The sequence below is a fragment of the Parasphingomonas halimpatiens genome (assembly GCF_036663795.1).
Classification (GTDB): domain Bacteria; phylum Pseudomonadota; class Alphaproteobacteria; order Sphingomonadales; family Sphingomonadaceae; genus Sphingomonas.
On the sequence record NZ_JAXOJP010000013.1, the window covers coordinates 1 to 57,318 of the forward strand.

A 57,318-nucleotide genomic window follows, 5' to 3' on the forward strand; every position below is an offset into this window, starting at 1 on the left:
CAAAACTCTTCCCGTTGTGACAAGATCGAAGACTCCTTGAATGGCATCGGGCACCTCCGCACCCAATGTGTTCACCATGTCTCCGAACACCTGTTCGCTATCTCTCCGGTCTATACACCCTTCAGGGGAGGGATAGGGGGTGGGGCCGTGCCGCAAGCGCGGCGCTGGGGGAGAAGCCCCACCCCAACCCAGCGGCGGGTCGGTCAGGCCCCCGGCCTGACCTGAACCATGCGGGGCATGGTTCTCCCGCCGCTCCTGAAGGGGAGGGGCTTGAAAGAGTCATCGTTAATGTAATCGGGTATAAGGCGCCGACGGTGCAAGCGGCCACCCCATTTTCGCAGCTTTGGGATCGGCAGCGAACGCGGAAGGAGCCGCGTTTTCGCGGCAGATCGGTCGCGTTCAGCGCGTTAATCCGCGCAAGGCAGCTACTGGCAGCCTGCCGCACCGGGGTGTGGCGCCCGGCCAGCCCTTCGGAACTTTCCGCGCCCAACCCGCTATGATAGCATCGTCGGGGGGGCGGCGTCGGATGCAGCAAACAGGCCAGGTCGAAGCTGCCGCACCGGTGCATCGCCACCGGCGCTGGGTCCGGCTGACGCACGGACTGATCGCGCTCGCGGTGCTCGTGCTGATCTTTTCCGGCATCACCATCCTGATGGCCCATCCCCGGCTCTATTGGGGCTATGCCGGGAACGACCTGATCAAGCCGCTGCTCGAGCTTCCGCTCGGCCCCAATGCCCATGCCACGCCGTGGTCGCCGCGCACGCCCTTTTTCGGCGCCGGCGGACCGAACACCGCCGATCGCCTGGCCGAACCATGGAATCAGAATGGCTGGGCGCGCAGCCTGCATTTCCTCGCCGCCTGGTTCTTTCTCGTCGGCCTGCTGGCCTATCTTTCGATCGGCGCGCTGACCGACCATGCCCGCCGCGCGCTGCTGCCGCAGCGCGCCGAGTTGCGCCGCGACAATCTGTGGCACGACATCAAGGCGCATCTTCGCCTGCCCATGCCCGTCGCCCCGCCGGGCCCGCCTTATGCGATCCTGCAAAAGCTCGCCTACGCATTGGTCGCCTTCGTTGCGCTGCCGCTGATGTTCCTCACCGGCATCGCCATGTCGCCCGCCATCACCGCGAGTTACCCGCTCCTGCTCGATATGTTCGGCGGCACGCAATCGGCGCGAACGATCCACTTCTTCACCTTCGCCTTCGTCGCGCTGTTCCTGCTGGTCCATCTGGTCATGATCGCGCTGACCGGGCCAGCACGACAGCTGCGCGCCATGATCATGGGGAAATGACATGAGCAACGATCGGCTCCTGCTGTCGCGCCGCGCCCTGATCGGCGGCCTCGCCTCGACCGGCGGATTGCTGCTCGCCGGCTGCACCGACCAGCAGCCGCCCACCTATGGCAACATCCTGCGGATGGGCGACAACCTCACCTACAACCTCCAGCGGACCCTTCTCTCCCCAACGGGACTGGCGCGCGAATTCGACCGGACCGACATCACCTCCATGCCGGCAACGGGCACCTATGATCCGGCCCGCGCGGATGGCGCCTTTTACGATCCGAAAGGCGGCAAGGATTATGCGATGCTGCGCACCGGCGGCTTCGAGAACTGGCGCCTGCAGATCGAAGGCCATGTCGCGCGCCCCGGCAGCTTTTCGCTGGCCGACCTCAAGCGCATGAAGAGCCGGACCCAGATAACCAGGCATATGTGCGAGGAGGGGTGGAGCGCGATCGCCGAATGGACCGGCGTGCCGCTCCGCGCGGTGCTCGAAGCCGCCGGCATCCGGCCATCGGCGCGCTTCGTCGAATTCTATGGGTTCGACCAGATCGCCGACAGCCTCGACATGGTCGACGCACTGCATCCGCAGACGATTCTGGCTTATGGGATGAATGGCCGAGACCTGCCGATCGGCCACGGCGCCCCGCTGCGCCTCCGCGTCGAGCGGCAGATCGGCTACAAAAGCGTGAAGTTCCTGCGGCGGATCGTCGTCACCGACCAGTTCCGGGATCTCGGCGATATTCGCGCGGGCTGGGCTTGGTACACTGGGATTTGAGGAGTGCCGTCCGGGCGGGTGAGGGGCCGTTTCTGGTCGCTGTCAGTCACCGCGGCACGGCCTTAAGGGCGAGGAAGGAACCGCGCGGTTTGGAGCGCCGCCATGGCGGCGCCAGCCGTGCCTTCATCTCGTCGTGGCTGCAGTGCGCTCCAACGGTCGTCATTCAGGTTGGTTTACACCAGCGCCATCACCGGCCGTTAAAAATGCTGGAACCGGTTTCTCGCGACAAATCCAGCGACAACAAAGATTATAGCGCAGGGTGCGATTCGAACTAGTCACATCCTGCGCCAGCGGTCTCTGAAGCGCTCGCGAGCGCCCCCGCGCGTTGAAAGACGTGTCCGCGTTACCCGACGATATGAAACGACGTATCGACATGTCCAAGGTTGGTGCCGCGGAGGATGTGCGTATCGTCGATGAGCCATGAAGCGTAGCCGCCGGATGCATCTTCGAAAATCAGGTCGGATTTGCCGTCGCCGTTGATGTCGGCGATCTTGGCGAGGGTAAAGGTCTGGCCTGGGTTGCCGATGCGGCCGCCGCCGATAATGGTCGTGCCGTCCAGATCCCAACTCGCATAGCTTCCGTCCGTCGCCTGGAACAGCATGTCGGCCTTGCCGTCGCCGTTGAAGTCGCCGAACCCCTTGAAAGTATAGCCCGCGCCCGGATTGCCGATGGTCCCGCCGCCAGTTATCGCCACGTCGTCGAGCAACCATGCCGCGTACGATCCGCTCGCATCCTTGAACAGGACGTCGCTCCGGCCATCGCCGTTGAGGTCGCCCGTCGCCACGAAGCTGTAGCCCGACGCCACCCCGATCGTGCCGCCGCCGATGATCGCGGTTCCGCTCATGTCCCAGGTCGCATAGCTCCCGTTCGCGTGCTGGAACAGCACATCGGCCTTGCCGTCGCCGTTGAAGTCGCCGACCCCCCGATAGGTATAGTTCGCGCCGGCGTTCCCGAGCGCTCCGCCTGCTATCAGGTGGCTGCCATCGGTCTTCCAGAGCGCCAGCGCGCCGTCGCTCGCCTGGAACAGCACGTCGCGCTCGCCCGTCCCGCCGAAGTCAGCCACTGCCCTGGCGGTGTAGCCCGGACCCGGATTGCCGATCGTCGCTCCGCCGACGATGGTCCCGACGCCGAGCAGCCAACTCGCCACCGTCCCATCGGTCGACTGGAAAATCAAGCTGGCGAAGGCGTTCGCGCCGTGGCCGCTTGCGATTGCAAACCCCGTGCCGGGATTACCGAGCGTGCCGCCGCCGGTGATCGCGGTGTCGCCCAGCGTCCACGTCGCGACCGTTCCGTTGGCGCCGCGGAACAGCAGATCGCTCTTCCCGTCACTGTTATAGTCGCCGATCCCCGCCAAGCTCCACGTCGCACCGGGGTTGCCGATGGTGCCGCCGCCGATGATCGCGGTTCCGCTCACGTCCCACGTCGCATAGCTGCCGTTGACATTTTCGAACAGGATATCGGCCTTGCCATCGCCGTTAAAGTCGCCGGTGCCCTTGAAGAACCACGCCGCCCCCGGATCGCCAATGGTGCCGCCACCGGTGATCGCCGTATCGTTCACCGTCCAGAGCGCATAGTTACCGTTGACGTTCTGGAACAGTATATCGGCCTTGCCGTCGCCGTTGAAGTCGGCGATCGCCTTGAACACATATCCCGGCCCCGGATTACCGAGCGTGCCGCCACCGGAAATCGCCGTTCCGTTCATGTCCCAGGTCGCATAGCCGCCGGTCAGGGCGTTGTAGAACAACAGGTCCCCTCGTCCGTCGCCGTTGAAATCGCCTGATCCGACGAGTGTGTTTGCAGTGCCCGGATTGCCGATCGTCCCGCCCTGCGCGATCGCCGTCCCGTCCAGCTGCCATGCGGCGATCGTGCCATCGCGGCTGCTGAACAGCAGATCCGTCTTACCGTCGCCGTTAATGTCTCCGACAGCGGCCAGGCGGTTCGACGAACCCGGATTGCCGATGCTCCCGCCGCCGCCGATCGCCGCGCCGCCCGCGAGCTGCCACGACGCCAGCAACCCCGACGGCGCATGGAACAGCACATCGCTCAACCCATCGCCGTTCAGGTCGCCCGGCGTAACGTAATTCGCTGCCCACGCCAGCGCTACGCCACCATCGGTCGTCGCGCTCGCCACCAGATGCGCGTTCGCCACCAGATTGGTGAGGATCACCGCGCTGGTCGCGGTCGCCGAACTGGTGGTGATCTGAAGCTGATGTTCGATCAGGCGAAAGCTGAACCCCTGCAGCGACGTGCTGGTGATGACGATCCGGTCCCCGAACGAGAAATCGCGTAACGTGTCGCCGTCGATCCGCCCGATCGTGTCGGCAAAGGTATCGTTGCCGCCGCCGCCGGTCAGCGTGTCCGCGCCGGCCCCGCCGGTGAGCACATTGGCGACATCGTTGCCGATGATGACATCATTGCCGCTGCCGCCGATCGCATTCTCGATTATTGTCCCGCGCGCGATGGAGACATTGCCCTTGCGCCCGCCAATGCTCGAGAAATGCTCGGGGTTGAGGTCGATCGTCTGGTCGGCCGAATAGCGCGAATAATCGAGCGTATCGATCCCGCCATTGTCGAAGATCGTATAAGCGGGGGCGCCGCTGCCGCCCACATTGGCGGCATCATAGATCGCGCGGCCGGCGGTGCTGTTGAATCCATAGGTGGTGTTGCCGGTGCGCGTCGTTGTATTGACGCCATAGAGGCTTGCCACGGCCAGAATATCGGCGACCATCGGCGAGAGCGAATATTGGCGGGTGAAGCCCTGGTTCGCGAAATACGTATTCTCGCTCTCGTCGAAATACGACATCACCGTCGTGATCCAGGAGTCGTTCTGGTACAAGGCGTCGCTACCGTAGTTGGCGTCAACATTATAGTTGCCGCCATGGCCGAGCCCGAGCGCATGGCCGATCTCATGGAGGAAAGTCTGGAACGAATAGCTGTTCACGCCCGTCCCGTAATCGTCTACCCATTGCTGCGAGACGTTGACGCGCGCGCTGCTGGTGATCCCGCCCGAATAGCGCGCGGTCGTGAAGGCACCGTCCTCGTCGTTGACGAACGTCAGTTGCGCGGTTCCGTTCGTCGTTTCGGCAAAGGTGATACCGATCACGTCGCCCCACAGCGCCAGCGCCTGACGCGCAAGGTTCTGCGCCGCCGTGCCAAGGTCGGTAAGGTCGACGGACAAGGTCCCGCCCGGCGCGACGTCGAAGTGATGCGAGCTGCCGCCCCAATAGGTATTGGTCAGCTGAGTCGCGATTTGGTCGTTGGTGTAAATCGGGAGTGGGGGCGCCGTCACGACGTTGAGCGCGTAACTTCCCGTCGTCTCGTTGTTGAAGGAACCGACGTCGATGAAATAGGTGCCGGTCGTCGTCGGCGTGAAACGGATGCCTGAATACGTGCCGATTCTGTCGTCGTTATAACCATAGGTGTTCCTGGCGTCCGTGCCGCGATGGTCGCTGCCGTCCGCGCCGCGGATCATGATCGCGGTGTCGACGTCGCCGTTGCCGCCGGTCGCGACGGTCTGGATCAGATAGCTTTGCCCGGCGATCAGCGTAACCGCGAAGAAATCGTGGTCGCCGACCGTGTCGATCTGCCCGTTGACGGTGGCGCCCAGCGCGACGGTCGCGGTGGTGGTGATGTCACCGTGGACTGAATCAAGGCCCGTATCGTCCACGCGCAGCCGGTAAGTGCCTGTGCCGTTATCATCGAAAATGCCGGCGGCGATGAAGAAAGTGCCGCTGCTCGTCGCGGTGAAGTGTATCTCGGAATAGGAGCCCGGTCCCCCGTCGTCGTCCTCCAGCAGCAACGCGCCTGTGCCGGTGTAAAGCCGCAGAAAGCTGTCGACATCGGTATTGCTGTTGGGCAGGGCGTTCGCGGTAAAGCTGTAGTGGTGGCCCGCGATCAGCGTGACAGCGTACCAGTCCCGATCACCTGGCGTATCGATCGTCGTATCGACATAGCTCCCGACGTCGAGCGTGGCGGTCGTGCCCGTATCGTCTCGAACCGTATCGATCATCGCATCGACATAGCTCCCGATGCCGAGCGTGGCGGCCGTGCCCTTATCGTCTCGAACCGTATCGATCATCGCATCGCCATAGCCCCCGACGTCGCGTGTGGCGGTCGTGCGCGTATCGTCTCGAACCGTTTCAGGCATGGCATGGTTACTCGATGATGGGCAGCGATCCGAATATCTTATGCTCTCGCCCGCGGCTCCTGCGCAAGATGACCTTGGTTAGTGCGGCGCGAGCGCCCGGGCAATTTCATCGGCGAGCATATCCACGGTGTGCAAGCTCATCGCCCGGTCGGAGGTCGCGATCGAGATATCGGGTAGTTCCTCGATACCGCCGCCGGTCGTGCGCGTCACGCGCGCGGTGGCGACGCCCGCTCGCGTGAAGGTTATAGCGATCCGTACCGGCCCACCGCGCGCGCGCGCGCGCTCCGTGCGCGCGGCGATCCGCGCACAGACATCATCGGCGGCGGCGGGAGGGGCCAGCAGGGCGGTGCCCTGAACGCTGCATTCGAAGTTCGGCATTCCGGCCATGGCGAGCATCGCGATCAGTCCCAACATCGCGCAAACCTAGCACGCCGCGTCGCCGCCGTCGCGCGAATCCGCTGCCTCGACGCGAATAATGGCGTAATCGCACGTGCCACCGGAATAGCGCCGGAATACTGATCGGCGGCCTCGCCTCGACCGGCGGATTGCTGCTCGCCGGCTGCACCGACCAGCAGCCGCCCACCTATGGCAACATCCTGCGGATGGGCGACAATCTCACCTACAACCTCCAGCAGAGCCTGCTCTCCCCCACCGGACTGGCGCGCGAATTTGGCCGCGCCGACATCACCTCCATGCCGGCAACGGGCACCTATGATCCGGCCCGCGCGGATGGCGCCTTTTACGATCCGAAAGGCGGCAAGGATTATGCGATGCTGCGCACCGGCGGCTTCGCGAACTGGCGCCTGCAGATCGAAGGCCATGTCGCGCGCCCCGGCAGCAATGCGCTGGCCGACCTCAAGCGCATGAAGAGCCGGACCCAGATAACCAGGCATATGTGCGAGGAGGGGTGGAGCGCGATTGCCGAATGGACCGGCGTGCCGCTCCGCGCGGTGCTCGAAGCCGCCGGCATCCGGCCATCGGCGCGCTTCGTCGAATTCTATGGGTTCGACCAGATCGCCGACAGCCTCGACATGGTCGACGCCCTGCATCCGCAGACGATTCTGGCTTATGGGATGAATGGGCGAGACCTGCCGATCGGCCACGGCGCCCCGCTGCGCCTGCGGGTCGAGCGGCAGATCGGCTACAAAAGCGTCAAGTTCCTGCGGCGCATCGTCGTCACCGATGTGTTCAGGGATCTCGGGGATATTCGCGCGGGCTGGGCTTGGTACAATGGGATTTGAGGAGTGCTGTCCGCGCGGCTGAACGTCCGCTTTCTGGTCGCTGCGCGTAACGCGGAAGGGCCGCCAGGGAGGATTATGGTAGACCACTTACCAGTAAGAAATTACGGTAACACCTACCACAATCCCTTTTTATGGCGTCGATGGATCGATTGTATGATCGCGTGGCCGGCCAGTCGGCGATTTAGGGTTATCGCACGTCTCACCGTTGTCGAGGGCTGATTGACCTATTGATTGGTCCGATACCGTTTTCAGATTGTGGCAAGTCGGGTTAGACGGCTGTCGTGACTAAACCAGCTTTGGGTGAGCGCACGCTCGCCGTCGTCTTCGGCGCCGCCGTACGCCCTGACGGGGGCGCTAGCCCAACGTTAGCGCGTCGCACCGGTTATGCCGCAGCAATCGCCGAAGCCGATCCAGACGTGGATTTGTTTCTTTCTGGCGGGGTCGGAACCTATCCACCGTCCGAGGCCGCAGTGATGGGAGCTCTCTTGGCGGGCGCTGTCTCGTCACAGCGACTAACTTTGGACGAAGTCAGCCGAGACACCCTTCAGACGGTTCGGGCCGCGGCAGCTCACGCCCGTGCGCACCGCTACGCCGCGATCCTCACCTGTACCGACGCTTATCATCAGCCCCGAGTTCGAATGCTGTTTCGGTTGATGGGGTTTGCAAGTCGCGCGGTCCGTCAGGCCCCGCGCGGTCAAAAACAATTGCGCGTAATGATGTGGCTGCGCGAGTGCGTCGCAATTCCGTACGACCTAGTCGCTGGGTTGGCTGCTGCGTTTCGGGACCGTCTGCAACGACGCCGTGCGGCGTGATGAGGCGGCGGCTGAGCTGAAGATTGAGGAAGTCCGCGCCGGTCTTCCCGAAGGTTGTGGCGAGAATCGTGATGATCTGGAGCGCCAGCCGACCAGTTGCACCCGTTGAGCATTGTGCGGTCGAATCTGCGTCCACGAGGTCATTCGCCAAAAAGATATTTGTGACTGACTTCAGATACGTACGGAAGTATCGGGATGGCGGCCCGCACGTTGCGGCAGCAGGACAATGCAGCCGAGAATAAATACCCCGAGCACCGCCGACGCTAGTGGTCGACTGAAATCGAGCCCGCCCTTGTCATGCGGCTTGTCGAGCAGGTCGCCCACCGTCGCGCCGAGCGGCCGGGTCAGGATGAACGCTGTCCAGAATAGCACGACACGGGAAATGCTGGTCCAGAAATAGGCGGCGACGAGGATCAGGAGAGCCGCGCCGAAGACGAGCGCTCCACCTTCATAACCCAGCCCGGAGGTGTCCGCGATCCAGTCGCCAAGGGCGGTACCCAGTGTTTGCGACAATGTGATGGTGACCCAGTAGAATATCTCCGCTTTGGGGGTTCGGATCGCTTCGACGGAAACCGAACCAAGCATCCAGCGCCATAGCGCGAGCGACCCGAGAACCGACAGAAGGAGGATCGTCGCGCCGCCGGTGTAACCGATCCCGAGCGAGCGGTCGGCAAAGTCCGCCATCGTTGTGCCGGCGGTGGTCGAGGCAATGATCGTGCCCCAATAGAGGAACGGATGGAAGCGGCCTGCCGCAACCTGCCACCACACCAACAGCACCAAAGCGGTGGCGAAGATCGCGGTACCGATGAGGTAGCCGAGGTTCATCGACATGGTGACCGTGTCACCCAGCGTTTCACCCAATGTCGTGGCCGCAATCTTGATCACCCAGAAGGTGAGTATGAGTTCTGGCACCTTGCTGGCCATCGCTTCGGCCGGTCGGTCATCGCTCATCGCTGACTCATTTCCTGACTTCCTTATCTAACCTCGCCCGGCGCATAGCCGGCCCTCAAACGAAGCGCGCCGCGCAAGTTTCCCCGCGCGGCGATCTTCACATCGGTTTAGGTTATCAATCGGCGTTCGGGCCTTCGGCGCCATTCTCCAACACCGCGCCGGTTTTGGCATCGACGCCGACCTCATAGGTTTTGCCGTGGCTTTTGATATCGAACGAATAACGCAGACCGCTGCCGCCCCGTTCCTTTTCGAGTTCCTGGTCGGTGATCGCGCCGGGTCGCGCCTTGAGCGCCGTAACGCGCGCCGTGGCGAGCGACACCTTGGCCATCGGCGCCAGGTTCGCGCCCTTGAACGCCGGCTTGGCTGATGCTGATGTTGCGCCGGTTACGGCGAGCATCGCGATGGCGGCCAAACTGATATATGCACGCATAATGTCTTCTCCAAAGGCTGTGTGCCTTGGGACACCGGATATACGCGTCGAGGTTGGTCGTCGTTGGGGTGAAGATTGGGAATAGCCAACTTGCCTGTCCGTCGACCGGCGCGCCTTGTTCGAAATCGCGGCGGCCGCTCTGACGGGAAACAAAAGCATTGAAATTGCTGTTGCTCGAAGACGACAAGGACACGCGCGAGCACCTTACCCAGTTGCTCGGCGCGGCCGGACATGTCGTCGATGCCTGTGTGAACGGGCGAGATGCGATCTTTCTGGGGACCAGCAACAGCTACGCGGTGTTGATCCTCGACCGCATGGTGCCCGGCGTGAACGGGCTGGCGGTTCTCAAGGCGATAAGAGCTGCCGGTGTCCAGACGCCTACCTTGTTCCTAACCGCAATGGACAACGTGCATGATCGCGTTGAAGGCCTTGAGACGGGTGCCGACGACTACCTGGTCAAACCTTTCGCGGGTAGCGAGCTTCTCGCGCGGGTGTCGGCGCTTGGACGGCGCTCTCCCGTTGCAGAGGCAGCAACCAGCCTTTCGGTAGCCGACCTCGAGATCAATCTGCTCAAGCGAAGCGTGGTCCGCGCGGGAAAGCGGATCGATCTCCAGCAGCAGGAATACAAGCTGCTCGAATATCTCATGCGTCATGCCGGCGAGATCGTCACGCGAACGATGCTGCTCGAGAACATCTGGTCGTTTCACTTCGATCCCGGGACCAACCTGATCGAAAGCCATATGAGCCGGCTGCGCGCCAAAGTGGATCGTGGCTTTGATCGCGAATTGATCCACACCGTGCGCAACGCCGGGTACCGCCTTGATGCGTCATTCTAACCCGTTCAGCAGCGGTGCATTCCGCTTTGCGATAATGATCGCGACCCTGTTCGCGGCCGGCACGACTGCGCTCCTCCTGATGGTAGAGCGGTCGGTCACCCAATATGCCACCGAAGTAGCGCACGACAATGTCGTTGCCGAAATGGCGGTGCTGCTGGAGGAGGACCGCGATGGCGGTCGCGTGCGCCTAATCCAAGCGATTGTGCGACGGGAAAAAGCCGTACGCGAGCACCAGATACGGTATGTCTTGATAGCTCCGGACGGCCACCGCGTGATCGGAAGCCTCGCGCCGGCGGCCGCGGAGTCGGGCTGGCATTCCGTAACCATGCCTAACCGGGACGCCAGTGGCGATGACGGCGCGCCGACATTGTCGTTGACGGCATACGGGCGCAGACTCGGCGACCACGCCCTGCTCGTGGTCGCGAGCGATAATTCGGACCTCGACGAATTGCGCGCACGCCTCGAGTCTTCGGCGATGGCCTTCGGTATCGCGATTGCCCTCCTCGCGCTGATCGGCGGTCTCGTCGTGGGCACCGTCTTTCTGCGCCGCCTCGACCGGGTGAATCACGCAGTCGAGTTGATCATGCGGGGTGCGATGACAGAGCGCCTGCCGGCGATCGGGATGAGCAGCGAATTCGATCAACTGACGGGCAACCTCAATCGCATGCTTGAGCGGATCGAGCGACTCATGGCTGGGCTACGCCAGGTCACGACCGACATTGCGCACGACCTCCGCACGCCACTGACGCGCCTGAGGCAGCGCATTGAAGCGCTGAGAGCCTCAGCCGCGGCGCAGCCGCTCGCGGGAGAGTTCGACGCCATACTTGCCGAGACCGACGCAATTCTCGCAATCTTTCGGGCATTGTTGCGTATCAGTGAGCTAGAGGCTGGGAGCGGAAAGCATCGCTTCGCCGCCTTCGATCTGAGTGAAGTTACGGAGCGCGTTTTTCGTGCCTATCTACCGGTTGCTGAAGACGCGGAGCATCAGCTCGTGGCGAAGATCGACCCGGGAATCTCCATCCTGGGTGACTCCGAGTTGATCACGCAGGCCATCACCAACCTGATCGAGAACGCGTTGTCGCACACGCCGCCGTCCAGCCGCGTCGCGCTTGCGCTAACGGCCGGGGCGCGAGGTGCGACGCTTGGGGTAGCCGACAATGGGCCGGGCATCCCGTCCCCGCATCACAGCAACGTGCTGCGTCGCTTCTACCGGCTTGAAGCGAGCCGCCAATCGCCGGGTGCCGGCCTCGGACTCGCGCTGGTGGCGGCGATCACCGACCTGCATGCGGCGCAGCTCACCCTGAGTGATAATCACCCTGGTCTTCGCGTTGAAATCTTGTTCCCTGCAAATACGTCCCTTGGGTCAGCGACACACAGTTAGCCTGTAACGACCAACCACATGCTGGGACCGGGGCACCGGATCGAACATCACGGAGATAAGCTTTTTCGAGTGGCCCACGGGACCGAACAAGGCGTCAAAGCGGGGCGGTCGCCGCTACAGACACCCGCCGGACGGTGCTTCGCGGGAGGCGTCAGGCCGATCGCGGCGCGCTCGCGCGATCGAGCCAGCGCAGAAATCGTGATCCGGCGCGGCTCATTTGGCATCGAGCGGATGGAGCGCCCACAATGACCGAAGGCCTCCCTGAAACGTGCCGGTTGGCAAACGGCCAGATCAAGCTGAAGGGCGGCCGACTACTGCGCCCGGCGGCCACCCCCCAAATTCCCCATCCCCAACACCAGCGTGATTCAACCCGCCACCCATCCCGCTATCAACCGCGCCCATGCCCTCAGGTCGCCCCACATCCTACGCCCCGTCCTTCGCCGGCATTGCCGAGCGCCTGTGCCGCAATGGCGCGACGGATCCCGAAGTCGCCGAGATCCTCGGCATCACCTGTCGCACGCTCTATCGCTGGCGCAACGAGCATGAGGCCTTCGCCCTCGCGCTCCGCGCCGGCAATGAGCTGGCCGATGATCGTGTCGAGCGCGCGCTTTATCAGCGCGCCATCGGCTACACCGCGACCGCGCAAAAGGTCGTCACGCGGCGCGGCCATGCCGAGCCCGTCCTGGTGTCGTACGAGGTCCACATCCCGGCCGATGTCCGCGCCGCGATGCACTGGCTGGCCGTCCGCCGCCCCGAGCCCTGGGCGCACCCCGCGGACGAGGAGCCCAAGATCGATATCGCCGCGATCGTCGCCGAACGCCGCGCCTATGTCATCGCGCAAAACGATGCGCGGCTTCGCGAACAGGCTTCGCAAGAGGTCGACGCCGGCGTGCCGCCCTGCCTGCGCGCGCAGCCCTATGGGGCAGCGGATGATCCTTAAGCGGTGGGCGGTGTAATTTCCCTCTCCCCTTGTGGGAGAGGGAGGGGCCCGCTGCCGAAGGCAGTGGGAGGGTGAGGGGGACTGACGCGGACGTCGCGTTCTGGGCTCCCCCTCATCCGGCGCTTCGCGCCACCTTCTCCCACAAGGGGAGAAGGATTTGCGGTCGCTCCCGAATGATGTGTGAACGCCGTAGCCCTCTGGAGGGGCTGGAGAGTGTCGTGAACTGGCATCACGCCACCCGCCGCATCTGCCCCCGCGCCCGGTCACGCCCGGCCTTCTTCGCGTCGAACAGCGCGGCATCGGCGGCGCGGTACAGCGCCTTCCAGTCGCTCTCGCGCGTCAGCGCCCCGCGCGTCACGCCGATGCTCGCGGTCACCGTCAGGTCGAACGGCATCCGCGCGCCGCGCAGCCGCGCCAGCACCGTCTCCGCCTCGATCGCCTGGCTCGCCGGCACGACGATGGCGAATTCCTCGCCGCCGAAGCGCGCGACCAGCGCCTCCAGCGGCACCGCCTGGCGCAGCGTCCGCGCCACCACGCGCAGCACCTCGTCGCCGCCGTCATGGCCGATTGTGTCGTTGACCAGCTTGAAATGGTCGAGGTCGGCGAGCAGCAGCACCTGCTCCTCCTCGCGGCCGATCGCGCGCGCCAGAAAGGCGCGGCGGTTGAGCAGCCCGGTCAGCGGGTCGATGTCCGCCAGCACCCGCGCCGCCAGCTCCTGCTCGCGCGCCAGGTCGCGGTCGCGGCTGATCTGCTGGATGCGATAGGCGATCGCCAGGCTCGACGTCACCGATTCCACCGCCATCGCCAGCAACGTCGAATTGTCGAGCCAGAAGCGATAGGGCACGAAGCCCAGGATATTGGCACAGCGCAGCAGGGCGAGCGCGATCGGCATGAACCAGGCCAGCGCGAACAGGCCGAGATATTCGCTGCGCCGCCGCCACGCGCTGTACAGCACCGGCACGATCAGCACGATCAGCGCGGGAAAGGCGAAGGAATAGAGCGCGTCGAACAGGTGCAGCTGCCACTCGCCGAATGCGGCGATGCCCGCCGCCGGAATCAGCAATGCCACCGCCGCCGCGTTGCCGATCAGCGCCAGGCGTTTGCCGATCACGCGCGGTTCGAAGAAGCAGCGCACGAAGCCCATCGCCGCGACCCCGGCCAGCGCCAGCGTCACATAGTTGATCCGCATCCGCATCATGTTGCTGACATCGGGGAAGATCAGCGCAATCGCTGCCGACGACGAGAAGGCGTAGCCGGCCAGCGCCAGCAGCATCAGGCAATAAAAGGGCAGGAAACGATAACGCAGCGCGCGCCACAGCGCGAGATTGTAGATCAGCAAGGCCAGCACCAGGCCGGCGAAACCGCCATAGATCGCCGCCATCCGAACATTCGCCTGTCCGGCGACCGTGGTGGTGGTCAGCGTCGGCGCGAGCAACAACCCGCGCAGGTTCGCCGATCCTTCGGTGTGCCACAGCACCCGGACGATCGGTGCCGCGTGGTGCGGCAGGATGCGCTGGATGATCCCGCCGAGCTGCATATGGCGGCTGGCCTGGCTGGCATCGGTGCGGATCGACACCATCGCGCCATCGGCGAACAGTATATGTGCCGTCACCGCATGCTGCCACACGCTCGCCATGCGCAGGACATAGCGGCTCTCCACCGCGCTCACGTCGAGCGGCTGGCTGATCAGCCAGAAATTCCCCGGGCCGAACTCGCGTTGCGGCGTCGTGCAATCGAACCGTTCGGGCGCGCGCAGCAGCGTCCGCGCGTCGAGCCCCGGCGCGTCGCGCAGGATGCAGGTCCTGAGCGCGATCGACTCCGCCGGCGTCGCGCTGGCCGGCGCCGCCGCCACGGCAAGCCCCAGCAGCAACGCGCCGCGCCACAGCCATCTTGCCAGCAGTTCGATCGTCGCGCGCGGCCCCATGGCTTCGTCATAGGCAGCGTTCGCGAACTAATGGTAAACGCGGGCGAAATCATCCGGCGGCGCCCCGCCGCCGCGCCGCCGCGCCGCCGTCAATAACCCTGCCGTGTCAGCGTCTCGTTCGCCTGCGCGTAATTCTTGTTCGCCATCGCGGTCTGCAACTTCTTGTAGATGGCCGGGTTGTACCCGATGCCGTTGCGGTATTCGTCGCAGCGGACATAGAGCCGCTCGATGATCGCCTCGTCATAATCCTTATGGAAATCGCGCGGGGCCAGGTCCTTTTCGACCAGCAGCTTGTTCTCGACCTGGCGGATGTTGACCAGTTCCTCGTCGGTGTTGCTCCACTGCTGATGCTCTTCCGGGTCGACGCCGACATGGGTCAGCAATTTGGGCGAGAAGGCGCTGTCGATGTTCGCGCCGCGGCGATTGCGCAGCGCATGGCCCAGCTCATGCCCCAGCGCGACCGATGTCGGGCTCAGCCCCTCGCGCCAATCGCCATTGGGCGCGTGCGTGACGACGCGGTTCTCGGAATCGCGGTGCTCGGCGATATAGCCGATGCGCGATCCGGTGCCCGTGTTGAAGGCGAATTTCTCGCCGCCCAGCACCACGCCCTTCTTCCCGTCGCGCTCATGCTGGTGTGCCGCGGCATGCTCGAACGCCGACAGCGGATTGCCCGCCTTGTCGAGATTGTGAAGCCGCCCCGCCTTCAGCCTGGTGCCGCTCAGCAGCGCATTCTTCTTCTGGTCGAGCGCCTCGGCGTCCCAGCCCGCGGGGGCGATCGTGCCGGAAGGTCCCCTGCCCAAAAAGCCCGGCGTGATCACATGCGCGGTGTTGCTGACCGGGGCGATGGTGACGTGGCTCGCGCTGCTCTTGCCGCCCTGGTTCACCGCGCCGACCAGGCTGCGGCCCTCCGGTTCCTGCAGCAGCCGCGCGACGCTCGACAGCGCCTTGGTGCGGAACCCCTTGTGCGTGCGGTTGAGGCCGGTCCCCTTGTCGTGCTGCACGTCGGTGATGCGCAGATTGCCCGTGCCGCCGACGATGCTCTGCCAGTTGCCCAGCACCTCGCCCTTCGCCTTGGGGGAGAGCTTGCGGTCGTCGACCGGCAGCTCGTCGGGGTGCGACGCCAGTGTCGCGATCTGCTTCTCATGCTCGGCCTGCACATCGTTCAGCAGGCTCAGCATCACGCCGGAGGCCGGTGCGTCGTCGATCCGCGCTTTGCCGCTGTCGCGGAAATAGGCGTGGATCTGGTGCTCGAGGTCGTTGAGCAGCCGCAGCCGCTCCTGGCGATAATGGGCGCCATCATATTCGCCGAGCCCGATCGAATAACCCCAGGCGCTGGCATAGGTGGTGAGCAGCGTGGCGATCGCGTCGAGCTTCTTGCTCTTCACCGCGCCGCGCTGCTTGGTAAAGACATCCGCCGTCATCAGCCGCTGCACGACCTCGCCCGACGGCGCTGCCGCCGGCGACGCGCCCTCGCGCGCGACCTGCCGGCCGAGCGCTGCCAGCCGCTGCACCGCCTTGCCTTCGTTGAGCTGTCCGGCGACCGCGCCCAGCCTTGCCCGCGCCGGTCCGTGCCCTCCCATACCCGCCGGCAAGGGCGTGGGCGAGCGATCCGCCGATCGCGACAGGGCCGCGCGTTGCATCATATCGCGATGCTACAGCGCCTTATGCGTGACGACAATCCGCCTCGGCGGCGGTGCGGTTCAGTCGCGACGGCTGTTGTGCAGCGCGCCGTCGCGGCCGAGGCAGACCTCGCCCGCGCGGACCGGGTTCCAGCCCTCGGGGCTCCGGCGGACGATCGTCACCGTGCGGCAGATATTGGGCCACACCTCGCGCGACTCGCTCACCCGCACCACGCCGTGCCAGCCGCCGTCGCGCCAGCGCGTCGCCTCGCCGGTCTGGAAAGCGCGCGCGATCGCCGGGTCGATCGGCCCGCCCAGCACCCCGCTCAGCGCGATCGGCGCCTGGCCGTGCAGTGGGGCAGCGGCGGGGGGCGGTGCCGAGACATAGCCCGCCTGGCGTTCCTCCTGCTCGTCGGCCCAGTCGCGCGGTGGCGGGGGCGGCGCTGCGGCCCAGCGACGCGGGAGCGGCCGCGGCTCGTGCGCCCAGCGTGCCGGGCGGTTGCGCGCCGCGTCGATGGCTGACCAGATCTGCGGCCGTGCGCCGGCCCAGGCATCGTCGCGGCACTGCTGGTCCTCGTCACAGACGCGCCGCACCGCCCGCTCGACGCGCTCCTGCAGCAACGCGACCCCGGCCGGCGAGGTCAGGTCGAGCCCGGCATGGCTCACCGCCAGCGAGCGCGGGCGATATCCATCATCATAGCCGGCCTGCAGCGCGACCGCGGAAACCCCCGCGATCGCGATCACGCCAATGCCGGCAAGCACCGATTTGAGCACCGGTCGCTCCTTTTCCAACACGCACCAGATGCGGCCCAGCGGCCGATCAAGGCGCGAGAATATGGTTAAAGCGCGCGCCTGTCGCGGGTCGATTTGCACCTGTCTCGTTCAGGGACGAAGTGTCAGGGACCCCCTACGGTCCCTGACAATATTCTCCGTCAGAACGGCCGGCGCTAGAACTTCGCGCCGAGCTTGAGGCCGATCGTCCGCGGCGTCGTGACGACCGCATAGACCCGGTCGCAGATGCTGCACTGCACGCCGCGCGACAACTGGCCACGCTCGTCGAACGCGTTCTGGATGAACAGCTCAGTGGTATAATTGCCCCAGTCATAGCCCAGCCGGAAGTCGGCCGTGGTGAACGCCGGCAGCCGGCCGGTGATCAGGTTGTTGTCGAAGCGGATGTCGGTCGCGGCCGAGCTCTGGTGATTGACGACCGCCTGGAGATAGCCGTTCCCGCTGCCGATCGGCATGGTGTAGCGCGCCTGCGCGCTGCCCTTGAAGCGCGGCGTGACCGGCAGGCGCGTGCCCTTTGCCGCACTCACACTGTTGAGCTTGCCGGTCGCGACATCGATATTGGTGCAGGCATAGGCCGGGTCGTCATAGGTACACAGATTCTGCCGCGTCTTGGCGTCGGTGTAGGAGCCCGAAGCACTGATCGTCAGCTGGCGGATCGGCGTCCAGGTCGCCTCGAGCTCGATGCCCTTGATCCGGGCGTTCGGCCCGTTGTGCACCTCGGTGAAGCTGTTCTGGCCGAGATAGGCGAACTGGAAATGCGCCCAATCCTGCATGTAGAAGGCGCCGTTGAACCGCAGCGACTTGTCGAACAGCGTCGTCTTGAAGCCGATTTCGTAATTGGTCAGATAATCGGGCAGGTACGGCGCGACGGTCCCGCGCCGGTTGATGCCGCCGGGCCGGAAGCCGCGCGACCAGGTCGCATAGAGCAGCACATCCTTGGTCGGCTTCCAGGTCAGGTTGAGCTTGTGCGTGAAGCCCTGGCCCGACGCGACCTTGGGGTCGACCTGCCCCGTCGCGGTATTGAACACGCCGAGATTGGTGCACGGCCCGCCCGGTACCGACGCCGGCAAAAGGGTCCCGTTCTTGTTGGCGCCGAGCGGGGCGCCGGTCGTGGTGAAGCACTGGATCACGCCGGTCTTGGAGCTGCCGATGGCGTTGAACGGGCCGGCGGTATAGTTCTGGGCGAGTGGATCGGCCTTGCCCGGATTGCGGCCGAAACCGAAGAAGCCGATCAGCGTGTTGTCGTAGATGAAGGCGCGGCCGCCGGCGTTGAGCGTGAGGTTGGGCAGGATGTCGAACGCGGCCTCGCCGAACATGGCATAGTCGCGATCGACGCGATCCTGCTGGGTCAGCCACAGCGTGCCCGGAGAGCCGTTGACCGACAAAGCGGAGGCGAGGCCGGGTACCTGGTAATCCTGATGGATCAGATGGGTCTGGCGCTGATAGAACAGCCCGGCGACGACGCGGAAGCGATCGGTCGTCGGCGAGGCGACGCGGAATTCCTCGCTGTGCTTGGTGAAATGGTCATAGCCGATGATCAGCTGGCGCGGATCGATCGTCTTCCCGGCATTGTCCCAATAATAGAGATAGCCGGCAAGGCCGCCCGCGGTCTCGTACAGATTGTCATAGGTCTGGGCATAGTCGGTATAGTCGCTCGACGCGTGGATCTTGCGGTCGAAATAGGCGCCGGCATAGGTCAGGTCCCAATTGCCCAGCTTGCCCTGAATGGTCAGCGCCGCCTGGATGAAGCGGTCATGCTGATATTCGGGATAGAAATGCTGCACCGACAGGCCGGGCAGGCTCGTATCCGCGCCGAAGCTGCCATGGTTGTGCTGGTCCTGCGCCAGTACCGTCGGCGTGATCGTCCAGCCGTCGTCGAGATCGATCTGCAGCGCGGCGCGGCCGCCGGCGATCTCGACATCGTTATAGTTGTTCTTGACGAATGCCGCGTTCGTCACCGTGATGCCGCCCGGCTTCGGGAAAAAGCTCCGCGTGCCGGGAATATTGTCGATGAAACCGGCGTCGCGCTGATACCAGCCGACCGCGCGGAAGGCGATGTTGCTGGCGAGCGGCACGTTGACGAAGCCCTCGAGCTTGCCGCCGATGCCGCCATGCGCGACGCTGTTAATCTCGCCATCGACCTTGCCGTAAAAGCCGGTCATGTCGGGCTTGTTGGTGATGATGCGGATCGTGCCGGCTTCCGACGAGGCGCCGTACAAAGTGCCCTGCGGGCCGGCGAGCGACTCGATGCGTGCCACGTCGTAGATGTGCACGTCGATCGTGCCGCCGATCGTCGTCACCGGCTGCTCGTCGAGATAGACGCCGACGCTGGGCAGCGGCCCCGAATGGTTGCCGTCGCCGCCCGAGGCGACGCCGCGGATATAGACGTTGGTGTTGCCCGGCTGGCTGGTCTGGAAGGTGACGCTGGGCAGCAGCGCGGCATAGCTGTTGAAGTCGGAGACGTTGAGCTGCTCGAGCTTGGCCGAGGTCAGCGCGACGATGCTGATCGGCACGTTCTGCAGGCTCTCGCTGCGCTTCTGCGCGGTGACGATGACGTCGGGCACGGTGCCGTCGTCCTGCGGCGCCTGCGCCGCAGCGGGAGCCGCCGGCGCGGCGGGCGCTTCCTTGGCGAAAGCCGGCGGCGCGATCAGCGCGCTCGAGGCAAGAAGTCCGGTCAACAGGGTGCGGTGCGCGGCGAACATGGTATCCCCCAAGGCAAAAAAGGCCGAAGCGGATGCTGCGGCGCGGCATCGCGCCGGTCAATGCCAAAGCGAAACGATTGGCAGCGAGCGCGCAACTTGGTGCGCGCGGCGTGTCATTTCGGTGACATATTCAGTCGAAAGCCGGCGCGTCGGGGTAATCGGCCAGCGTCTTGCCCAGCGCGTCGCGGAGCGGCGCGAGCCACGGATCGAACGGGCGCCACGCATCCATCCCGTCGCGCGAAATCGGCCGGCGAACCTGTTCCGAACTCGGCGTGCGGACCGGCCGGGTATTCTCGTGAAAGCGCAGGCACGCCTCCTCGAACGGCAGGCCGCAGGCGGTGAGCAGCGCGCGCACCTCGCGCTCGGGATCGTCGACCAGCCGCTCATGGATGACGCGGTGGACGCGCCCCGGTAGCACGGCATCGACATGCGCCATCAGCCGCACATAATCGGCATAATAATGGCCGAGATCGACGAGGTCATAGGCGAAGCCCTGGCCGCGCGCGAAATGCTGCTTGAAGTTCGACCAGCAGCAATCGAGCGGGTGGCGCCGCGCGTCGATGATCGTCGCGCGCGGCAGGATCAGGTGGATAAGCCCGGTGTGCAGCCAGTTGTTGGGCAGCTTGTCGATGAAGCGCGGCTTGCCCTCGCGGCGCAGCGCGCGGGTGCGATCGAGGTAACGCTCGCCCAGGTCGCGCAACAGCGTCGGCTCGGCCGTGCTTAGCCCTGCGGGATAATCCGCGATGCGACCCGCCAGCACCGGGATGTCGGGCAGCTCGGAGGTGCCCTCGACCTGCGAATGGCTGGCGAGGATCTGCTCGATCAGCGTCGAGCCGGCGCGCGGCATGCCGAGGATGAAGATCGGGTCGGGCGCGTCATAGCCCGCGCCGGACAGGCGATCGAACAGCGCCGGGGTGAGCGTCGCGATCATGCGATCGACCGTCGCGGTCGTCTCGGCCGCGTCATAGTGGATCAGCGCGCGGCGGTGGCGGTTGGCGGCGTCGTAGCAGGCAAAGGCGGCCTCGGGCGCGCGGCGGTCCTCATGCGCCTTGCCGAGCGCGAATTCGAGGTGGAAGCGGTCCTCCGCCGCCAGGCCGTCGGCGGCGAGCGCGTGCTCCATCGCGGCGATATCGGCATCGTCGAAACGCACGGTCTTGAGGTTGGCAAGGCTCCACCACACCTCGCCGAGCGTCGGGGCAAGCGACAGCGCGCGGCGATAGGCATGGATGCTGTCGTCGAGCCGGCCGACGGTTTTGAGCACATGGCCGTGGCTCATCCACACCTTGGGCTGGTCGGGATGCTCGGCGAGGATGCGCTCGTAGAGTTGGATCGCCTCCTCGAACGCGCCGAGCCGGCCGAGCGCGGCGGCGCGCAGATTGTCGTGGCTGGCATTGTCGGCGCCGGTGGCGGCGATGCGATCAAGCTCGGCGAGCGCCTCGACCGGCTTGTTCTGGCGGTGCAGCACGGTGGCGAGGTTGGCGCGCGCGGCGTGGAAGTCGGGCGCCAGCTCGACCGCGCGGCGCAGCAGATTTTCGGCGTCGCGATATCGCCCGATCCGCCCGGCGAGCTCTGCGAGCATGCGGATCGCGGCGATGTCGGTCGGCTGTTCCTTCAGGCGCGCGCGGAGCAGCGGCTCGGCGACGGGCAGGTCGTTGCGCGCGAGGCCGTCGGCGGCGGTCAGCAGGTCGCGGTCGCGGATCGACAGCTCCAGCGCGCGCAGATGCGCGATGCCGCCGGCCTTCGCGTCGCCGATGATATGCCAGGCGTCGCCGATCGCGCGCCAGGCGGTGGCGGGGAGGGCAGGTTGGCGCTCGGCGGCGCGGATTGTGGCGCGGGCCTGGTCGGTATGGCCGGCGTCGCTGAGCGTGCGGATCTGGGTGAGCAGGTTGGTCATCGCGCGTCACCCCTTTCGACTTCCCCGGCGAAGGCCGGGGCCCAGTTGGGAAGGCTGTGGTCGGGTAGCGCAGCGCTCGTGCAATGAACGCTCCGTAACTGGGCCCCGGCCTTCGCCGGGGAAGTGCTTCCGGTACTGGAGCAGACAGCGCGCATCATCGCCCTCGATTATGGGTCGAAAGCGCGCCTGTCCATCGCGCAAGCCCTTAGCCGATACCAAGCACGTCCAGCGCCGCCCGCGCGATCTCGGCATTCTCGCGAGACGGGAGGACAGCGACACCGCCGATCGGGAGGCCCGCGCCGGTCAGCTCCGCGGTTACCTGATCGCGCACGCCGTCATCATGCTCGCCGATGCCGCCGGTGAAGACGAGCAGGTCGATCCCGCCCAGCGTCACCGCCATGCCGGCGACCTGCCGCGCGACCGAGCGGCAGAACATCGCGATTGCCAGCGCTGCGGCGGGTTCGGCCGAGCCGCGCAGCGTTCGGACGTCGCCCGACAGACCCGAGATGCCCAGCATGCCGGACTGGCGGTCGATGAGTTCCTCGATCGTCGCCGCATCCATGCCGCGCACGCGCATCAGATAGAGCAGCAGACCCGGATCGAGATCGCCCGCGCGCGTGCCCATGATCACGCCGCCCGAGGGCGTCAGCCCCATGCTGGTGTCGACCGAATGCCCGGCACGCACCGCCGTGACGCTGGCGCCGTTGCCGAGATGCGCGATAACCAGCCGTTCGGGCAGGGCATCGCCGAGCTGGCGCAGGATCGACTGGCACGACAGGCCGTGAAAGCCGTAGCGCCTGACACCGTCGGCGCGGAGCGCGTGCGGAACGGGCAGCGTCGCCGCCATCTCGGGCAGGTCGGCGTGGAAGCCGGTGTCGAAGCACGCCACCTGCGGCACGCCGGGGTAGCGCGCAGCGGCGGCGGCGATCAGCGCCAGCGCGGCGGGGTCGTGGAGCGGGGCGAAGGCGGTCGCAGCGCGCAGCTGGTCGAGCACTGCGGCATCGATCAGCACCGGCTGCGCGAGCGTTGGCCCGCCATGGACGATGCGGTGCCCGATTGCCGCCAGCGCAGCGCCGCCGCGCGCGGCATCGATGCGGTCGAACAGCGCCGCCGTCTCCAGCCCCGCCTCCGCGCTGCCGGCGGCGATCTCCAGCACGCCGTCGCCGGCCGCGAACAGCGCGAACTTGATCGACGACGATCCTTCGTTGAGCGTCAGGATCAGCGGCGCCGTCACCGCGTCCATTGCCAGTCGCGCACCTCGGGCAGATCATCGCCCTGTTCGGCGATGTAGAGCTTGTGGCGCTCCATCGTCGTCCAGTAGCGCGCGGTTTCCGCCTCGACCCGATCGTGCAGGCGCGGGATGCGCTCGATGGCGTCGAGCGCGAGGCGGTAGCGATCAATGTCGTTGAGCACCGCCATGTCGAACGGCGTCGTCGTGGTGCCTTCGCCCTTATAGCCGCGGACGTGGAAATGCTCGTGCCCGGCGCGGCGGTAGCTCAGCCGGTGGATCAGCGTCGGATAGCCGTGAAAGGCGAAGATCACCGGAATGTCGGTACCGAACATTGCCGCGAAGGCGGTGTCGTCGAGGCCGTGCGGATGTTCCGAGGGCGGCTGCAACATCATCAGGTCGACGACATTGACGACGCGGATACGGATGTCGGGAACATAGCCGCGCAGCAGTGTCACCGCCGCCATCGTCTCGAGCGTCGGCACGTCGCCGGCGCAGGCCATCACCACATCGGGGATGCCGTCGTCGCTGGCAAAGTCCCAGATGCCCGCGCCGATCGTGCAATGCCGCACGGCCGCGTCGATATCGAGCCATTGCCATTCGGGCTGCTTGCCGGCGACGATGACGTTCACATAATCGCGGCTGCGCAGGCAGTGATCGGCGACCGACAACAGGCAATTGGCGTCGGGCGGCAGGTAGATGCGCGCGACGTCCGCCGTCTTGCTCGCGACATGGTCGATGAAGCCGGGGTCCTGGTGCGACAGGCCATTATGGTCCTGTCGCCAGACATGCGAGGTCAGCAGATAGTTGAGCGAGGCGATCGGCTCGCGCCACGGGATGTGGCGCGTGACCTTGAGCCATTTGGCGTGCTGGTTGACCATTGAATCGACGATGTGGACGAACGCCTCGTAGCAGGAGAACAGCCCGTGGCGGCCGGTGAGGAGATAACCCTCCAGCCAGCCCTGGCAGAGATGTTCGCTCAGCACCTCCATCACGCGGCCGTCGCGCGACAGGTCGGTGTCGTTTGGCTCGACCTCGGCCATCCACGCTTTGCCGGTCGTCGCGTAGACCGCCTGCAAGCGGTTCGAGGCAGTCTCGTCGGGGCCGAACAGACGGAAGTTGGTCATGTTGCCGGCCATCACGTCGCGTAGATAACCGCCCAGCACCGCCGTTGCCGCGGCCTTGACGCAACCAGCGGTGGGTACGGCAACGGCATAGTCGCGGAAATCGGGCAGGCACAATGGAACGAGCAGCTCGCCGCCATTGGCGTGCGGGTTCGACCCCATGCGGCGATGCCCGGTCGGGGCGAGCGCGGCATAGTCCGCGCGGAACTTGCCGCCTTCGTCGAACAGCTCCTCGGCACGGTAGCTGCGTAGCCACGCGTCGAGCTGGTCGAGATGGCCGGGCGTCGCGAATTCGGCGATCGGCACCTGATGCGAGCGCCAATTGCCCTCGACCGGCTTGCCATCGACAACCTTCGGGCCGGTCCAGCCCTTGGGGGTCTGCAACACGATCATCGGCCAGCGCGGGCGGCCGGTGTCGCAACCGCCGTCGCGCGCCGCCGTCTGGATCGTCCTGATGCGCGCAATCACTGTGTCGAGCGTCGCGGCGAGCGCCTGATGGACCTCGGCAGGGTCGTCGCCGACGACGAAAAACGGTTCATGGCCATAGCCGCGCAGCAGCTCGGTCAGCTCGTCGCGGCCGATCCGCGCGAGGATCGTCGGGTTGGCGATCTTGAAGCCGTTGAGGTGGAGGATCGGCAGCACCGCGCCGTCGCGGACAGGGTTGAGGAACTTGTTGCCGTGCCAGCTGGCCGCCAGCGGCCCGGTCTCGGCCTCGCCATCGCCGATCACGCAGGCGACGATCAGCTCGGGATTGTCGAACGCCGCGCCGTACGCATGAGTCAGCGCATAACCGAGCTCGCCGCCCTCATGGATCGACCCCGGCGTCTCGGGCGCGACATGGCTGGGGATGCCGCCGGGCCAGGAGAATTGCCGGAACAGCCGGTCCATCCCGCCGGTGCTGCGCTCGATCGCCGGGTAGCGCTCGGTATAGGAGCCTTCGAGATAGGTGTTGGCGACGATGCCGGGGCCGCCATGGCCGGGGCCGATCACCGCGATCATGTTGAGATCATGCGCGACGATCACGCGGTTGAGGTGCGCGTAAAGCAGGTTGAGGCCGGGCGTCGTGCCCCAATGGCCCAGCAGCCGGGTCTTGACGTCGGCCAGCGCCAGCGGCCGTTCGAGCAGCGGGTTGGCGCGCAGGTAGATCTGGCCGACCGACAGGTAATTGGCGGCGCGCCAATAGCCGTCGATCAGGCGCAACTGGTCGGCCGACAGCGGCTCCGCGTCCGGGGCGGGGGTTGCTTCAGGCGGGCGATCAAGCGGGCGTTCGGTGATCGTGGTCATGACGGGTCCTGACGGACTGGAGGAAGATCGCAGATCGGGCGATGCGCCGGGCCATGACGCCGTTGACGCAGCGCCGTTCAGTCGCCGGCGGCGTTGCCGATCGCCGTCTGGGCCCTGGCCTCATGCCGTTCGGCGAGGATCTCGCTGCACAGCTTGCGCGCCTGTTCCTCGACGGTGAACAGATTCTCCTCGACGAACTGTTTCTTGAGGCCCTCGACGATCGCATCGAAATGGACGTGCCCGCCCGATCGCATGCCGAAGACGCTCATCAGATATTGGTCGAACGCCTGGCGCAGCGCGCCGAGCTGGCCCTGTTCGTCGAGCCACGACGCTGTCATGCCCGAGCTCGAAAAGATCGCCAGCCGCTTGTTGCGCAACACCGAATCGGTGACGTGATCGCGGATCGAGGAAGGGGTCAGCGCGACGCCCATCACGCGGTCGATGTAACCCTTCACGATCGCCGGCGGCATGCCGAACCAGATCGGGTAGACCAGCACCAGCACGTCGGCGGCGCGGAGATGGCTCAGCTCGTTGGCGACGTCGGCGGACATGCCGGTCTGGCGCCCGGGGCGGCGATCCTCGCGCAGGCGCGGGTCGAAATCGAGCGCGTAGAGGTCGCGCAGGATGGCGTGCTGGCCACAGGCCTTGACCGCCGCGCAATAGCGCGACGCGACGGCGTGGTTGAAGCTGCCGAGCGAGGGATGGCCGAGCACAACGACATGGCGCGGGGCATCGTCAGGCACGCTGGAAGTCGCGGGCATCGGTTATCTCCATGTCAGAAAACAAAGGGCGCAGGTCGCCATTTTTGCAACGCCGCCCGATGGCGGTTCGTTCCGTCAGCGACACGATTGCTTCGCCTCGGGGGCCGGACATCGCGCTATTCCCCCAACGCCTTCTTGCCGCGCGGCGCGGGCGAAAAAATGTCCCAGCTGACCATGAACAGCCCGGCGATCAGCGGCCCGACGACGAAGCCGTTGAAACCCATCAGCTCGAACCCACCCATCGTCGAGACCAGCACGAGATAATCGGGCATGCGCGCGTCGCGGCCGACCAGGATCGGGCGGACGATATTGTCGACCGTGCCGATGACGAAGAAGCCGCACAGCCCAAGCACGATGCCCTGCCACACCGAACCGGTCACCAGCAGATAGATGGTGACCGGGACCCAGATCAGTCCGGTGCCGAGCGCGGGGAAGAGCGAGAAGACCCCCATCGCCATCGCCCATAACAGCGCGCTGGGAATGCCGAGCAGCCAGAAGGTGATGCCGCCGATCGAGCCCTGCAGCACGGCGACGACGAGGCTGCCGCGGATCGTCGCGCGGATCACCGCGATGAAGCGCGCGAACAAAGCCTCGCGCTGTTCCGGCGGCAGTGGGATGGCATGCTCGATCCGCGTCGCGAGCGGGCGCCCGTCGCGCAGCAGGAAGAAGGTGATGTAGAGCATTACGGTGAGCGCGACGAAGAACCCCAGCGCGCTCTGGCCGAGATTGACGGTCTGGGCGAGGATGGTCTGGAAGCTGTCCGCCACGCCCTGGCCGAGCTTGGCGCGTACCCCGTCGATATCGCTGAGGCCGACATCCTGCAGCCAGGACCTGATCCAGTCGGGGAGATGCGCCTCGGCGGTGACGAAGGCGCGGCCGGGGTCGATGTCGCCGCTGCGCAGCCGTGCGTAGACCGTGCCGGCCTCGCGCACGAGCGCGACGGCGAGCAGGATGGCCGGCACGATCACCACCCCGACGATCACCAGCAGCGTGATCGAGGCGGCGGTGTTGCGGCGCGCGGGCATCGCGCGCAGCAGGCGCTGGTTGAGTGGATCGAACAGCAGGGTGGCGACCACGCCCCACAGGATCGCGCCGGAAAAGGGCGCGGTGACCCAGATGAAGGCCAGGGTGACGGCGACGACCAGCAACAACAGGAAGGCGCGTGCCGGATCGATCGCGTAGCGCGGACTCATGCGGCGATGGGCCGCACTGTTGCAGGTTTTGCCGGACGTCTTGCCATCATCCACCTCATCAGCGGCTTGCAGGCCTCGAGCAGGAGCAACAGCAATAACCCGGATCCGAGTGCGAGCGCCATATCGAGCCAGGCGATCTCGCCGAATTTGAGCAGTTTCTGCGCCGCCGGAATGAACAGGATCAGCGCGGTCACGCCGCAGACCGCCGCGACGACATAGCGCAGCGCGGCATTGTGGCGCCGGAAGGCGTCGCCGAGCGAGGCGCTGAACGAGCGGTTGACGAGGATCAGCGCGAGGATCGCGGCAACCAGCGCGAAGAACATCAACGCGCGCAACTCCTGCTCGGCCATGCCCGACCAACGCTCGACGAAGAAGATCGTTGTTAGCATGGCAAAGGCGAGGCCGCCCTGGAACACGCTCCATGCGATCATCGGCAGCGCGAAGAGAGGTTCCGCGGGATCGCGTGGTGGACGCTCCATCAGGTCGGCCTCGCCGCGCTCGGCCTCGAACACCAGCGCGCAGACCGGATCGATGACCATTTCGAGCAGCGCGATGTGGATCGGCCCGAACAGGATCGGCGCGCCGAACAGCAGCGGGAGCAGCGCCAGCCCGGCAATCGGCACGTGCACGGCGAAGATGAAGGCCATTGCCTTGCGGATATTGTCGTAGATCCGCCGACCGAGCCGCACGGCATGGACGATCGCGCCGAAATCGTCGTCGAGCAGCACGATCGCCGAGGCCTCGCGCGCGACGTCGGTGCCGCGCTTGCCCATCGCGACGCCGATATGCGCGGCCTTGAGCGAGGGCGCGTCGTTGACCCCGTCGCCGGTCATCGCGACGACCTCGCCGTCTGCCTTGAACGCCTGGACGATGCGCAATTTCTGCTCGGGCATGATCCGGGCGAAGACCGTGACTGTCTTCAGCCGTTCCGCCAGTTGCGCATCGTCGAGCGCGGCGAGATCGGCGCCGGTCAGCACGTCGCCATCGGCGATGCCGGCCTGGGTCGCGATCGACCGCGCGGTCGCGGCATAGTCGCCGGTAATCATCACGACGCGGATGCCCGCGCTGCGACATTCCGCCACGGCGGCCGCCACGCTCGGCCGCAACGGATCGGCAAGGCCGACCAGCCCGGACAGGGTATAATGATAGTCGTGCTGCGACGCCGCCCAGTCACGGTCGGGGGCGATGGCGGTGGCGACCGCGAGCACGCGGATGCCGCGCGACGCCATCGCCTCGACGGCGGCGATCATCGCCGTGAGCGCATCGGGCGGCAGGCGGCACAGGCCGGCGATCGCCTCGGGCGCGCCCTTGGCGGTGATCGTCAGCTGGTCGTCATGGTCCCACACATTGGACATCGCCAGCAGATCGGGGCGCAGCGCATAGGCATGCGCCAGCGCGCCCGGCTGTGGCGCGACGGTCGCGGCGGCGCTGCGCGCATCGTGCAGCGCGATTTCCATCGGGTCGCTCGGTGCGACGGCGCTGGCGCGCGCGGCGGTTTCGACCAATGCGTGGAAGATGTCGGGGACGGGCGCATCGCCGACGGTGGCGATCGTTTCGCCCGAGGGCAGCCAGAGTTCGGCGACCGACATGCGGTTTTCGGTCAGCGTGCCGGTCTTGTCGGTGCACAGCACGGTCGCCGAGCCGAGCGTCTCGATCGCTGCGGCGCGGCGCGTCAGCACCCCGACGGCACCGATTCGCCACGCGCCCATGGCGAGGAACACCGTCAGCACGACGGGAAATTCCTCCGGCAGCATCGACATGCCGATCGCGATGCCGGCGAGCGCGGCATCGATCCAGCCACCGCGCAACAGGCCGTAGAGCAGCACGACGAGCAGCGCGACCGCGCCGCCGCCGAACGCGCACCAGGTGACGATGCGCGTCGTCTCGCGGCGCAGGCGCGGCGCCTCGCTGTCGAGCGTGGCGAGCGACTGGCCGATCTTGCCGATCTCGCTGCGCGGGCCGGTCGCGACGACGTGGGCGATGCCGCCGCCGCGCGCCACCAGCGTGCCCGAATAGACATAGGGCTGGTCCTCGCCGCCGGGCCGGTGCGGCGTGTCGGGTGCCGCGCCAGAGGGCGCGCGTTTGCCGACCGGCAGCGATTCGCCGGTGAGCAGCGATTCGTCGGTCTGCAGGTCGGTCGCCTCGACCAGCAGCGCGTCGGCGGCGATGCGGTCGCCCTGTTCGAGCACGAGCAGATCGTCGCGCACCACCTCGCGCCCGGCGATCCGCACGCGCGTGCCGTCGCGAATGACCAGCGCGCGCGGTGCCGAAAGGTCGCGCAGTGCCTCCAGCACATGTTCGGTGCGCGTTTCCTGTACGACGGTGACGACGACGGAAAAGGTCGCGAAGGCGAGCAGGATCAGCGCCTCGGTAAGATCGCCGAGCAACAGATAGGCGACACCGCCCGCCAGCAGCAGCGCGAGCATCGGCTCGCGCAGCACCTCGAGCGCGATGCGGAAGATCGAGCGCTGGCCGCCGCGCGGCAGTTCGTTGGGACCGTCGGCGGCGAGCCGCGTTGCCGCCTCTGCGGCGGTCAGGCCGGCCATGGCGGCGGCCGTCATCGCGCGAGCAGCAGGGGCGGGGGCAGGCGCAGCCATTCGATCATCGCCCGGCTGGCGCCGCCGGGGACGAAGGTGCACGGGGTCGGCACTGGCTTCAACGTTGCTTCGGATCGCTCGAAAAGAGGCATTTTGTCTCCCACGCACGAGGTCTCGGTGAGTGCATCAGACCGCCGTCCCGACCAGCATGCCGATGCCCGCAGTCAGCGCCATGGCCAGAGCCCCCCAGAAGGTGACGCGCATCGTCGCCTTCCACACTGGCGCGCCGCCGGCGCGCGCGCCGACGCCGCCAAGCAGGGCAAGGAACAGCAGCGACGCGACCGCTTCGACCGAAACGAGCAGGTCGCGCGGTGCCAGGATCACGATGAGCAATGGCAAGGCGGCACCGACGGTGAAGGTCGCGGCCGAAGTGAACGCCGCCTGGATCGGCCGCGCCGTAGTCATGTCCGATATGCCGAGTTCATCACGCGCATGCGCGCCGAGCGCGTCCTTCGCCATCAGTTGCCGCGCCACAGTTTCCGCGATCGCCGGATCGACGCCGCGCGCGGCATAGATGCCGGCCAGTTCGCGAACCTCGCTTTCGACATCTCCGGCCAACTCGGCTCGCTCGCGGGCCAGATCGGCGTGTTCGGTGTCCGACTGCGAACTGACCGAGACATATTCTCCCGCCGCCATCGACATCGCGCCGGCGACCAGCCCGGCCACGCCGGCGATCACGATGTCGGCCGGCTTGGCCGCAGCTGCCGCCACGCCAATGATCAGGCTGGCGGTCGAGACGATACCGTCATTCGCGCCCAGCACGGCCGCGCGGAGCCAGCCGATCCGCGATACCAAGTGTCGCTCGGGATGCAGATGCAGCCTGGTCATCGTCACGTTCTCCGGTGGGCCGTCGCCGCGCGGCGCATCGGCGTCGGGTTGAACGCTGCCGGATCGACGAAGGCCGCACCATACGCAGAACTACCCATCACCAGCGCTGCTGGCGGACGTCCTGCGGGGATAGACGCCGGATTCAACTGGTCCGATGCTGCCGGGCTCACCGCGACAGCCCTTCCGAAGCGGATAGGACAAGCAGCCGTAGCGGCCATGTCGACTGACCCACAGGATGCGCGGCGGGCGCGTCCGCACCCGCCGCCGTCATTTCACTTGGCCTTGACCGTCGCCTCGGCCTTGCCCTTCTTCTTGGGCTTTTTCGGCGGGGCGCCGACCACCTCGAACGACATGGCGTTGTCCTTGAGCTTGACCGTCACCTCGCCGCCATGGACGAGCTTGCCGAACAGCAGTTCCTCGGCGAGCGGCTGCTTGATCTTTTCCTGGATCAGCCGGCCCATCGGGCGCGCGCCATAGAGCTTGTCATAGCCCTTGGTGGTGAGCCACGCCTTGGCCTCGTCGTCGAGCTTGATGTGCACGTTGCGGTCGGCCAGCTGCAGCTCGAGCTGCAGGATGAACTTGTCGACCACGCGCGCCACGACTTCCGGCGGCAGATAGCCGAACGGGACGATCGCATCGAGCCGGTTGCGGAATTCCGGCGTGAACATCTTCTGCACCGCCTGCTCGTCCTCGCCCTCGCGGGTGAGGTTGCCGAAGCCGAGCGTCTCGCGCGCCATGTCCGACGCGCCGGCATTGGTCGTCATGATCAGGATGATGTTCCTGAAATCGACGGTCTTGCCGTGGTGGTCGGTGAGCTTGCCGTTGTCCATCACCTGCAACAGGATGTTGAACAGGTCGGGATGCGCCTTCTCGATCTCGTCGAGCAGCAGCACGGCATGCGGCTGCTGGTCGACCGCATCGGTCAGCAGACCGCCCTGGTCGTAGCCGACATAGCCGGGAGGCGCGCCGATCAGCCGGCTGACCGAATGGCGCTCCATATATTCCGACATGTCGAAACGCTGCAGCGGGATGCCCATGATCGTCGCCAGCTGGCGCGCGACCTCGGTCTTGCCGACGCCGGTCGGGCCGGTGAACAGATAGTTGCCGATCGGCTTGTCGGGATCGCGCAGGCCGGCACGGCTGAGCTTGATCGCCGAGGCGAGCTTCTCGATCGCGGCGTTCTGACCGAACACGACGCGCTTGAGATCGGTGTCGAGGCTTTCCAGCGCCTTGGTGTCGTCGGCCGAGACCGATTTCGGCGGGATGCGCGCCATCGTGGCGATGACCTGCTCGATCTCGCGCGTGGTGATCGTCTTCTTGCGCTTGGCCAGCGGCACCAGCATCTGCATCGCGCCGACCTCGTCGATCACGTCGATCGCCTTGTCGGGCAGCTTGCGGTCGTTGATGTAGCGCGCCGACAGCTCGACCGCCGACTTGATCGCGTCGGGCGTGTACTTGACCGAGTGATGCTGCTCGAAGGCGGTGCGCAGGCCGGTGAGGATCTTGATCGTGTCCTCGATCGTCGGCTCGTTGACGTCGATCTTCTGGAAGCGCCGTAGCAGCGCGCGGTCCTTCTCGAAATGGTTGCGGAATTCCTTGTAGGTGGTCGAGCCGATGCAGCGGATCGTGCCGCCCGACAAGGCCGGCTTGAGCAGGTTCGACGCATCCATCGCGCCGCCGCTGGTCGCGCCGGCACCGATCACGGTGTGGATCTCGTCGATGAACAGGATCGCGTCGGGCAGCTTTTCGAGCTCGTTGACGACCGCCTTCAGCCGCTCCTCGAAATCGCCGCGATAGCGCGTGCCGGCGAGCAGCGCGCCCATGTCGAGCGAATAGATCACGGCCGGGAGCAGCACCTCGGGCACCGCGCCCTCGATGATCTTGCGCGCCAGGCCCTCGGCGATGGCGGTCTTGCCGACGCCGGGATCGCCGACATAGAGCGGGTTGTTCTTCGAGCGGCGGCACAGGATCTGGATCGTGCGATCGACCTCGGCCATGCGCCCGATCAGCGGATCGACCTTGCCGTTGCGCGCCTTCTCGTTGAGGTCGACGCAGAACTGCTTGAGCGCGGACTCGTTCTTGCCCTTGGTGTCGCCCTTTTCCTTCTTGGCGTCGTCGTCGGCGCCCTTGGGGGTGACGGCCTCGGTCGGCGTGCCGCCCTTGCCGACGCCGTGGCTGATGAAGCTGACCGCATCGAGCCGGCTCATGTCCTGCTGCTGCAGGAAATAGACCGCATAGCTTTCGCGCTCGCTGAACAGCGCGACGAGCACATTGGCGCCGGTCACCTCGTCGCGGCCCGAGGACTGGACATGGAGGATGGCGCGCTGGACGACGCGCTGGAAGCCCGAGGTCGGCGACGGATCGGTCGCGGCATCGACCTTCAGCGCCTCGAGTTCGGTGTCGAGATAATGCGCGACGGTGGTCTTCAGCTCGGCCGTGTCGACGCCGCACGCGGTCATGACCTTGGAGCCATGCTCGTCGTCGATCAGCGCGAGCAGCAGATGCTCGAGCGTGGCATATTCGTGGCGGCGCGACGATGCGGCCTCGAGGGCCTTGTGCAGCGTGGTTTCGAGCGCGGAGGCAAAAGATGGCATTACAAATCTACTCCATGCGGGCCGCAGCGATACAGACGGCCCTTTCCTCTCATGTCGGAAGTCGGACCGTCCGCATCAAGCACTTGAAACTCGCCCCGGTTGCGATAGCGGCCAGGGCAGGGGGCGCTCATCTTCTAAATAGCTGATCTGCGCTTGCGCGATGGTTAACGGCGCGTTCCATTTTGCCGCGCGCCCGGATAATTTCCGCTTCGAGCGCCGCGATCCGCGCCTCGAGCTCGGCCACCGACAGCGGATCGAGGTCCTGCCGCATCAGCTCGCTGAGCAGGTCACCGGATTTTTTCGGCAGGAACTCGTCAGGATCCATGGCCAGCAACGTTGACCGGCGGTGGCACGATGTCAATAAGGCGGCGGGCCAGATAGCGGACAAGTCGATGAACAATGTTTCGACCGTGATGAACGCGATCGACCCGGAGGCGCCGGGCGGACCTGAGGTGCTACGCGTGGTGCAGCGCCAGGTGCCGCGGCCGGGCGTCGGCGAGGTGCTGATCCGCGTCGCCGCCGCCGGGGTCAACCGGCCCGACGTGCTGCAGCGCAAGGGTGGCTATCCGCCGCCGCCGGGCGCGCCGTCGATTCCGGGGCTCGAAGTGGCGGGCGAGATCGTCGCGCTGGGCGAAGGGGTCACGGCCGAGATGCTCGGCCAGCCGGTCTGCGCGTTGCTCGCCGGCGGGGGTTATGCCGAATATGCGGTGGCGCCGGTCGGCCAGTGCCTGCCTGTGCCCAATGCGCTGAGCATGATCGAGGCGGCGGCGATCCCCGAAACGCTGTTCACCGTGTGGACCAATTTGTTCGAGCGCGGTTATGCCACCGAGGGCGATACCGTGCTCGTCCATGGCGGCACCTCGGGGATCGGCACGATGGCGATCGCGCTGGCCAATATCTTCGGGCTGACGATCATCGTCACCGCCGGTTCCGACGACAAATGCGCCGCCGCGAAGGGTCTGGGTGCCGATCATGCGATCAACTACAAGACGCAGGATTTCGTCGCCGAGGTGAAGGCGATCACCGGCGGCGTGGGCTGCGCGGTGGTGCTCGACATGGTCGGCGGCGACTATGTCCCGCGCAACATGCAGTGCCTCGCCGAAGACGGCCGCCATGTGTCGATCGCGGTGCAGGGCGGGTTGATGGCGACGGTGCCGATCTTCGAGATCATGCGCCGCCGCCTGACGCTGACCGGCTCGACCCTGCGGCCGCGCGACGCGGCGTTCAAGGGGCTGGTCGCCGACGAGCTGCATCGGACCGTCTGGCCGCATGTCGAGGACGGCAAGCTCAGGCCGGTGATCGACCGCACCTATCCGCTCGCCGAGGCGGCCGCGGCGCACGAACGGATGGAAGCCGGCGACCATGTCGGGAAGATCGTGCTGACGATGTGAGTTTACGCGCTGGGCTTCCGACGATTTCCTAGTAAGTTGCCGCCGAATCTTTCCGGGGGGATTGGCGGCATGGCGGTGGAACAGGATCCGGTGGTCAAGCGCGACGCGGTGCTGCGCGCGATCATCCTGGCGGCGTTGATGATGGCGACCGGGCTGACCATCAAGCTGTCGCGCAAGCCGATCCTGATGACCGACCGGTCGTGGGTCGCCGAGGTCGCGCCGCTGCCGGCCAAGGCCGATGCGCAGGTGCTGGCGAGCTGGGTCGACAATGCCGGCACGGTATCGTGGAAATATGAGCACAAGCCCGGCATCGAACTGCCCGCGCTGACCCCTGCCACGCCCAAGGACGCGCCGCTGATGGTCGGCTATTCGCTGCGCGAGAAGGATGCGTTCGGCATGCCGTTCGCCGGCCTGACCGACGAGAGCTGGGTGATCTACCGCGACCGCGGCAACTATTTCGAAACAATCGCACTGACGCCGGAGGGTTGGGCCGGTGTCGAGAAACGTGCCGGGGTGCCCTTCCCGATCCACGGTGTCCCGCCGCTGTGGCGCTATTATTGGGGCTGGTTGTTTTTCCTCGCGCTCGCCGGTTACGGCTGGTTCGAGGCGGTCGCGGCGCGCCACCGACGCGAGGCGGCGGGGGTGATCTGAGCGGATGGGGTAGCCGTGCGCAGCGCGTCATAAGCTCCGCTGATCGATCGTCCGGCCGTTTCGATTTGACCCGGCGCGCCCGGCTGCGATGAAGATGGCGCCAGCAGGGGAGCAACCATGTCCGACCTCATCCTCCACGAATATGCTGCCTCGGGGAACTGCTACAAGATCCGCCTGACCGCGGCGCATCTCGGCATCCCGCTCGAACGGCGCGAATATGACATCATGGCCGGCGCGACGCGCAGCACGCATTTTCTCGACACCGTCAACGCCAATGGCCGCATTCCGGTGCTGCAGGTCGGCGACGATTTCCTGCCCGAGAGCAATGCCGCGGCCTTTTATCTCGCCGATGGCTCGCACCTGATCCCGACCGACCGCTTCGACCGCGCCGACATGCTGCGCTGGATGTTCTGGGAACAGTATAACCACGAACCCAATGTCGCGACGCTGCGCTTCTGGTTCGGGTGGATCGGCGAGGCGCATTTCACCGAGCTGCAGCGCGCGCAACTGCCGGGCAAGCGCGCCGCCGGCGAGGCGGCGCTGGCGCTGATGGACGAGCATCTCGGCAAGACCGACTGGCTCGCCGCGGGCCGCTTCACGCTCGCCGATATCGTGCTCTACGCCTATACGCACGTCGCGGAGGATGGCGGTTTTCGGCTCGCGCGCTTCCCGGCGGTGCAGGCGTGGCTCGCCCGCGTGGCCGCGCAACCCGGGCATATTCCTATAACATTGTAACATTGCCGTCACGCGATCGGAATCACCCTGTCACAATTGGTCGTCATAGCGCCTTCATCATTGAGGTGGGGTAGGCGCAAATCATGGATGCCATTACCAGGGTCGCGATGGACAACGGCATAACCGATCTTGCCGAATTCGCTCACTCGCAACCAGTATATCCCGAACGTCGCGTCGCCGGTCGCCAGCAATATCGCACGATCTGGATTTCCGACATTCATCTCGGTACGCGCGGTTGCAACGCCGAAATGCTGATCGACTTTCTCGACCATGTCGACAGCGAGATGCTTTATCTCGTCGGCGACATCATCGACGGCTGGCGCCTCAAGAAGAAGTTCTTCTGGCCCGCGGCGCATAACGATGTGGTGTGGCGCCTGCTCAAGCGCGCCAAGCGTGGAACACGCGTGATCTACATTCCCGGTAACCATGACGAGGTGTTCCGGCAGTTTTCGGGGCTCGATTTCGGCGGCGTCGAGATCCGCCGCAAGGCGATCCACCAGACCGCCGATGGCCGCCGGCTGCTCGTGCTGCATGGCGACGAATTCGACGCGATCACGCTGGCGCATCGCTGGCTCGCGCATGTCGGCGACGCCGCCTACACCATCTTGATGGCCCTCAACCGCTGGCTCAACACCTTCCGCCGCACCTTCGGCATGCCCTATTGGTCGCTGTCGAAGCACGCCAAGGCCAAGGTGAAGAAGTCGGTGGAGTTCATCTCGCATTACGAGGATGTCGTCGCGCATGAGGCCGGCATTCGCGGGGTGCAGGGCGTGGTGTGCGGCCACATTCACACCGCCGAGATGCGCGACATCAACGGCATCGAATATTATAATGACGGCGACTGGGTCGAAGGCTGCACCGCGCTGGTCGAGCATCATGATGGCCGGATGGAATTGCTGCACTGGGCCGACGAGATTGCGGCGCGCGCAACCCCGGCCGTCGGTGCGACGGTCACCGCGCTTGCGGCGTAGCCATCGCTTGCCGCGCGGCTATCGCTTCCGTCGCTCGCTGCGGGCGCTGTCGGGGCGCTGGCGTGCGCGCAACGACAACGCTCCTCACCCCGTTCCGCCACCGGAGGCCGTGATGCGTATCGCTATCGTCACCGACGCCTGGAGTCCGCAGGTCAATGGTGTGGTCCGCACCTTGCAGGCGACCCGCGCCGAACTCGAACGGCTCGGCCACCGCGTGCTGGTCATCTCGCCCGATCTGTTCGCCTCGGTGCCGTGCCCGACCTACCCGGAAATCCGCCTCGCCTTTGCCGGCACCGGTGCGGTCGGGCGGATGCTCGAGGAGTTCGATGCGCATGCGGTGCATCTCGCGACCGAGGGGCCGGTGTGCCTTGCCGCGCGGCGCTGGTGCCTGGCGCGCGATTTTCCCTTCACCACCGCCTATCACACGCAATTTCCCGATTATGTCGCGGCGCGGACGGGCGTGAACCCGGAATGGATCTGGCGCTATATCCGCTGGTTCCATGGCCCGGCGCAGGCGATCCTCGCCTCGACCCCATCGATCGCCGCGGTGCTGCATCGCCACGGTCTGCACCATGTGCGGCATTGGGGCAGGGGGGTCGATCTCGCGCTGTTCGGCGCCGACATCGCGCCCGATCCCGCGATTGCCGCGCTGCCCGGGCCGATCCAGCTCTATGTCGGCCGCGTTGCGATCGAGAAGAATATCGAGGCATTTCTGTCGGCCGATCATCCCGGGACCAAGGTCGTCGTCGGAGACGGCCCGGCGCGGTCGGCGCTTGCCGCGCGCTTTCCCGATGCTCATTTTCTCGGGCCGCGTTTCGGCGTGGACCTCGCCGTGGCCTATGCCGCCGCCGATGTCTTCGTCTTTCCCAGCCGCACCGACACGTTCGGGCTGGTGATGATCGAGGCGCTCGCCTGCGGCGTGCCGGTCGCGGCCTATCCAGTGACCGGGCCGGTCGACGTGCTGGTGCCGTCGGTCGGCGCAATGAACGAGGATCTCACCGTGGCGATTGCCGAGGCGCTGACCCGCGACCGCGCGGCGTGCGCCGCCTATGGCGCGGGCTTCACCTGGGAAGCGAGCGCGCGACAGTTCCTGTCCGCGCTGGTGCCGGTGATCGACGAGGCGATCGCGGCCTGACCCGTTGCTTTTTCCGCGCGCGCAACGGTCGTCGACCGGGCCGGCGCGCGGTGGCGAGGTCGGGCGCGGCGCATGATCACCTCTTTCCTTGCCCTTGGGCGCCACAAGCATTAGATCGCGACCCGTGACAGGCCGCTCCGGGAAGGGGCGGCCCTTATTGTTTCTGAAAGGTCCCCCCGTCGTGGCTCAGCCGCTCATGCCCCACGCGACCGCATCCTGGCTGGTCGACAATACCGCGCTCAGCTTCGAGCAGATCGCCGATTTCTGCGGTTTGCACATCCTCGAGGTGCAGGCGATCGCCGACGACACCGCCGCGACCAAGCTGACCGGCCGCGACCCGGTGCGCGCGCATGAACTGACGCTCGAGGAAATCGAAAAGGGCCAGGCCAACGCCGATTACCGCCTGCGCATGACCAAGGGGCCGGAGCAGATCCGCCGCACCAAGGGCCCGCGCTACACGCCGGTGTCGAAGCGCCAGGACAAGCCCGACGGCATTTCGTGGATCATCCGCAATCATCCCGAAATCACCGACGGTGCGATCTCCAACCTGATCGGCACGACGCGCACGACGATTGCCGCGATCCGCGACCGCAGCCATTGGAACATCGCCAACATCACCCCGAAAGATCCGGTCACGCTCGGCCTGACGACGCAGCGCGAGCTCGACGCCGCCGTGTCGAAGGCAGCCAAGTCGGCCGGTCTCGAGGCGCCGGTCGATACGCGGCTCGAGGGCGATCGCGAGGCGCTGATCGCCGAGCTGCGCACCCAGCGCGAGCAGGCGGCACGCGACGCCGAGGCGATGGGCGAGGACGGCGTGGTCGTCCCGGTCAAGGCCGAGCCGACCGCGGAGAATCTGTTCAAGCGCTGATCCGGCGGCGGTTCGAATTCGGCGGCTGGCGTCGGGCGAGTTCCGTTGCTACTCGCAACGTATGTCCAGAACGTCATCCGCCATTTCGCCGCTCGACGAGAGTTTCACGGCGACCAGCCATAAAGGCCTGACCTACAAGTTCGGCGGGGTCGAGCCGGCCAGCGGCGACGTCATGACCGTCGCCCCGGGCGTGCGCTGGGTGCGGCTGGTCGTCCCGGGGCCGCTCAAGCACATCAATTGCTGGCTGATCGACGACGATGACGGCGTTGCGCTGGTCGATACCGGCATGAACCTGCCCGCCGCGCGTGAGGCGTGGAAGGCGGTGTGGCGCGGCCCGCTCGCCGGCACGCGCGTGACGCAGGTGATCGGCACGCACTTCCACCCCGACCATATCGGCCTTGCCGGCTGGATGTGCGACCATCACGCCGCGCCGCTGGTAATGACGCGCGGCGAATGGCTCACCGCCAAGTTCATCGTCGCCGATGCGCGCGACGCGGTGCCCGACGAAGTGACGGCGTTTCGCATCGGCGCCGGCTGGAGCGAGGAGCAGATCGCGGAGGCGGCGAAGAGCGGTTGGTCGGGCTTCCGCCGCATCGTCACGCCGATGCCGATGGGCTATCGCCGCATCAAGGATGGTGACGAGATGACGATCGGCGGCACGCCGTGGCGCATCGTCACCGGTTCGGGCCACAGCCCCGAACATGCCTGTTTGCTCAACGAGCGCGACGGCCTGTTCGTCGCCGGCGACCAGGTATTGCCGCGGATCAGCCCCAACGTCTCGCTTGGGGCGACCGAGCCGGACGCCGATCCGCTCGGCGAGTGGCTCGATTCGATCGCGAAGCTCAAGCAGTTGCCGCATGATCTGCTCGTACTGCCGGGGCATGGCGACCCGTTCCACGGGCTCCATGCACGGCTCGAAGCGCTCGACACCGAACATCGCGCGCGGCTCGACGAACTCGAGATTTTTCTCGCCGAGCCGCGACGTGCCGTCGACTGCTTCGGGCGGCTGTTCCGCCGCGCGATCGGGCAGGACATGCTCGGCATGGCGACGGGCGAAGCCATGTCGCATCTTCGGCGGCTCGAAATCGAGGGTCGGGCGCGCCGCGAGACGCGTGACGGCGTGTGGTGGTTCGCCGCCGCGTAGCGGCCGATTGCGATCGAATTTGCCGGAGCAGCCACGACGCGAGCAGCGCGATCTGTCCCGTATTGTGGTGAATGATTTGTTACCGGCCTTGATCAGTTGGCACCATTATGGTTCTATATCGGGGCAAATTTGGACGTAAATGGGGGGAATTTCATGCAAAATGGGCGCGAAACGGTGAATGGTGCAATGGACGCCATCGATCGCCGCAAATTTCTCGGCAGTGCCGCCGCGCTCGGGGCGGCGGGTGTCATGGCCGCGCCGGCAATGGCTGCGATCAAGGGCGACGATGCGGGTTTGCGCACCCTTCGCGCGCGTTACGAGCTTCGTAACGGCACGATGATCACTGGCCTGTTTGCCGCGCCCAAGGGCAAGACCGACCTCGACGTCGTGTTGGTGATGCCAACCAATGGCGCGACTGCCGAGGATGTGGCGCTGCGCTATGCCGGCCGGGGTTATCTCGCCATCGCCCCGGACCTTGCCAAGGCGCAAGGCAAGGCATCGGCGGGCGCGGGACGTGAGGCCAAGGTTGCCGAGGTGATGCGCGCACTGCCGGGATTGAAGCGGATGATGAACGGCAATGGCCGGGTGGTGATCGTTACCGCCTGATCGACGCCCGCTTCGACGCCACGACAAGGGCGTGCACGTTGCCCGCCCCTTCATCGTCATAGAGACGGCGCGGCGGGGCAAGCTCCACGGCGCCGTTTTTATTTAATCACGCTTTGGTGCGGCGCAAATACTTGATTTTTGCGCCCTTACTTTCAGGTTTACGGCGTATTTATATAAAATATTAAGCACTATAACTCAAACTTTATCGTGATCTTTATTAATCGATGTCAAATCTGACAGGAAAATGAAGCGAAAATGTCGCCTCTTTCATAAGCTTATTTTTCTTTTTACGGCTTAAATTTACTTTGCATTTAGGCGAATCCGCCTAGCCCATCGAGATGCAATGGCGCATGCGAGCCCATGTCGGATCGAGCCGCCCGCTTCCGGGGCGGGGGGCTTTGCACGCGCTCCATGCCGACCAGCGTGGTGCCACGATTCTCGAATTCGCCTTTGTCGCCGCGCCGCTGATGGCGCTGTTGATGGCCATTCTCGTTACCAGCACGGTCTATTTCGCGCAGGAAGGGCTGGAAACCGCCACCGAGGCGACGTCGCGCGTGCTGATGACCGGGCAGGCGCAAAGCGGGGGCTATACCGCCGCCCAGTTCAAGCAGGCCGCGTGCAACGCGCTGCCGCCGTTCATGAAGTGCGCCAATCTGCTGGTCGACGTTCAGAGCTCCAGTTCGTTCACCGCGATCAACACCGGCGCGCCGACCATCACCTTCGACAGCCATGGCAATGTCTCGAACAGCTTCGCCTACACGCCGGGCAATGCCGGCGACATCGTCATCATCCGGCTGATGTACATCTGGAAGGTGCCGACCGGCCCGCTGGGGATGAATCTCGCCACGCTCGGTAACGGCCAGCGATTGCTGATGGCGACGTCGGTCGCCAAGACCGAGCCCTTTTCATGACGTTCGCGCAGACATTGCGACGCTTGCGGCGCGAACAGCGCGGCATCGCGCTGGTCGAGTTCGCGCTCACCGCGCCGTTCCTCATCCTGCTCTATCTCGGCACCTATCAGGTCTCCGACGCGGTGGGCTGTAACCGCAAGGTGACGATCACCGCGCGTTCGGTGGCCGATCTCACCTCGCAATATGCGACGGTGACCAGCGCGTCGGAAGCGACGATCCTCAATGCCTCGGCCCAGATCATGGCACCCTATGATACGAGCAAGGCGACGATCATCGTCTCCGAACTCTACACCGACAACAACAACGTCACGAAGATCGTGTGGAGCCAGGCGACCGGTACGGTGACGCCGCATACGGCCGGTGCGACCTTTACCGCCAACCCCAATCTGGTCACCAGCGGCACCTATTCGATCGTTGCCGAGGTGACCTATGCCTATGTCCCGGCGATGTCGTTCGGTGTGGTCGGTCCGCTGAGTCTTGGCGACACCATCTATATGCGACCGCGCATTTCCTCGGCGGTGACGATGTCATGACCCTGATCGCCAAGCCCCGGCGCCTGTGGCGCGCGATATGCACGTCGGCCGGCGCGTTGCGCCGCGATCGGCGCGGCAATGTGCTGATGATCGTCGGCCTGTCGATCATCCCGCTGACCTTCTCGGCCGGCATGGCGATCGACTATAGCCGCGCGATGCGGCTGCAGACCAAGCTCAACGCTGCTGCCGACGCCGCCGCGCTGGCGGCGGTGACGCGGCCGATGATGAACCAGTCGAGCAACGCCGCCTGTTCGACCGCGAAGAACATGTTCGTCGGCCAGTCTACCGGCCTGTCCGGGCTGACGATCAATGCCAACGACCCGACGCAACTCGCGATCAGCGTCACCGACAGTGCCACGCCGACCGGCACCGGTACGACCTCGACCTGTTCGGCGTCGAGCAGCGCGACGACCGCAAGCTACAGTCGCACCGCCACCGTCACCTATCACGCCACCTCGCAGAACGCGTTCGGCGGGATCCTCGGGCTGACGACGCTGGCGATCCATGGCAGTTCGACGGCCTATTCCGCGGTCGCGCCGAACATCGATTTCTATGTCATGATCGACACGTCTCCATCGATGCTGCTGCCGGCGACAAGTGCCGGCCTTGCCTCGATGACCGCGGCGACCAATGGCTGTGCGTTCGCCTGTCACCAGAGCAACACGTCGTCGAGCGACCCCGGCGGGACGCCCCGGGTCAACGGCGTCTATTGGGATTATTATCAGGTCGCGCGCAACGCCAACATCGTGCTGCGCACCGATCTCGTCGCCGGCGCGGTGCAGGACCTGACGACGCTTGCGAGCACCACCGCGCAGAACAATCATGCAATCTACCGCATGGGTCTGTCGGACTTCGACTATACCTATCGCCAGCTATGGCCGACGGTGCCGATGAGCGGCTATAATGTCGACAGCAACCTGTCGAACGTCAGTTCGCATGTCGGCGATGCGCAGGTGGTGACCTATTGCATCAACAACCAGCGCGTGTGCGGTTCCAACGACAACGATACCGGCACCAATTACACCGCCGCCTTTACCGGCGCATCGGCAACGCTGCCGGCGGCGTCGGGGCTGGGCACCAACAATAGCGGCGATACGCCGCAGGCGATGCTGTTCATCATCACCGATGGCATGCGCGACGAGCTCAACGGCGGATCACGCTATATCGGGCCGATCCCGACCAGCCAGTGCACCGCGATCAAGAATCGCGGCATCCGCATCGCGATTCTCGACACGCAATATCTGCCGGCGTCGGCTTCCGACAGCTGGTCGATCGCCAATGTGAAGACGCCTTATCTGTCGCCAAACGACCTGATCACCCCGGCGCTCACCGCCTGCGCGTCGCCGGGGTTATTCTACCAGGTGACGACCGACGGCGATATCTCGACCGCGCTGGGCACCTTGTTCCAGAAGGCCGTGGCGAGCGCGCGCCTGACACAATAAGTGTCGGCTATCTTGACCGGGTCGTCGCCCCGTGTTCCACTTATGTTCGTTAGGGCGCGAGTCGAGGGGATGCACCATGTCTGCCGATCTGATCTTCTACACCAACCCGATGTCGCGCGGCCGGATCGTTCGCTGGATGCTCGAAGAGGTCGGCGCGCCCTATGAGACGGTGCTGCTCGACTATGCCTCGACCTTGAAGGAAGCGGCCTATCTGGCGATCAATCCGATGGGCAAGATTCCGGCGATCGTTCACCGCGGACAGGTGGTGACCGAATGTGCCGCGATCTGCGCTTATCTTGCCGACGCTTTCCCCGAGGCGGGTCTGGCGCCGGCGACGAGCGATCGCGCGGCCTATTATCGCTGGCTGTTCTTCGCGGCGGGGCCGGTCGAACAGGCGATCACCAACACCTCGATGGGCCTGACGCCGACCGAGCAGCAGCAGCGCATGGCCGGCTATGGCAGTCTCGACCGCGTCGTCGACGTGCTCGAAAAGGCTGTCGCGGTGCACCCCTATTTCGCCGGCGACCGCTTCACCGCCGCCGATGTCTATGTCGGCGCGCAGATCGGCTGGGGGATGCAGTTCGGCACCTTGCCGAAGCGCGATGCGTTCATCGCCTATGGCGATCGCGTCATGGCGCGCGATGCCTATAAGCGCGCGACGGAGATCGACAATGCGCTGATGCCCGCGCCGGAGCCGGCGAGCGCCTAGCGCCAGAGTTCCGCGCGTTAAGTCTGGATCATCTTATTATTTCCGTTCGCCCTGAGCTTGTCGAAGGGCTGTTCTTCTTTTCGACCGTAGAAAGAACAGTGCTTCGACGAGCTCAGCACGAACGGTTTAGATCTACTGCTCTAGACTTTACCGCCGACCCGGCAGCTCGCGCATTACCGCGGCGCGCCATGCGTCGGTGCCGCTCGACCAGCCGGCGATCTCGTCGGTGGTGCGCGCGCAGCCGCGGCACAGCCGGTCGCGCGGGTCGATCTCGCAGATATTGATGCACGGGCTGACGATGCGCCGCACCGGCACGAATTCGATGAAGCTGTCGTCCATGCGGACGCTGCTCAGTCGGTGGTCAGTTTGGCCGACAGGAAGCTCGGCATCGGGCCGTTCCAGCCGTCATCGGGACCGTCGTCCTGCGCCGCATGGTCGCGACGCGGGGCGCGGTCGTCGCGCGGTGGTCGGGAATCGCGGACCGGACGTTCGTCACGTGCCGGGCGTGCCTCGCGCGCCGGTCGCTCGTCGCGTGCGGGCCTGTCCTCGCGCGCCGGACGTTCATCACGCGCGGGGCGTGCCTCGCGTGCCGGACGCTCCTCACGCGCGGGACGCTCGTCGCGCGGCGGGCGCGGCTCGCGCGCGGGGCGGGGTTCGCGGGCGGCAGGTGCTTCGACCGGTGCCGCCTCGGCGGGGGCAGGAGCGGCCGCTTTGGGCTTCGCGCCGCGGCCACGGCCGCGACCCTTTTCCGCCGGGCCGGCCTCGGGCATCTCGACGCCTTCATAGCGCTCGATCTTCAGCCCGGTGAGTTTCTCGATATTGGTGATGTTCTCGGCATCGTCGGGCGTCGCGAAGGTGAAGGCGACGCCGGTCGCGCCGGCGCGGCCGGTGCGGCCGATGCGGTGAACATAATCGTCGGGATGCCAGGGCGCGTCGTAATTGAACACATGGCTGACACCCTTGATGTCGAGCCCGCGTGCCGCGACGTCGGACGCGACGAGGATGTTGACGTCGCCGGCCTTGAAGCGATCGAGTTCGGCGATGCGTTGCGACTGCTCCATGTCGCCATGAATCTCGCTCGAACGAAAGCCGGCGCGCTGCAGCACCTTGTTGAGTTCGCGCACCGTCGTCTTGCGGTTCGAGAAGATGATCGCGGTCTTGACGTCCTCGAGCTCAAGCAGCTCCTGGAGCTTGTCGCGCTTCTTCGCCGCGCTGACGGGCACGAGCCACTGCTTGATGTTGATGTTGGCCGTCGCGGGACGCGCGACCTCGATCGTCTTGGGGTTCGACAGGAACTTGTCGGCCAGCTTCTTGATCGGCGGCGGCATCGTCGCCGAGAACAGCAAGGTCTGGCGCTGCTTGGGCAGCTTGGTGCAGATTTCCTCGATATCGGGGATGAACCCCATGTCGAGCATGCGGTCGGCCTCGTCGATCACCAGCAGCGAACAGCCGGTGAGCAGGATCTTGCCGCGCCCGAACAGGTCCATCAGCCGACCGGGCGTGGCGATCAACACGTCGACGCCCTTTTCGAGCGCGGCGGTCTGGTCGCCCATCGACACGCCGCCGATCAGCAGCGCCATCGAGAGCTTGTGATACTTGCCGTATTTCTCGAAATTCTCGGCGACCTGCGCTGCCAGTTCGCGCGTCGGCTCGAGAATCAGCGAACGCGGCATGCGCGCCCGGCTGCGGCCATGGGCGAGGATGTCGATCATCGGCAGCACGAACGACGCGGTCTTGCCCGTGCCGGTCTGTGCGATCCCGATGATGTCGCGCATCATCAGCACGCTGGGGATAGCGCTCGCCTGAATCGGAGTCGGCTCGGTATAGCCGGACTCATTGACCGCCTTCAAAAGTTCGTCGGAAAGGCCGAGATCGGCAAAGCTCATGCGGTGTCCGGAAAAAATACTGCCGGCGAAGGCGCCGACCAGTAGTCTTGCGCTTGCGGATCGAAGGAGTTTTGTCAAGGTAAAGGCGCGGTGCGCAGATGTTTCGTTACCTCATCGGTGACGATGTCGCGTTCCGATCGGGGAGCCGGGGATGCGTCTGCTGCCGCTTGTCGCGATTCTGTTTTGCAGCCTGGGCGCCGCGCCCGGCACGAGCGATGCGGAGCTGTCATCGCTATCGCACCAGCTGGCTCAGCTAAAGGCCACCCACGGCGAGAACGAAATGCGCAACGCCGGCCCTGAGCTGACGCCGGTCAAGCGGGCGCTGCGCGTCTGGGTCGAGCGACAATTGCCCAGGCGACCGCCCGATAGCGAGGATGGCAGCGGCAATCTGCTGACCAAGGAGGATCTCGCGCCGCTGGCCGCGCAGATCAATGCGTCACTCGATACGGCCGGGCTGACCTGCGGCCGGGAGGGCATGCCCGGCTATCGCTGCAATACGCCGGCCGATGCATCGGCGGATTTTCGCGGCTATCTCGAGCATGTGAGTTTGGGGTTGCTCGGCGGCGACCGCTATCTGCTGGTGATAACCGGCGTCGGCGTGTCCTGCGGTTTTGATGAGTCGGCCTATGTGTTCGAGCAACGGCCGGACCATTCCTGGCATCTGTTGTTGACCAGCGAGCGCAACGATTATGCCAGGGACCATTACAAACCCGAGCATCTCATCGCGGTGAATGTCGCGCCGTCCGTTGTGGCGTGGAACGAGGCCGCGCCGCCACCGCTGATCGCGACGCTGGGATATTCGCCCTGGTGTAGCTCGAACTGGCAGTTGCTCTACACCCGGCTCTGGCGCGCTTCGGCCACGACGCCGACGCCGGCGCCGATCCTCGACCGTCGCGACGCATTGTTCAGGGGCGGCTATTTCGTGGCCGCCGCGCGCCTGACCGCGGCCGATCTGCTCGTTCAGTATGAAGGCCGGAGCATCGACAGCGGCGTTTCGACCCGTGCGCATGTCCTGCACTATCGGATCGCGGCGGGCGACAAGCTTGCCCGGATCGGGCCCGTTGCGCTCGATCCCCAGGCGTTCGTCGAGGAATGGCTGACGAGCGACTGGTCCCGGGCGCGGCAGTGGAACGAGCGTCGAAGCGATGATGCGATGCTCGCCCGCTTGCACCCGCCGGCACCGCAGTCGGCGGAGGATATCCTGTTCGGGGACTTCGACGATTCGCTGCGGCGCTGTCGGGCAGATCCCTCGCTCTGGCAGGTCGCCGTGACGCTCGATCCGAACGGCGCGGCACCGCGTCCACCGCGCTATTTCATGGTGCGCTGGATGCCGCCTTATCGCTTCACGCTCGTCAAGGCGGGGTATCGCGCCTTTGCGGGATGCGACGAGCAGGTCGCGACGCCGGATGATGTTGGAACGCTGTTCCCACCTCAGGGATGGCGGGCTGATGCGCCGTAATCATGCCACGACGGTTTTGACCGCAATCTAGCGCTTCGCCTTCAGTCGTTTGAACCCGCTAATGCTGCACGCGCTGCCCGAGCGCGAGCGCAGCACGTCGCGCTTGGCGCACAGCATCCCGTCGGCGGTGCGTTTGAGATAGAGGCCGGAATAGAAATCGAGCGACGGGCAATCGTCGGCGAGATGCGCGCGCAGCCGCTCGCCCTCGGTCGTCAGCAGGTCGATGCTGTCCGCCGAGGTAACCACCGCGCCGCCCAGCGTGTCCATCGGCACGCATTTCGGCCCCTTCTTCTCGATCACCCGCAGCGGTCGCGGCAGCGGCAGCGGGGGCGGTGCTTCCAGCCGCGGGATACGGATCACGATGCGCTGGCGAATTGTCAGCTGCGCGAGTTCGACGCCGTCGAGCGATCCCGGCTCGCTCGCCATGGCGGCGGGGGCGAGAGCGAGCAGGATCAGGGCAAGGGGCGCGGGAATCGACATGCGAAATGCCACCGTTAGCCGACAGGGTTGAACGGTCGATGAATTGCCCGTGTCGGCGGCGTCATGATAGGGCAGGCCCATGAACCATGCCCAGGCACTTTTGATCGAACAGGCCCGCGCCGTTCTCGGCGACAAGGGCGTCATCACCGACCCCGGCGATATCGCGCCCTGGACGACCGACTGGCGCGGTCGCTTTCACGGCACCACGCCGGCGATCCTCGCGCCTGAGAACACCGCGCAGGTCGCCGCGATCGTGCGGCTGGCCGGGACGGCGGGCGTCGCTTTGGTGCCGCAGGGCGGCAATAGCTCGATGGTCGGCGGCGCGACCCCGCCGGAGGATGGCTCGGCGCTGATCCTCTCGCTGCGGCGCATGAACCGGGTGCGGCATATCGCGCCCGAGGAGGGGCTGGTCGTTGCCGAGGCGGGGGTGATTCTCGCGCATCTCCACGATGCCGCGCTCGAACGCGGCATGCGTTTCCCGCTGACGCTCGGCGGCAAGGGCAGCGCGACGGTTGGCGGTTTGGTCTCGACCAATGCCGGCGGCACGCAGGTGCTGCGCTTCGGCACGATGCGCGGGCTGGTCGCGGGAATCGAGGCGGTGCTGCCCGACGGCCAGATCCATGACGGACTGTCGGTGCTCAAGAAGGACAATCGCGGTTACGACCTGACGCAATTGCTGGTCGGTGCCGAGGGAACGCTCGGCGTCGTCACTGCGGCGGCGCTGCGGCTGGTGCCGGCAATCGTCCAGCGCGCCGTCGCCTGGGTCGGTCTGGCCGACCCGGCCGTCGCGCTCGCGCTGCTGCGCCGGCTCGAGGCGGCGACCGACCGCATCGAAGGCTTCGAGATCATCCCGGCCGAGATTCTCGATACCGTGGTGGCACATCTGCCCGGCGCGCGCGCGCCGCTTGCCGGCACGCATGCCTGGCATGTGCTGATCGAGGCGACGATCGACCGCGCCGATGCCGAGCCGCCCGCCGCGCTGCTCGAGCGTTTGCTGGCGCCGGCGCTGGGCGATGGCATGGTCGGCGACGCGGTGATCGCGGCGAGCGAAGCCCAGGCCGAATCATTCTGGCGGTTGCGCGATTCCATCTCGGAAGCCGAGCGGGCGCAGGGGCCGGCGGCGCAGCATGACATTTCGGTGCCGGTCGCGACGATGCCGCGCTTCATGGTCGAGGCGGCGGCGGCGTGCGACGCGCGCTTCCCCGGGACGCGTGCCAGCGGCTTCGGCCATCTCGGCGACGGCAATGTCCATTTCCATGTCCGCGCGCCCGTCGGGGCCGACGCCACGCGCTGGTATGCCGAGGAGGCGTCGGCGATCACGCGCTTCGTCAACGACCTTGTCGTCGCGGCCGGAGGGTCGATCTCGGCCGAGCACGGCATCGGCCAGATGAAACTTGCCGAACTCGCGCGCCTGTCGTCGCCGGCGCGGCTTGCCGCGCTGCGCGCGGTCAAGGCCGGGCTCGATCCGCACGGGCTGTTCAATCCCGGGAAACTCGTCACGCTTGCGCAATCGGCGCCTAATCCATAAGGCCGACCGCCAACGGGCGCGCTATGCGCTTCACTATTTCCGTCTTCTGTCTGGAGAGTTTCGATGGCCAGCGCGCCGCAGTCTTCGCTTCCCCTGTTCTACAACGCGCTCGAGCCGCTTTCGAGCGAAGCGCATGCCGCCTACAAGCTGCGCCAGGCCGATTCCGCGCCGTTCTTCGTCGGCCAGCATGCCATTCCGATCACCACCGACGAGTTCGTGCCGGCGCAGCGCCGTCTGCCGATCGTCTTCACCGTCGGCGACGACGCCATTCCGATCGCGCTGATGGGCCTGAACGAGGGCGTCAACGTGTTCGTCGGCGACGACGGCAAGCTCAGCGACGCCAATGTCTATGTCCCGGCCTATGTCCGTCGCTATCCCTTCATGCTCGCCAAGCTGCATCCCGATGCGCAGGAAATGTCGCTGTGCTTCGATCCGACCGCGCCGACGATCGGTGCGTTCGACGATGGCCAGCCGCTGTTCGACGGCACGCAGCCGAGCCAGGTGACCAAGGACGTGCTCAGCTTCAACGAGCAGTTCGAGCAGGCCGGCGCGCGCACCGCCAATTTCGTCAAGGAGCTCCGCGAGATGGAGCTGTTGATGGACGGTGAAGTGACGATCCAGGCCGAGGGTTATGAGCAGCCGTTCATCTATCGCGGCTTCCAGATCATCAACGAGGAGAAGCTCGGCGAACTGCGCGGTGATCAGCTGCGCAAGATCCACAAGTCGGGCATGCTCCCGCTGATCTATGCTCACCTCTTCTCGCTGTCGCTGATGCCCGACCTGTTCAACCGCCAGATGGCGCAGGGCAAGGTCGTTACGCCGCAATTGGTCATGTAACGAAGGTCACGCAAGACAAGGCCGAATCGGCCTGAAACTATCGGCTGGCGCGCCCCTTGAAGTGCCGTTGCCAGCCGTCTATATAGCTAATGCGTGACTTCGTGTTCCCCCCTTTCGCGGGGTCGCGTGACACACCTTCGGGTGTGTCTCCTCCCTGAACCTTGGCCACCGCGTGCTTGCACGCGGTGGTTTTTTATTGGCGACAGGGACTTATTCGGCAGCGAGCGGGACGAGCCGATCGTCGCGCGGCGTCAGCGCCTCGTCGACCAGCGAATCGATCATGCCACGTAACAGCGTCGCCATCGGCGCCAGCCCGGCGCCCGGCTGATCGAGCGCCGCATCGAGATACAGCGACCGGTCGAACTCGATCTGGATCGCGTGAAATCCGCCCGCGACATGGCCGTGGCGGTCGAGGATATGCCCGCCGGCATAAGGCGAATTGAGCGCGGTGGCGATTCCCGCCTGGGCCGCGACCGATTCGAGCCGGTTGACGAAGCGCGCCGCCGCCGACCGCCCGAACCTGTCCCCCAGCACGATCCGCGGCAGGCCGCGCCCGAGCGGCGGCATCGAGTGGAGATCGAGCAGGATCGCGACACCGTGGCGCGCATGCGCCCGCCTGAGCGCCGCCGAGAGCGCGGCGTGATAGGGGCGATAGTCGTTCAGGATGCGGCCGGCGATCTCCTCGCCCTCGAATCGGCGCTTCCAGATCTCGCCGGCGATCGGCACGCGGCGCGGGATCAGCCCGAGCCCACCGCGTAGCTTGGCGGACGCGTGCGGCGCGGAATGGCGATCAGCCCCGGCATCGATCGCCGGATCGCGCTCATGCTCGGCGCGGTTGAGGTCGATCCAGGCGCGCGCACGGCGCTGCACCAGCATGGTTTCGTCGCGCCGCGCGGCCAGCGCCAGCGTGTCGACATGGCGATCCTCGAGCGGTCGCAGTGCCTCCAGCGGCACGCGCAACGCCGCGCGCAGCGGCAAGGGATAGTCGCGCCCGGCATGCGGCACCGACAGCACGACGGGGCCGCCGGTCTCGTCCAGCGTATATCCGTCGAAAGCCTGCTGTTCGGCGTCCATGCCGACAACCTAGGGCCGCGCTCGCCCCGCCGCAATCGACTGGAAAATGTTAAGGGCTTGGCGCTATGATCGCGGGCTGGGAATGGGCGCGGGACGGTAATGATCAGGATTTTGCTCGCCGAAGACGATCAGGTGATGCGCGAATATCTCACGCGCGCGCTCGAGCGATCGGGTTATGCCGTCAGTGCGGTCGACCGCGGTACCGAGGCGATCCCCTTGCTCCAGAACGAGCATTTCGACTTGCTGCTGACCGACATCGTCATGCCCGAGATGGACGGCATCGAACTGGCGCAGCGTGCCGGCGAGATGGTGCCCGATCTGCGCGTGATGTTCATCACCGGCTTCGCCGCGGTCACGCTCAAGGCGGGCAAGACGCTGCCGCAGGCGCGTGTGCTGTCCAAGCCCTTCCATCTGCGCGACCTCGTGCTCGAGGTCGACCGGATGTTCGAGCGGGTCAATGTCGGCGGATTGTAGTTTCGGCGTCGTGGCGCTTGCGCGGGGCCGAAAGCCCGGCTAAGGCCCGCATCCTCGTGGGCGTGTAGCTCAGTGGTAGAGCACTGTGTTGACATCGCAGGGGTCGCAAGTTCAATCCTTGCCACGCCCACCATATATTTGAAAAAGCGGGCGTCGGTAGCTCTACCCGACGTCCGCTTTTTTGTGCCTCATCGCGCCAGTGCGACCATGGCGACGATTCCCCACACGAGGATCGACAAGGCGCCGGTCGCCAGCAACTCGCGGGTCCGGGCGCGGGGCCGCCTCATTTCACGCAGCCGACATCAGGTCGGCCAGCCGCGCCAGGGCCGATGCGGCCAAGTTGGTGAGATAGTCCGGTCCGCGATGATGGGCGTCGGCAATCAACGGTGCGCTCAGCGACAGGCGTAGCACCGCGTCGTTCCGGCCGAGCGCTACCGGCTGGCCCAGTTCGAAGCGCAATCGCGGGATTGTCGGCCGAATGTCGGGCTCGCGCATCTGTCGATAGGCGCGCCGTGCTTCGTCGGGGTTCGCCCGTCGGGGCGTGCCGCTGTCCCCGATCATCAGATGGAAGGGGAATATCGTGGCAGCGCTGCCCGGTGTCAGGTCGGGAAGATCGTCACGGATCGGCGCGATCGTCGCGCAACGCTGCATCATCGCGGTGAAGCGGGTATGAAAGTCCGCGACGATCGCCTGGACGGCCGTCTCGGGCACGGCGCGAAAGCGCTGCATTTCGGCCAGTGCGGCCTGCCAGCGCAACAGCAGCCCGACATTAACCGGCGTGTCGAGCTTTTCGACCGCACGCCACTGCGCCGGCCAGTCATGTCGCGCGGTATAGTCCGCCAGCGCCGCCGGCGGCGCGACGCCGCGCAGGCGCGCCGCGACGCCGCCCGGCACCAGCAGCGCGCCCGAAAAGATCGGTCCGCCGATGAACTTCGACCCCGTCACCGCCACGGTACAGCCGCCCGCGAGATAATATTCGAGCCGCGCCGTCGGGAGGCGGAACTGGCATGCATCGACAAGCACCTCGATCATGTCGCCGAGCGCGCTTTTCCAGCCGACGACGCGCGCGGGGCTCGGCGCGACGATCCCGGTCTTCGAGCCATCCACGGCGACGAGCAGGACACGCTGCCCCGCCGCCACCGCCCGACCGATCGCGGCGTCAATCTCGTCGTCGATCGCGCCCAGGCTGCGCGCCGATCCATCGGGATTGCGCACGGCATAGTGCAGCATCGCCGCCGGCGCGCGGTCGGACAGGGCTGCCCCCTTGGTCGTGGTCGCGCCCAGTGCCGACTCGCTCGCGAAATGGCGCCCGGCGATCGCCATCGGCACACCGCTGCCCGTCTCGCTGGCATCGGGCATGATCGCCAGCCACCCCGGACCCGGCAGGTGCAACACCAGCTGGGCGAAGATCAGATGGGCATCGGTTCCCGACGCGGCGAGGATCGCCTGGACGCCGCCGCGATGGCGTATGCCGCACAGATCGATCAGATCCTGCCGGATTCGCGCCGCGGCCATCGCCGCCTCGTCGAGCTGCACCGCGCCGTCGGTGCGCAGGCCGAGCCGCTCGCACAGCATCGTCGCCGCGCGATAGCCCGTCTTGCCGATCGTCGAGGCGGTCGATGAGCCGAAGCGCACCAGATCGGGGTCTGGAGACGCGACGCAGCCATAGCCGTTGCGGCCCGAGCCGGGCTCGATCGCGATGCGACCATCGCCGCCGAGCGCCAATCCCTGCGTCACAGCCAGGGGGCCGGCCGATGCGGGGCCGATCAGGGCCATCGCCCGGCGAAACGCTTTCGACACGAACCTTCATCCTCATGGTGAGGGACGGGAAGGCGGGAAGGGTGCCGATCGGCACCGTCCTGCATCCTTCCATCATAGCGCGATCGCGCGGCCGAGACGGTTGAACCGCAATCGAAATTCGCGCGCCGAAATATCGCGACCGACGCCGGGGCGGCAAGCCGCCGCGCTATAAGGGGATGATGAGCAGGTCGGCGCGGCACCCATTGAACAATCCGGCCGCCACCCTCCTTCCCGTGCAACTTCCCTTGCAAGGAGCAGCGGTACGCCTGTGCCCGCCGGCGACCTTGCCCGGCCCGTCGCTCGATCCCGTCGACTGGCGCGCCCTGCGTGCGCAGGGGCACCAGATGCTCGATGACATGTTCGATGCGATCGAATCGGTCGGTGAACGTCCGCTGTGGCAAGCGATCCCCGACGCCGTCCGCGCGACCATGCGCCAAGAGCTGCCGGCCGCGCCGACCGCGCTGGCAGTGGTGCACGATGATTTCCTGCAGCAGATCCTGCCTTATGGCAGCGGCAACGCGCATCCCGGTTTCATGGGCTGGGTGCAGGGTGGCGGGACGCCGGTCGGCATGCTCGCCGAGATGCTCGCCGCCGGGCTGAACGCCAATCTCGGCGGGCGCGACCATATGCCGATCGCGGTCGAACGCCAGATTACCGCATGGATGGCCGAGCTGTTCGGCTTTCCCGCCGCCGCCAGCGGGCTGTTTGTGACCGGCACGTCGATCGCCAATTTCATGGCGGTGCTGATCGCGCGGACGCGGGCACTGGGGCCGGGCGTTCGCGACAATGGCATCGCGGCGGGCGGCGCGGGGCTGACCGGCTATACCTCGCGCGCGGCGCATGGCTGCGTCGCGGCGGCGTTCGACATGGCCGGCCTCGGCGCTGGCGCGCTGCGGGCGATCGCCGTCGACGATCACCACCGGATCGATGTCGCGGCACTGCGCACGGCGATCGCCGCCGATCGCGCCGCCGGCCTCACGCCCTTCATGATCGTCGGCACGGCGGGCTCGGTCGATATCGGCGCGACCGACGATCTCGCAGCGCTCGCCGATATCGCGCGCGATGAGGGGCTATGGCTGCACATCGATGGCGCATTCGGGGCGCTGGCGATCCTCGCCCCCGATCTCGCGCCGCGCCTCGCCGGCATCGCCCGCGCCGACAGCCTGGCGTTCGATTTCCACAAATGGGGGCAGGTGCCCTATGACGCCGGTTTCCTGCTGTGCCGCGATCCCATCAGCCATCGCGCGGCGTTCGCCGCCGACGCACCCTATCTGCGGCGTGCCGGGCAGGGGCTGGCCGGCGGCGATTTTTGGCCGTGCGACTATGGCCCGGACCTGTCGCGCGGCTTTCGCGCGCTGAAAACCTGGTTCACGCTGCGCACCTATGGCCTCGATGCGCTGGGCGCAGCGATCTCGCGCTGCTGCGCGCTGGCGCGCCGGCTCGAAGCGCGGATTGCCGCCAGCGACGCGCTGACCCTGTTGGCGCCGGTTCAGCTCAACATCGTCTGCTTCGGTTTTACCGGCGACGATGCCGATGCGCGCAACGCGGCAGCCGTCGCCCGGCTGCAATGCGCCGGCCGCGTCGCGCCATCGCTGACCTCGATCGACGGACGCACCGCGATCCGCGCCGCCTTCGTCAACCACCGCACGAGCGAGGCCGATATCGATGCCTTGCTCGACGGGCTCCTCGCCCTTGCGTGAATCGCCCTCTTTCCCTTTTCGGAGACGATCTTGATTCGTGAAGTCATGGCTGCGAGCCTGCCCGCGACACTTGGCCCCGCGCGGCTCGGGCGCAGCGTCGAAAACCGCCTCGACCTCTCTGCCTTAATCGACACGCTGATCGAGCGGGTGTCGGGTGAGACGGCCGATGCCGGGGCGCTGCTCGACCTGTCGTTCCTCAGCCAGTTCACCGGCAATCGCGACGGCGGGCTCGAGCTGCAGGCGCAGGCCGTGGCGGCGCAGCGCGTTTATGCGAATGTCTATGGCGACGGGTCCGATATCCGCGTGCTCGCATTGCTCGCGCCGGGCGATCTCACCACCAACACGCCGCTCGATTTCCTCGTCGAGCATTCGAACATCACGCTGCTGACCGTCTATCTCGATCCCGACGCCGAGGCGCCGGCCGACATCGCGCTTCCCGATCACGACGTCGCCATCCTGGCGATCGGCGAATCCCCCGCCAATGCGGCGCTGCTCGGCCGCCTCGCCGGCCCCTGCGCGCGCTGGCCGCGTCCGATGATCAATGCCGGCGCGCGGCACATCGCCAGCATGACCCGCGACACCGTCGCCGCGTCGTTCGCCGGCGAAACCACCATCCTGGCGCCCGAAACACGCCGCATCGCGCGCGCGCAGCTCGACCGGGTGCGGCTCGACTTTCCGATCACGATCCGCCCGACCGGTACCCAGGCCGGGGCGGGGCTCGAACGGATCGACGACCCGGCCGGACTGGCGGATTATGTCGCGCGCTATCCCGATCCCGAATTCTACGTCGCCGATTTCATCGATTACAGCGCGGCCGACGGTCTGTTCCGCAAGCAGCGCATCGTGTTCATCGACCGCGTTCCCTATATCAGCCATCTGGCGGTCTCGGAGCATTGGATCGTCCATTATATGAGCGCGGGCATGACCGAAAATGCCCGGCGTCGGACCGAAGAAGCGGCGTTCATGGCGCGCTTCGACGTGGACTTCTGTCGCCGGCATGCGCGCGCCTTCGAGATTCTCTGCGACCGGATCGGCCTCGACTATTTCGGCATCGATTGCGGCGAGACACCCGACGGTAGGTTGCTGCTGTTCGAGGTCGATGTCGCGATGATCGTCCATGCGATCGAGGACGGCGCCGAATTCAGTTACAAGAAAGCGCCGATGGCGCGCCTGTTCGATGCCTTTGGCGCGCTGCTGCGCGACCGCGCCGCGCGGGCGGTCGGGCCGCCCTTGTCGGCGTCGCTAAATTAATTTTCGCACAAACCGCAACGGCGCGGTGAAAATCTCCTACGATGCGTGATGGGAGCTTTCATCGGAGTCATAGGGATGAGCACGGTCGATATTGCTGCGTCGGGATTGAATGCGAGCACCGCCCGCGTTGAAGCCAGCGCGTCCAATATCGTCAATGCGGGCGTATCTCGTGGCGCCGCGCCGTCCTTCCTGCTGGGTTCGACGCCGACAGGCGCGACCGGTCCGTATCAGCCGATCGAGATGCACCGTTCGGCGGCGCTGGGCGGCGGAGTCACCACCCTGTCTGCCGTCCGGCTGCCCTCCAGCTATCCGCTCGACGTCCGGCCGTCTCCATCGGCGAGCGCGTCGGGTACGGCTGCCGCGCCGGATGGCGACGTGGCTCGCAAGGTGGTCGAGCAGGTCGATGC

49 protein-coding genes and 1 tRNA gene (1 of these 50 only partly in view) are annotated in these 57,318 nt (G+C 66.1%); 27 read left to right on the plus strand and 23 right to left on the minus strand.

Translation table 11 applies throughout. The features are described from left to right. The first annotated feature begins 526 nt into the window (after nt 1-526). Nucleotides 527-1,288 (plus strand): cytochrome b/b6 domain-containing protein, encoded by a 762-nt coding sequence (locus U1839_RS14205; protein ID WP_332804267.1) that lies wholly within the window; start codon nt 527-529, stop codon nt 1,286-1,288. A gap of 1 nt (nt 1,289) precedes the next feature. Continuing rightward, complete coding sequence (locus tag U1839_RS14210) at nt 1,290-2,051, plus strand: molybdopterin-dependent oxidoreductase (protein WP_332804268.1); 762 nt, start codon at nt 1,290-1,292, stop codon at nt 2,049-2,051. A 343-nt stretch (nt 2,052-2,394) separates the two neighbouring features. On the opposite strand, the gene U1839_RS14215 is transcribed toward U1839_RS14210, so the two are convergent. Further along, nucleotides 2,395-6,198, minus strand: coding sequence for a M10 family metallopeptidase C-terminal domain-containing protein (locus tag U1839_RS14215; RefSeq protein WP_332804269.1), 3,804 nt, complete (start codon nt 6,196-6,198; stop codon nt 2,395-2,397). A 78-nt stretch (nt 6,199-6,276) separates the two neighbouring features. Further along, nucleotides 6,277-6,609 carry a hypothetical protein gene (locus tag U1839_RS14220; RefSeq protein WP_332804270.1) on the minus strand — a complete coding sequence of 111 codons (333 nt, stop codon included), beginning with the start codon at nt 6,607-6,609 and terminating at the stop codon, nt 6,277-6,279. A 134-nt stretch (nt 6,610-6,743) separates the two neighbouring features. On the opposite strand from U1839_RS14220, the gene U1839_RS14225 reads away from it, so the two are divergent. Beyond that, the gene (locus U1839_RS14225) at nt 6,744-7,439 is read left to right on the plus strand and encodes a molybdopterin-dependent oxidoreductase (protein ID WP_332804271.1); all 696 of its coding nucleotides are present in this window, start codon (nt 6,744-6,746) and stop codon (nt 7,437-7,439) included. A gap of 281 nt (nt 7,440-7,720) precedes the next feature. Continuing rightward, the gene (locus U1839_RS26800; RefSeq protein WP_443030623.1) at nt 7,721-8,251 is read left to right on the plus strand and encodes a YdcF family protein; all 531 of its coding nucleotides are present in this window, start codon (nt 7,721-7,723) and stop codon (nt 8,249-8,251) included. 171 nt (nt 8,252-8,422) lie between these two features. On the opposite strand, the gene U1839_RS14230 is transcribed toward U1839_RS26800, so the two are convergent. Beyond that, nucleotides 8,423-9,175, minus strand: a complete 753-nt coding sequence (locus tag U1839_RS14230) for a COG4705 family protein (protein ID WP_332804272.1) — start codon at nt 9,173-9,175, stop codon at nt 8,423-8,425. 142 nt (nt 9,176-9,317) lie between these two features. Then, nucleotides 9,318-9,791, minus strand: a complete 474-nt coding sequence (locus tag U1839_RS14235) for a PepSY domain-containing protein (protein WP_332804273.1) — start codon at nt 9,789-9,791, stop codon at nt 9,318-9,320. On the opposite strand from U1839_RS14235, the gene U1839_RS14240 reads away from it, so the two are divergent. From U1839_RS14240 to U1839_RS14250, 3 genes are all read left to right on the plus strand, one after another. Further along, the gene (locus tag U1839_RS14240; RefSeq protein ID WP_332804274.1) at nt 9,791-10,468 is read left to right on the plus strand and encodes a winged helix-turn-helix domain-containing protein; all 678 of its coding nucleotides are present in this window, start codon (nt 9,791-9,793) and stop codon (nt 10,466-10,468) included. The two genes, U1839_RS14235 and U1839_RS14240, sit on opposite strands and share 1 nt — an antisense overlap. A 34-nt stretch (nt 10,469-10,502) precedes the next feature. After that, nucleotides 10,503-11,849 (plus strand): sensor histidine kinase, encoded by a 1,347-nt coding sequence (locus tag U1839_RS14245; protein ID WP_332804275.1) that lies wholly within the window; start codon nt 10,503-10,505, stop codon nt 11,847-11,849. A gap of 400 nt (nt 11,850-12,249) precedes the next feature. Continuing rightward, nucleotides 12,250-12,789: a helix-turn-helix domain-containing protein gene (locus tag U1839_RS14250; RefSeq protein ID WP_332804276.1), complete on the plus strand. Its 540-nt coding sequence runs from the start codon at nt 12,250-12,252 to the stop codon at nt 12,787-12,789. Between the two features lie 229 nt (nt 12,790-13,018). Here the strand turns inward: U1839_RS14250 and U1839_RS14255 are convergent, their stop codons facing one another. From U1839_RS14255 to U1839_RS14320, 14 genes are all read right to left on the minus strand, one after another. Further along, nucleotides 13,019-14,713, minus strand: a complete 1,695-nt coding sequence (locus U1839_RS14255) for a GGDEF domain-containing protein (RefSeq protein ID WP_332804277.1) — start codon at nt 14,711-14,713, stop codon at nt 13,019-13,021. An 89-nt stretch (nt 14,714-14,802) separates the two neighbouring features. Continuing rightward, nucleotides 14,803-16,356 (minus strand): hypothetical protein, encoded by a 1,554-nt coding sequence (locus U1839_RS14260; protein ID WP_332804278.1) that lies wholly within the window; start codon nt 16,354-16,356, stop codon nt 14,803-14,805. A 57-nt stretch (nt 16,357-16,413) separates the two neighbouring features. Continuing rightward, entirely contained in the window at nt 16,414-17,106 is a 693-nt protein-coding gene (locus U1839_RS14265) for a UrcA family protein (RefSeq protein WP_332804279.1), read from the minus strand. A gap of 173 nt (nt 17,107-17,279) precedes the next feature. Beyond that, nucleotides 17,280-19,823, minus strand: a complete 2,544-nt coding sequence (locus tag U1839_RS14270; RefSeq protein WP_332804280.1) for a TonB-dependent receptor — start codon at nt 19,821-19,823, stop codon at nt 17,280-17,282. A gap of 130 nt (nt 19,824-19,953) precedes the next feature. Continuing rightward, nucleotides 19,954-21,717 carry a tetratricopeptide repeat-containing sulfotransferase family protein gene (locus U1839_RS14275; protein ID WP_332804281.1) on the minus strand — a complete coding sequence of 588 codons (1,764 nt, stop codon included), beginning with the start codon at nt 21,715-21,717 and terminating at the stop codon, nt 19,954-19,956. 205 nt (nt 21,718-21,922) lie between these two features. Beyond that, nucleotides 21,923-22,960, minus strand: a complete 1,038-nt coding sequence (locus tag U1839_RS14280; protein WP_332804282.1) for an acetate/propionate family kinase — start codon at nt 22,958-22,960, stop codon at nt 21,923-21,925. Next, a complete protein-coding gene (locus tag U1839_RS14285) occupies nt 22,948-25,353 on the minus strand; it encodes a phosphoketolase family protein (protein ID WP_332804283.1) in 2,406 nt (801 codons plus the stop codon). The genes U1839_RS14280 and U1839_RS14285 overlap by 13 nt, the downstream gene beginning before the upstream one ends. A 77-nt stretch (nt 25,354-25,430) precedes the next feature. Further along, nucleotides 25,431-26,114, minus strand: coding sequence for an NAD(P)H-dependent oxidoreductase (locus U1839_RS14290; protein ID WP_332804284.1), 684 nt, complete (start codon nt 26,112-26,114; stop codon nt 25,431-25,433). Between the two features lie 116 nt (nt 26,115-26,230). After that, a complete protein-coding gene (locus U1839_RS14295; protein ID WP_332804285.1) occupies nt 26,231-27,307 on the minus strand; it encodes an AI-2E family transporter in 1,077 nt (358 codons plus the stop codon). Beyond that, nucleotides 27,304-29,868: a cation-translocating P-type ATPase gene (locus tag U1839_RS14300; RefSeq protein ID WP_332804286.1), complete on the minus strand. Its 2,565-nt coding sequence runs from the start codon at nt 29,866-29,868 to the stop codon at nt 27,304-27,306. Before U1839_RS14300 ends, U1839_RS14295 begins: the two co-directional genes overlap by 4 nt. Continuing rightward, complete coding sequence (locus U1839_RS14305) at nt 29,865-29,996, minus strand: hypothetical protein (protein WP_332804287.1); 132 nt, start codon at nt 29,994-29,996, stop codon at nt 29,865-29,867. The genes U1839_RS14300 and U1839_RS14305 overlap by 4 nt, the downstream gene beginning before the upstream one ends. Before the next feature lie 34 nt (nt 29,997-30,030). Continuing rightward, the gene (locus U1839_RS14310) at nt 30,031-30,732 is read right to left on the minus strand and encodes a VIT1/CCC1 transporter family protein (RefSeq protein ID WP_332804288.1); all 702 of its coding nucleotides are present in this window, start codon (nt 30,730-30,732) and stop codon (nt 30,031-30,033) included. A gap of 272 nt (nt 30,733-31,004) precedes the next feature. Continuing rightward, the gene (gene clpA / locus U1839_RS14315) at nt 31,005-33,326 is read right to left on the minus strand and encodes an ATP-dependent Clp protease ATP-binding subunit ClpA (protein ID WP_332804289.1); all 2,322 of its coding nucleotides are present in this window, start codon (nt 33,324-33,326) and stop codon (nt 31,005-31,007) included. Nucleotides 33,327-33,453: 127 nt separating this feature from the next. Further along, complete coding sequence (locus U1839_RS14320) at nt 33,454-33,651, minus strand: DUF1192 domain-containing protein (protein WP_332804290.1); 198 nt, start codon at nt 33,649-33,651, stop codon at nt 33,454-33,456. An 88-nt stretch (nt 33,652-33,739) separates the two neighbouring features. On the opposite strand from U1839_RS14320, the gene U1839_RS14325 reads away from it, so the two are divergent. The 12 genes from U1839_RS14325 (at nt 33,740) to U1839_RS14380 (ending at nt 44,422) form a co-directional block, all read left to right on the plus strand. Then, nucleotides 33,740-34,717 carry an NAD(P)H-quinone oxidoreductase gene (locus U1839_RS14325; RefSeq protein WP_332804358.1) on the plus strand — a complete coding sequence of 326 codons (978 nt, stop codon included), beginning with the start codon at nt 33,740-33,742 and terminating at the stop codon, nt 34,715-34,717. 69 nt (nt 34,718-34,786) lie between these two features. Further along, nucleotides 34,787-35,368, plus strand: coding sequence for a hypothetical protein (locus U1839_RS14330; RefSeq protein ID WP_332804291.1), 582 nt, complete (start codon nt 34,787-34,789; stop codon nt 35,366-35,368). Nucleotides 35,369-35,485: 117 nt separating this feature from the next. Beyond that, a complete protein-coding gene (locus U1839_RS14335) occupies nt 35,486-36,103 on the plus strand; it encodes a glutathione S-transferase family protein (protein WP_332804292.1) in 618 nt (205 codons plus the stop codon). 83 nt (nt 36,104-36,186) lie between these two features. Then, nucleotides 36,187-37,074 (plus strand): UDP-2,3-diacylglucosamine diphosphatase, encoded by an 888-nt coding sequence (locus tag U1839_RS14340; protein ID WP_281128914.1) that lies wholly within the window; start codon nt 36,187-36,189, stop codon nt 37,072-37,074. A gap of 112 nt (nt 37,075-37,186) precedes the next feature. Beyond that, a complete protein-coding gene (locus U1839_RS14345; RefSeq protein WP_332804293.1) occupies nt 37,187-38,209 on the plus strand; it encodes a glycosyltransferase family 4 protein in 1,023 nt (340 codons plus the stop codon). A 181-nt stretch (nt 38,210-38,390) separates the two neighbouring features. Next, nucleotides 38,391-39,077 (plus strand): cell cycle transcriptional regulator TrcR, encoded by a 687-nt coding sequence (locus U1839_RS14350; RefSeq protein WP_332804294.1) that lies wholly within the window; start codon nt 38,391-38,393, stop codon nt 39,075-39,077. Between the two features lie 61 nt (nt 39,078-39,138). Continuing rightward, on the plus strand, nt 39,139-40,221 hold the full coding sequence (locus U1839_RS14355) for an MBL fold metallo-hydrolase (RefSeq protein WP_332804295.1): 1,083 nt from the start codon (nt 39,139-39,141) through the stop codon (nt 40,219-40,221). A 186-nt stretch (nt 40,222-40,407) separates the two neighbouring features. Further along, complete coding sequence (locus U1839_RS14360; RefSeq protein WP_332804296.1) at nt 40,408-40,827, plus strand: dienelactone hydrolase family protein; 420 nt, start codon at nt 40,408-40,410, stop codon at nt 40,825-40,827. A 398-nt stretch (nt 40,828-41,225) separates the two neighbouring features. Then, entirely contained in the window at nt 41,226-41,738 is a 513-nt protein-coding gene (locus tag U1839_RS14365; RefSeq protein WP_332804297.1) for a TadE/TadG family type IV pilus assembly protein, read from the plus strand. Beyond that, nucleotides 41,735-42,271 (plus strand): TadE/TadG family type IV pilus assembly protein, encoded by a 537-nt coding sequence (locus U1839_RS14370; RefSeq protein ID WP_332804298.1) that lies wholly within the window; start codon nt 41,735-41,737, stop codon nt 42,269-42,271. Before U1839_RS14365 ends, U1839_RS14370 begins: the two co-directional genes overlap by 4 nt. Continuing rightward, a complete protein-coding gene (locus U1839_RS14375; protein WP_332804299.1) occupies nt 42,268-43,713 on the plus strand; it encodes a TadE/TadG family type IV pilus assembly protein in 1,446 nt (481 codons plus the stop codon). The genes U1839_RS14370 and U1839_RS14375 overlap by 4 nt, the downstream gene beginning before the upstream one ends. 76 nt (nt 43,714-43,789) lie before the next feature. Next, nucleotides 43,790-44,422 (plus strand): glutathione S-transferase family protein, encoded by a 633-nt coding sequence (locus U1839_RS14380; protein WP_332804300.1) that lies wholly within the window; start codon nt 43,790-43,792, stop codon nt 44,420-44,422. Nucleotides 44,423-44,569: 147 nt separating this feature from the next. Here U1839_RS14380 and U1839_RS14385 read toward each other — a convergent pair whose 3' ends face one another. Both U1839_RS14385 and U1839_RS14390 read right to left on the minus strand, forming a co-directional pair. Then, nucleotides 44,570-44,761 (minus strand): DUF1289 domain-containing protein, encoded by a 192-nt coding sequence (locus U1839_RS14385; protein ID WP_332804301.1) that lies wholly within the window; start codon nt 44,759-44,761, stop codon nt 44,570-44,572. Between the two features lie 11 nt (nt 44,762-44,772). Then, the gene (locus U1839_RS14390; RefSeq protein ID WP_332804302.1) at nt 44,773-46,308 is read right to left on the minus strand and encodes a DEAD/DEAH box helicase; all 1,536 of its coding nucleotides are present in this window, start codon (nt 46,306-46,308) and stop codon (nt 44,773-44,775) included. 151 nt (nt 46,309-46,459) lie between these two features. Between U1839_RS14390 and U1839_RS14395 the strand changes: the two genes are divergently transcribed. Beyond that, nucleotides 46,460-47,767 (plus strand): hypothetical protein, encoded by a 1,308-nt coding sequence (locus U1839_RS14395; RefSeq protein ID WP_332804303.1) that lies wholly within the window; start codon nt 46,460-46,462, stop codon nt 47,765-47,767. Nucleotides 47,768-47,794: 27 nt separating this feature from the next. Here the strand turns inward: U1839_RS14395 and U1839_RS14400 are convergent, their stop codons facing one another. Beyond that, the gene (locus U1839_RS14400) at nt 47,795-48,247 is read right to left on the minus strand and encodes a hypothetical protein (RefSeq protein ID WP_332804304.1); all 453 of its coding nucleotides are present in this window, start codon (nt 48,245-48,247) and stop codon (nt 47,795-47,797) included. Between the two features lie 79 nt (nt 48,248-48,326). Here U1839_RS14400 and U1839_RS14405 point away from each other — a divergent pair, with 79 nt between their 5' ends. Beyond that, nucleotides 48,327-49,775, plus strand: a complete 1,449-nt coding sequence (locus U1839_RS14405) for an FAD-binding oxidoreductase (RefSeq protein WP_332804305.1) — start codon at nt 48,327-48,329, stop codon at nt 49,773-49,775. 63 nt (nt 49,776-49,838) lie between these two features. Continuing rightward, complete coding sequence (locus U1839_RS14410; protein ID WP_332804306.1) at nt 49,839-50,612, plus strand: SapC family protein; 774 nt, start codon at nt 49,839-49,841, stop codon at nt 50,610-50,612. 210 nt (nt 50,613-50,822) lie between these two features. Here U1839_RS14410 and U1839_RS14415 read toward each other — a convergent pair whose 3' ends face one another. Next, the gene (locus tag U1839_RS14415) at nt 50,823-51,686 is read right to left on the minus strand and encodes an N-formylglutamate amidohydrolase (RefSeq protein ID WP_332804307.1); all 864 of its coding nucleotides are present in this window, start codon (nt 51,684-51,686) and stop codon (nt 50,823-50,825) included. 99 nt (nt 51,687-51,785) lie between these two features. Between U1839_RS14415 and cpdR the strand changes: the two genes are divergently transcribed. Together cpdR and U1839_RS14425 are read left to right on the plus strand one after the other, a co-directional pair. Next, nucleotides 51,786-52,160: a cell cycle two-component system response regulator CpdR gene (cpdR, locus tag U1839_RS14420; RefSeq protein WP_332804308.1), complete on the plus strand. Its 375-nt coding sequence runs from the start codon at nt 51,786-51,788 to the stop codon at nt 52,158-52,160. 58 nt (nt 52,161-52,218) lie between these two features. After that, nucleotides 52,219-52,293, plus strand: a tRNA-Val gene (locus tag U1839_RS14425). 155 nt (nt 52,294-52,448) lie between these two features. Here U1839_RS14425 and U1839_RS14430 read toward each other — a convergent pair. Beyond that, entirely contained in the window at nt 52,449-53,897 is a 1,449-nt protein-coding gene (locus U1839_RS14430) for a hypothetical protein (protein ID WP_332804309.1), read from the minus strand. 308 nt (nt 53,898-54,205) lie between these two features. Between U1839_RS14430 and U1839_RS14435 the strand changes: the two genes are divergently transcribed. The 3 genes from U1839_RS14435 to U1839_RS14445 all read left to right on the plus strand — a co-directional run. Then, nucleotides 54,206-55,660, plus strand: coding sequence for a pyridoxal phosphate-dependent decarboxylase family protein (locus U1839_RS14435; protein ID WP_332804310.1), 1,455 nt, complete (start codon nt 54,206-54,208; stop codon nt 55,658-55,660). A 45-nt stretch (nt 55,661-55,705) separates the two neighbouring features. Then, the gene (locus U1839_RS14440; protein ID WP_332804311.1) at nt 55,706-56,911 is read left to right on the plus strand and encodes an ATP-grasp domain-containing protein; all 1,206 of its coding nucleotides are present in this window, start codon (nt 55,706-55,708) and stop codon (nt 56,909-56,911) included. A gap of 75 nt (nt 56,912-56,986) precedes the next feature. Further along, a protein-coding gene (locus tag U1839_RS14445; RefSeq protein WP_332804312.1) for a flagellar basal body rod protein FlgC crosses the window boundary here: on the plus strand, nt 56,987-57,318 show its 5' portion. 82 nt of this gene lie beyond the right edge of the window; 332 of the gene's 414 nt are visible here — the first part of the coding sequence; it begins with the start codon at nt 56,987-56,989; the stop codon falls past the right edge of the window.

What these genes read in the sequence shown, in the direction of transcription:
- U1839_RS14275 (WP_332804281.1), bottom strand. Translation starts at nt 21,717, where the DNA reads ATGACCAACCTGCTCACCCAGATCCGCACGCTCAGCGACGCCGGCCAT.
- U1839_RS14400 (WP_332804304.1), bottom strand. Translation starts at nt 48,247, where the DNA reads ATGTCGATTCCCGCGCCCCTTGCCCTGATCCTGCTCGCTCTCGCCCCC.
- U1839_RS14440 (WP_332804311.1), top strand. Translation starts at nt 55,706, where the DNA reads ATGGCTGCGAGCCTGCCCGCGACACTTGGCCCCGCGCGGCTCGGGCGC.
- U1839_RS14310 (WP_332804288.1), bottom strand. Translation starts at nt 30,732, where the DNA reads ATGACCAGGCTGCATCTGCATCCCGAGCGACACTTGGTATCGCGGATC.
- U1839_RS14410 (WP_332804306.1), top strand. Translation starts at nt 49,839, where the DNA reads ATGGCCAGCGCGCCGCAGTCTTCGCTTCCCCTGTTCTACAACGCGCTC.
- U1839_RS14380 (WP_332804300.1), top strand. Translation starts at nt 43,790, where the DNA reads ATGTCTGCCGATCTGATCTTCTACACCAACCCGATGTCGCGCGGCCGG.
- U1839_RS14320 (WP_332804290.1), bottom strand. Translation starts at nt 33,651, where the DNA reads ATGGATCCTGACGAGTTCCTGCCGAAAAAATCCGGTGACCTGCTCAGC.
- clpA (WP_332804289.1), bottom strand. Translation starts at nt 33,326, where the DNA reads ATGCCATCTTTTGCCTCCGCGCTCGAAACCACGCTGCACAAGGCCCTC.
- U1839_RS14245 (WP_332804275.1), top strand. Translation starts at nt 10,503, where the DNA reads ATGATCGCGACCCTGTTCGCGGCCGGCACGACTGCGCTCCTCCTGATG.
- U1839_RS14305 (WP_332804287.1), bottom strand. Translation starts at nt 29,996, where the DNA reads ATGCCTCTTTTCGAGCGATCCGAAGCAACGTTGAAGCCAGTGCCGACC.
- U1839_RS14390 (WP_332804302.1), bottom strand. Translation starts at nt 46,308, where the DNA reads ATGAGCTTTGCCGATCTCGGCCTTTCCGACGAACTTTTGAAGGCGGTC.
- U1839_RS14230 (WP_332804272.1), bottom strand. Translation starts at nt 9,175, where the DNA reads ATGGCCAGCAAGGTGCCAGAACTCATACTCACCTTCTGGGTGATCAAG.
- U1839_RS14255 (WP_332804277.1), bottom strand. Translation starts at nt 14,713, where the DNA reads ATGGGGCCGCGCGCGACGATCGAACTGCTGGCAAGATGGCTGTGGCGC.
- U1839_RS14215 (WP_332804269.1), bottom strand. Translation starts at nt 6,198, where the DNA reads ATGCCTGAAACGGTTCGAGACGATACGCGCACGACCGCCACACGCGAC.
- U1839_RS14325 (WP_332804358.1), top strand. Translation starts at nt 33,740, where the DNA reads ATGAACGCGATCGACCCGGAGGCGCCGGGCGGACCTGAGGTGCTACGC.
- U1839_RS14250 (WP_332804276.1), top strand. Translation starts at nt 12,250, where the DNA reads ATGCCCTCAGGTCGCCCCACATCCTACGCCCCGTCCTTCGCCGGCATT.
- U1839_RS14280 (WP_332804282.1), bottom strand. Translation starts at nt 22,960, where the DNA reads ATGGACGCGGTGACGGCGCCGCTGATCCTGACGCTCAACGAAGGATCG.
- U1839_RS14335 (WP_332804292.1), top strand. Translation starts at nt 35,486, where the DNA reads ATGTCCGACCTCATCCTCCACGAATATGCTGCCTCGGGGAACTGCTAC.
- U1839_RS14330 (WP_332804291.1), top strand. Translation starts at nt 34,787, where the DNA reads ATGGCGGTGGAACAGGATCCGGTGGTCAAGCGCGACGCGGTGCTGCGC.
- U1839_RS14290 (WP_332804284.1), bottom strand. Translation starts at nt 26,114, where the DNA reads ATGCCCGCGACTTCCAGCGTGCCTGACGATGCCCCGCGCCATGTCGTT.
- U1839_RS14395 (WP_332804303.1), top strand. Translation starts at nt 46,460, where the DNA reads ATGCGTCTGCTGCCGCTTGTCGCGATTCTGTTTTGCAGCCTGGGCGCC.
- U1839_RS14375 (WP_332804299.1), top strand. Translation starts at nt 42,268, where the DNA reads ATGACCCTGATCGCCAAGCCCCGGCGCCTGTGGCGCGCGATATGCACG.
- U1839_RS14345 (WP_332804293.1), top strand. Translation starts at nt 37,187, where the DNA reads ATGCGTATCGCTATCGTCACCGACGCCTGGAGTCCGCAGGTCAATGGT.
- U1839_RS14205 (WP_332804267.1), top strand. Translation starts at nt 527, where the DNA reads ATGCAGCAAACAGGCCAGGTCGAAGCTGCCGCACCGGTGCATCGCCAC.
- U1839_RS14295 (WP_332804285.1), bottom strand. Translation starts at nt 27,307, where the DNA reads ATGAGTCCGCGCTACGCGATCGATCCGGCACGCGCCTTCCTGTTGTTG.
- U1839_RS14340 (WP_281128914.1), top strand. Translation starts at nt 36,187, where the DNA reads ATGGATGCCATTACCAGGGTCGCGATGGACAACGGCATAACCGATCTT.
- U1839_RS14355 (WP_332804295.1), top strand. Translation starts at nt 39,139, where the DNA reads ATGTCCAGAACGTCATCCGCCATTTCGCCGCTCGACGAGAGTTTCACG.
- U1839_RS14370 (WP_332804298.1), top strand. Translation starts at nt 41,735, where the DNA reads ATGACGTTCGCGCAGACATTGCGACGCTTGCGGCGCGAACAGCGCGGC.
- U1839_RS14405 (WP_332804305.1), top strand. Translation starts at nt 48,327, where the DNA reads ATGAACCATGCCCAGGCACTTTTGATCGAACAGGCCCGCGCCGTTCTC.
- U1839_RS14385 (WP_332804301.1), bottom strand. Translation starts at nt 44,761, where the DNA reads ATGGACGACAGCTTCATCGAATTCGTGCCGGTGCGGCGCATCGTCAGC.
- U1839_RS14300 (WP_332804286.1), bottom strand. Translation starts at nt 29,868, where the DNA reads ATGACGGCCGCCGCCATGGCCGGCCTGACCGCCGCAGAGGCGGCAACG.
- U1839_RS14235 (WP_332804273.1), bottom strand. Translation starts at nt 9,791, where the DNA reads ATGCTTTTGTTTCCCGTCAGAGCGGCCGCCGCGATTTCGAACAAGGCG.
- U1839_RS14270 (WP_332804280.1), bottom strand. Translation starts at nt 19,823, where the DNA reads ATGTTCGCCGCGCACCGCACCCTGTTGACCGGACTTCTTGCCTCGAGC.
- U1839_RS14260 (WP_332804278.1), bottom strand. Translation starts at nt 16,356, where the DNA reads ATGATGCAACGCGCGGCCCTGTCGCGATCGGCGGATCGCTCGCCCACG.
- U1839_RS14415 (WP_332804307.1), bottom strand. Translation starts at nt 51,686, where the DNA reads ATGGACGCCGAACAGCAGGCTTTCGACGGATATACGCTGGACGAGACC.
- U1839_RS14285 (WP_332804283.1), bottom strand. Translation starts at nt 25,353, where the DNA reads ATGACCACGATCACCGAACGCCCGCTTGATCGCCCGCCTGAAGCAACC.
- U1839_RS14360 (WP_332804296.1), top strand. Translation starts at nt 40,408, where the DNA reads ATGGACGCCATCGATCGCCGCAAATTTCTCGGCAGTGCCGCCGCGCTC.
- cpdR (WP_332804308.1), top strand. Translation starts at nt 51,786, where the DNA reads ATGATCAGGATTTTGCTCGCCGAAGACGATCAGGTGATGCGCGAATAT.
- U1839_RS14210 (WP_332804268.1), top strand. Translation starts at nt 1,290, where the DNA reads ATGAGCAACGATCGGCTCCTGCTGTCGCGCCGCGCCCTGATCGGCGGC.